This is a genomic window from Sphingobacterium sp. UBA1897 (assembly GCF_002337775.1).
GTDB lineage: Bacteria > Bacteroidota > Bacteroidia > Sphingobacteriales > Sphingobacteriaceae > Sphingobacterium > Sphingobacterium siyangense.
This window is the reverse complement of record NZ_DDGR01000003.1, coordinates 1-57,671: the sequence shown is the minus strand read 5'-3', so window position 1 is coordinate 57,671 and position 57,671 is coordinate 1. Positions and strand designations below refer to the sequence as shown.

46 protein-coding genes (1 of these 46 running past the window's edge) are annotated in these 57,671 nt (G+C 40.2%); 29 read left to right on the top strand and 17 right to left on the bottom strand.

The features are described from left to right. From B4N43_RS02200 to B4N43_RS02175, 6 genes are all read right to left on the bottom strand, one after another. Positions 1 to 525, bottom strand: the 5' portion of a protein-coding gene (locus tag B4N43_RS02200; protein WP_075991829.1) for an NADPH-dependent FMN reductase. Its footprint begins 9 nt before the window's first position; 525 of the gene's 534 nt are visible here — the first part of the coding sequence; it begins with the start codon at positions 523 to 525; its stop codon lies off the left edge, out of view. 162 nt (positions 526 to 687) lie between these two features. Then, positions 688 to 1,782 (bottom strand): tetratricopeptide repeat protein, encoded by a 1,095-nt coding sequence (locus tag B4N43_RS02195; RefSeq protein ID WP_286732515.1) that lies wholly within the window; start codon positions 1,780 to 1,782, stop codon positions 688 to 690. 78 nt (positions 1,783 to 1,860) lie between these two features. Next, positions 1,861 to 2,397: a GNAT family N-acetyltransferase gene (locus B4N43_RS02190; RefSeq protein WP_286732514.1), complete on the bottom strand. Its 537-nt coding sequence runs from the start codon at positions 2,395 to 2,397 to the stop codon at positions 1,861 to 1,863. Between the two features lie 69 nt (positions 2,398 to 2,466). Beyond that, positions 2,467 to 3,036, bottom strand: a complete 570-nt coding sequence (locus B4N43_RS02185) for a hypothetical protein (protein ID WP_286732512.1) — start codon at positions 3,034 to 3,036, stop codon at positions 2,467 to 2,469. Between the two features lie 19 nt (positions 3,037 to 3,055). Next, the gene (locus B4N43_RS02180; protein ID WP_088160917.1) at positions 3,056 to 3,454 is read right to left on the bottom strand and encodes a hypothetical protein; all 399 of its coding nucleotides are present in this window, start codon (positions 3,452 to 3,454) and stop codon (positions 3,056 to 3,058) included. Between the two features lie 201 nt (positions 3,455 to 3,655). Continuing rightward, positions 3,656 to 4,306, bottom strand: coding sequence for a hypothetical protein (locus B4N43_RS02175; protein WP_286732511.1), 651 nt, complete (start codon positions 4,304 to 4,306; stop codon positions 3,656 to 3,658). Between the two features lie 336 nt (positions 4,307 to 4,642). On the opposite strand from B4N43_RS02175, the gene B4N43_RS02170 reads away from it, so the two are divergent. From B4N43_RS02170 to B4N43_RS02150, 5 genes are all read left to right on the top strand, one after another. Beyond that, a complete protein-coding gene (locus tag B4N43_RS02170; protein WP_286732509.1) occupies positions 4,643 to 6,148 on the top strand; it encodes a sensor histidine kinase in 1,506 nt (501 codons plus the stop codon). Between the two features lie 67 nt (positions 6,149 to 6,215). After that, positions 6,216 to 7,712: a TlpA family protein disulfide reductase gene (locus tag B4N43_RS02165; RefSeq protein ID WP_286732508.1), complete on the top strand. Its 1,497-nt coding sequence runs from the start codon at positions 6,216 to 6,218 to the stop codon at positions 7,710 to 7,712. A 5-nt stretch (positions 7,713 to 7,717) separates the two neighbouring features. Next, a complete protein-coding gene (locus tag B4N43_RS02160) occupies positions 7,718 to 8,392 on the top strand; it encodes a LytR/AlgR family response regulator transcription factor (protein ID WP_286732506.1) in 675 nt (224 codons plus the stop codon). A gap of 268 nt (positions 8,393 to 8,660) precedes the next feature. After that, positions 8,661 to 9,359, top strand: coding sequence for an RNA ligase family protein (locus B4N43_RS02155; protein ID WP_286732505.1), 699 nt, complete (start codon positions 8,661 to 8,663; stop codon positions 9,357 to 9,359). Beyond that, positions 9,317 to 10,468 (top strand): AAA family ATPase, encoded by a 1,152-nt coding sequence (locus B4N43_RS02150; protein ID WP_286732504.1) that lies wholly within the window; start codon positions 9,317 to 9,319, stop codon positions 10,466 to 10,468. The genes B4N43_RS02155 and B4N43_RS02150 overlap by 43 nt, the downstream gene beginning before the upstream one ends. Positions 10,469 to 10,606: 138 nt before the next feature. Here B4N43_RS02150 and B4N43_RS02145 read toward each other — a convergent pair whose 3' ends face one another. After that, positions 10,607 to 11,101 (bottom strand): STM3941 family protein, encoded by a 495-nt coding sequence (locus B4N43_RS02145; RefSeq protein ID WP_286732503.1) that lies wholly within the window; start codon positions 11,099 to 11,101, stop codon positions 10,607 to 10,609. Positions 11,102 to 11,390: 289 nt separating this feature from the next. On the opposite strand from B4N43_RS02145, the gene B4N43_RS02140 reads away from it, so the two are divergent. Next, the gene (locus B4N43_RS02140) at positions 11,391 to 11,963 is read left to right on the top strand and encodes a Crp/Fnr family transcriptional regulator (RefSeq protein WP_286732502.1); all 573 of its coding nucleotides are present in this window, start codon (positions 11,391 to 11,393) and stop codon (positions 11,961 to 11,963) included. Positions 11,964 to 11,995: 32 nt separating this feature from the next. Here B4N43_RS02140 and B4N43_RS02135 read toward each other — a convergent pair whose 3' ends face one another. Continuing rightward, positions 11,996 to 12,481 (bottom strand): hypothetical protein, encoded by a 486-nt coding sequence (locus B4N43_RS02135; protein ID WP_286732501.1) that lies wholly within the window; start codon positions 12,479 to 12,481, stop codon positions 11,996 to 11,998. A 983-nt stretch (positions 12,482 to 13,464) separates the two neighbouring features. On the opposite strand from B4N43_RS02135, the gene B4N43_RS02130 reads away from it, so the two are divergent. The 6 genes from B4N43_RS02130 (at position 13,465) to B4N43_RS02105 (ending at position 24,409) form a co-directional block, all read left to right on the top strand. Continuing rightward, positions 13,465 to 16,632: a SusC/RagA family TonB-linked outer membrane protein gene (locus tag B4N43_RS02130; RefSeq protein ID WP_286732499.1), complete on the top strand. Its 3,168-nt coding sequence runs from the start codon at positions 13,465 to 13,467 to the stop codon at positions 16,630 to 16,632. 10 nt (positions 16,633 to 16,642) lie between these two features. Beyond that, complete coding sequence (locus B4N43_RS02125) at positions 16,643 to 18,520, top strand: RagB/SusD family nutrient uptake outer membrane protein (protein ID WP_286732498.1); 1,878 nt, start codon at positions 16,643 to 16,645, stop codon at positions 18,518 to 18,520. A 248-nt stretch (positions 18,521 to 18,768) separates the two neighbouring features. Then, positions 18,769 to 20,160: a 3-keto-disaccharide hydrolase gene (locus B4N43_RS02120; protein WP_286732497.1), complete on the top strand. Its 1,392-nt coding sequence runs from the start codon at positions 18,769 to 18,771 to the stop codon at positions 20,158 to 20,160. 11 nt (positions 20,161 to 20,171) lie between these two features. Next, positions 20,172 to 21,587, top strand: a complete 1,416-nt coding sequence (locus B4N43_RS02115) for a Gfo/Idh/MocA family protein (protein ID WP_075991845.1) — start codon at positions 20,172 to 20,174, stop codon at positions 21,585 to 21,587. A 254-nt stretch (positions 21,588 to 21,841) separates the two neighbouring features. After that, on the top strand, positions 21,842 to 23,524 hold the full coding sequence (locus B4N43_RS02110; RefSeq protein ID WP_286732496.1) for a glycoside hydrolase family 32 protein: 1,683 nt from the start codon (positions 21,842 to 21,844) through the stop codon (positions 23,522 to 23,524). Between the two features lie 387 nt (positions 23,525 to 23,911). After that, positions 23,912 to 24,409 carry a DinB family protein gene (locus tag B4N43_RS02105; RefSeq protein ID WP_248933343.1) on the top strand — a complete coding sequence of 166 codons (498 nt, stop codon included), beginning with the start codon at positions 23,912 to 23,914 and terminating at the stop codon, positions 24,407 to 24,409. Positions 24,410 to 24,438: 29 nt separating this feature from the next. Here B4N43_RS02105 and B4N43_RS02100 read toward each other — a convergent pair whose 3' ends face one another. Then, on the bottom strand, positions 24,439 to 24,801 hold the full coding sequence (locus B4N43_RS02100; protein ID WP_075994710.1) for a winged helix-turn-helix transcriptional regulator: 363 nt from the start codon (positions 24,799 to 24,801) through the stop codon (positions 24,439 to 24,441). Positions 24,802 to 24,955: 154 nt separating this feature from the next. Between B4N43_RS02100 and B4N43_RS02095 the strand changes: the two genes are divergently transcribed. Then, positions 24,956 to 25,486, top strand: a complete 531-nt coding sequence (locus tag B4N43_RS02095; protein ID WP_286732494.1) for an NAD(P)H-dependent oxidoreductase — start codon at positions 24,956 to 24,958, stop codon at positions 25,484 to 25,486. A gap of 97 nt (positions 25,487 to 25,583) precedes the next feature. Here the strand turns inward: B4N43_RS02095 and B4N43_RS02090 are convergent, their stop codons facing one another. Together B4N43_RS02090 and B4N43_RS02085 are read right to left on the bottom strand one after the other, a co-directional pair. Further along, positions 25,584 to 26,339 carry an SDR family oxidoreductase gene (locus B4N43_RS02090; RefSeq protein WP_075991849.1) on the bottom strand — a complete coding sequence of 252 codons (756 nt, stop codon included), beginning with the start codon at positions 26,337 to 26,339 and terminating at the stop codon, positions 25,584 to 25,586. Positions 26,340 to 26,389: 50 nt separating this feature from the next. Continuing rightward, positions 26,390 to 26,779 carry a helix-turn-helix domain-containing protein gene (locus B4N43_RS02085; protein WP_075991850.1) on the bottom strand — a complete coding sequence of 130 codons (390 nt, stop codon included), beginning with the start codon at positions 26,777 to 26,779 and terminating at the stop codon, positions 26,390 to 26,392. Positions 26,780 to 27,012: 233 nt separating this feature from the next. Here B4N43_RS02085 and B4N43_RS02080 point away from each other — a divergent pair, with 233 nt between their 5' ends. From B4N43_RS02080 to B4N43_RS02025, 12 genes are all read left to right on the top strand, one after another. Next, positions 27,013 to 27,693 carry a response regulator transcription factor gene (locus tag B4N43_RS02080; RefSeq protein ID WP_075991851.1) on the top strand — a complete coding sequence of 227 codons (681 nt, stop codon included), beginning with the start codon at positions 27,013 to 27,015 and terminating at the stop codon, positions 27,691 to 27,693. 2 nt (positions 27,694 to 27,695) lie between these two features. Further along, positions 27,696 to 29,042 carry a sensor histidine kinase gene (locus B4N43_RS02075; protein WP_075991852.1) on the top strand — a complete coding sequence of 449 codons (1,347 nt, stop codon included), beginning with the start codon at positions 27,696 to 27,698 and terminating at the stop codon, positions 29,040 to 29,042. A gap of 90 nt (positions 29,043 to 29,132) precedes the next feature. Further along, positions 29,133 to 30,407: a TolC family protein gene (locus B4N43_RS02070; protein WP_286732490.1), complete on the top strand. Its 1,275-nt coding sequence runs from the start codon at positions 29,133 to 29,135 to the stop codon at positions 30,405 to 30,407. Further along, a complete protein-coding gene (locus B4N43_RS02065) occupies positions 30,404 to 31,510 on the top strand; it encodes an efflux RND transporter periplasmic adaptor subunit (RefSeq protein ID WP_286732488.1) in 1,107 nt (368 codons plus the stop codon). Before B4N43_RS02070 ends, B4N43_RS02065 begins: the two co-directional genes overlap by 4 nt. Beyond that, positions 31,511 to 34,606, top strand: a complete 3,096-nt coding sequence (locus B4N43_RS02060) for an efflux RND transporter permease subunit (protein WP_286732487.1) — start codon at positions 31,511 to 31,513, stop codon at positions 34,604 to 34,606. It abuts the gene before it with no gap. Positions 34,607 to 35,023: 417 nt separating this feature from the next. Further along, positions 35,024 to 35,923: a dihydrodipicolinate synthase family protein gene (locus tag B4N43_RS02055; RefSeq protein WP_075991855.1), complete on the top strand. Its 900-nt coding sequence runs from the start codon at positions 35,024 to 35,026 to the stop codon at positions 35,921 to 35,923. Positions 35,924 to 36,091: 168 nt separating this feature from the next. Continuing rightward, a complete protein-coding gene (locus B4N43_RS02050; RefSeq protein ID WP_286732485.1) occupies positions 36,092 to 37,549 on the top strand; it encodes an aldehyde dehydrogenase (NADP(+)) in 1,458 nt (485 codons plus the stop codon). Between the two features lie 35 nt (positions 37,550 to 37,584). Beyond that, positions 37,585 to 38,583, top strand: coding sequence for a 4-hydroxyproline epimerase (locus B4N43_RS02045; RefSeq protein ID WP_286732483.1), 999 nt, complete (start codon positions 37,585 to 37,587; stop codon positions 38,581 to 38,583). Positions 38,584 to 38,623: 40 nt separating this feature from the next. Next, the gene (locus B4N43_RS02040; protein ID WP_286732482.1) at positions 38,624 to 39,886 is read left to right on the top strand and encodes an NAD(P)/FAD-dependent oxidoreductase; all 1,263 of its coding nucleotides are present in this window, start codon (positions 38,624 to 38,626) and stop codon (positions 39,884 to 39,886) included. A gap of 31 nt (positions 39,887 to 39,917) precedes the next feature. Then, entirely contained in the window at positions 39,918 to 41,690 is a 1,773-nt protein-coding gene (locus B4N43_RS02035) for a DUF885 family protein (RefSeq protein WP_286732481.1), read from the top strand. 6 nt (positions 41,691 to 41,696) lie between these two features. Beyond that, positions 41,697 to 43,121 carry an APC family permease gene (locus tag B4N43_RS02030; protein WP_286732480.1) on the top strand — a complete coding sequence of 475 codons (1,425 nt, stop codon included), beginning with the start codon at positions 41,697 to 41,699 and terminating at the stop codon, positions 43,119 to 43,121. Then, positions 43,108 to 45,339, top strand: coding sequence for a S9 family peptidase (locus B4N43_RS02025; RefSeq protein ID WP_286732479.1), 2,232 nt, complete (start codon positions 43,108 to 43,110; stop codon positions 45,337 to 45,339). Before B4N43_RS02030 ends, B4N43_RS02025 begins: the two co-directional genes overlap by 14 nt. Before the next feature lie 251 nt (positions 45,340 to 45,590). Here the strand turns inward: B4N43_RS02025 and B4N43_RS02020 are convergent, their stop codons facing one another. From B4N43_RS02020 to B4N43_RS02010, 3 genes are all read right to left on the bottom strand, one after another. Next, entirely contained in the window at positions 45,591 to 47,264 is a 1,674-nt protein-coding gene (locus B4N43_RS02020) for a M1 family metallopeptidase (RefSeq protein ID WP_286732478.1), read from the bottom strand. Between the two features lie 22 nt (positions 47,265 to 47,286). After that, complete coding sequence (locus B4N43_RS02015) at positions 47,287 to 49,461, bottom strand: S9 family peptidase (RefSeq protein WP_286732477.1); 2,175 nt, start codon at positions 49,459 to 49,461, stop codon at positions 47,287 to 47,289. A 78-nt stretch (positions 49,462 to 49,539) separates the two neighbouring features. Next, positions 49,540 to 50,928, bottom strand: a complete 1,389-nt coding sequence (locus tag B4N43_RS02010; RefSeq protein WP_120334797.1) for an aminopeptidase P family protein — start codon at positions 50,926 to 50,928, stop codon at positions 49,540 to 49,542. Between the two features lie 449 nt (positions 50,929 to 51,377). On the opposite strand from B4N43_RS02010, the gene B4N43_RS02005 reads away from it, so the two are divergent. Continuing rightward, the gene (locus B4N43_RS02005) at positions 51,378 to 52,262 is read left to right on the top strand and encodes an AraC family transcriptional regulator (RefSeq protein ID WP_120334796.1); all 885 of its coding nucleotides are present in this window, start codon (positions 51,378 to 51,380) and stop codon (positions 52,260 to 52,262) included. Positions 52,263 to 53,186: 924 nt separating this feature from the next. Here B4N43_RS02005 and fabF read toward each other — a convergent pair. The 3 genes from fabF to B4N43_RS01990 all read right to left on the bottom strand — a co-directional run bounded on the left by fabF (position 53,187) and on the right by B4N43_RS01990 (position 55,750). Then, the gene (fabF, locus tag B4N43_RS02000) at positions 53,187 to 54,425 is read right to left on the bottom strand and encodes a beta-ketoacyl-ACP synthase II (protein ID WP_286732475.1); all 1,239 of its coding nucleotides are present in this window, start codon (positions 54,423 to 54,425) and stop codon (positions 53,187 to 53,189) included. A gap of 62 nt (positions 54,426 to 54,487) precedes the next feature. Continuing rightward, positions 54,488 to 55,081 (bottom strand): TetR/AcrR family transcriptional regulator, encoded by a 594-nt coding sequence (locus B4N43_RS01995; protein WP_075991866.1) that lies wholly within the window; start codon positions 55,079 to 55,081, stop codon positions 54,488 to 54,490. A gap of 84 nt (positions 55,082 to 55,165) precedes the next feature. Continuing rightward, positions 55,166 to 55,750, bottom strand: a complete 585-nt coding sequence (locus B4N43_RS01990) for a helix-turn-helix transcriptional regulator (RefSeq protein WP_286732474.1) — start codon at positions 55,748 to 55,750, stop codon at positions 55,166 to 55,168. 229 nt (positions 55,751 to 55,979) lie between these two features. On the opposite strand from B4N43_RS01990, the gene B4N43_RS01985 reads away from it, so the two are divergent. The 3 genes from B4N43_RS01985 to B4N43_RS01975 are packed head-to-tail and all read left to right on the top strand — an operon-like array spanning position 55,980 to position 57,659. Next, complete coding sequence (locus B4N43_RS01985; RefSeq protein ID WP_145329497.1) at positions 55,980 to 56,606, top strand: superoxide dismutase; 627 nt, start codon at positions 55,980 to 55,982, stop codon at positions 56,604 to 56,606. Between the two features lies 1 nt (position 56,607). Beyond that, complete coding sequence (locus tag B4N43_RS01980; RefSeq protein ID WP_286732472.1) at positions 56,608 to 57,105, top strand: DUF2480 family protein; 498 nt, start codon at positions 56,608 to 56,610, stop codon at positions 57,103 to 57,105. Then, positions 57,105 to 57,659 (top strand): NADPH-dependent FMN reductase, encoded by a 555-nt coding sequence (locus tag B4N43_RS01975; RefSeq protein WP_286732471.1) that lies wholly within the window; start codon positions 57,105 to 57,107, stop codon positions 57,657 to 57,659. Before B4N43_RS01980 ends, B4N43_RS01975 begins: the two co-directional genes overlap by 1 nt. The last annotated feature ends 12 nt before the right edge of the window (positions 57,660 to 57,671 follow it).

Here is a 57,671-nt window from a genome sequence, read left to right as displayed (position 1 = left end):
AATCTGTTGCTTAAAATCCGCTATTTTTTCCTTCAGACTATTGAGGTGTTCAGGACTGATTACGCCATTATCCTGATCAAAATTTTCGTAAAATTTGGGAAGCGAAAATGTTTCTTTAATGATTGCTCCAAACTGCGGGAAAAATTTCTGCGCTTCGGCCATCACATTTCCACCACCATAACCTCCTGGTGAAGTTGTCATAAGCAACATGGGTTTATCTTGGAAAACTTTAACATTTATTCTAGATGCCCAGTCGAATACATTTTTAAATGCTACGCTATAGGAGCGATTATTCTCTGCGAGGGAGCAAATGATCATGTCACTGGAGGCTATATGATCGAGGAAAAGCTGTGCTTCCTGTGGGAATCCATTCTTTTCTAGGTCTACAGAAAAGACAGGCATGTTATAGTCATTCAGGTCGATCAAATTAATCTCGTGCCCCTCGAAGCTTTTAAGTACAAATTTGACCAATTGTTTGTTAATTGATGTGGAAGAATTACTCCCAGCGAATGCAAATATTTTCATGTTTTATCCTTTATGATTATCGGTTACTTAAATTTAGTCAATTTTATAATGAAAAATCCAATTCAAGAAATAGAAACCACTCACCATTATTTTAATTTCGCGACTCCATTCCGATCCTGAGGTAACACATCGAGTAGCGAGAAAGAAAGGGGTGTACAGTTATCAATTGTATTGTTCGCGGAAAAAACTATTTGCACTGTCTACTTTTAGGGGATTTTTCATAAACCAATTTGTAAAATCAGTCCATTTTTCTTCATTATTTGCTAGCCATTTCTCGAAACGGTCTTCATCTCCTTTCATCAATATCCAATGATTGTATGCTTCACTATAACCTAGATCGATGATTTTCTTTTGATAATTGAATAGAACATTTGGAAATATCTTGTCGTGTTTATTTTTGAAGTAGTTGTTTATGAAGTTGGTCCTTATCGTGTCAAGCGTATTGATATTTATTGAATTTAAACCAATCATTGACAACGCTAATGTCGTCTCGTAAACTCCAATACCAAAAGGTAACTTTATTTGGTTGGGATCGGCTGCTGGCCCTTCCTGGATAAACGCATTTTTACTGAAGCTGACTGAAATTCCAGTGTCGCCTTTAAATTTAATCTGGTTATTGTACTGATTATAAATAAGCTCACTTATTTCGGCTGTTCTTTTGCTATTTCGTTCTAAATTCATAAATATCTCACCGTAAATCATTCCCCAAACTTTTTCATCCGAAATACAGAATAACTTTGATGCCCAATAGTAATTGGAAGAAAATCCCGGATCCACCTGAATACCCTTTTCATAAAAGCCTAATGCCTTTTCCAAATCTCCTTTTACTCTTTGGATTGCCCCCATCTCCAAATAGAGGTGACCTGATTTAGGAAACAATTTTAATCCACTTTCGTAGATGCCCACTGCGCTATCACTTTCGCCAAGCATATCATAGGCATTTCCCAGCAGTTGATATACCCTATCATTAACAGTCTTTTCATTTTTAATGTTTTCCAGGAACTTTATTGTGCTTTTATAATCTTTTTTTAGATAATAGGCATAACCAAGCTCATAAGGGTATGTGATATTGGCTGGATCGAGATTTTGGGCTTCCTTCAGTAATAGGATACTGTCATCCACTTTTCCGCTGTCCATGAGTTGAATGGCTTCCTTTCCCTTTGAAGAAGCTTTTTCACGATTTTTTTCTTGCCCAAGAACGGTTTGCCCAATGAAAAAGAAGAAAACGAAGCTAATATATCCAATATTGTTTTTCATTTTTATTATTGAGTTAAAGGATTGAATTTTTATTTCAGAACGTATTTTTGTAATAATGGAGCCATAGATCTTAAAAAACTAAACCAATTCCGATTTAAAAATAGCGTATAATGGGATATCGTAATAGCGGCCGTCTTTCTTTAGATGTTGTTTTAACAGAGCCTCTTTTTTCATTCCTATTTTTTCCATGACTTTTCCCGACGCTGGATTATGAGGGAAGTAGGTCGCAAAGATTTTGTTAAAGTTTAATTCTTTAAATCCAAAATCAATGATTGCTTTTGCAGCTTCAGTGACATAACCTTTATTCCAGTAAGGAATAGCTATCCAGTATCCCAACTCAGCCTTATCCGAGCCTTCATCATGCAGACCAATAGCTCCGATCAGTTTTTTATCTTTATTTCGAATAGCAAAAGTGAATCCTTTACGATTGGCAAATGCTTCTTCCGCTAATTTAAGCCAGTATTCAGCATCCTGCTTTCGGTAGGGATAGGGGATATTTGATGTAAAGTCTGAATAGACCTTGTCTTGCAGATAGTCTACAATCTGTGGAATATCAGTCGGGTCTATTGCGTTAAGAATAAGTCGTTCTGTCTCTAATTGTGGGAAATCTTTCATCTGATTAAGTCTTCAGTATGGCTAAAATGAAATTAGGGGCTATTTAGTTTTTATAAATGTAGGAAAGTTTTATGAGATTCTTTTCCATATATTTTTTCGGGTGTAATAACTATAAATTCCAGTAATTGCGATTAGGATCAAAGTTATCAATAAGCCTATATATACATTGAAGAACATATGGACCAGTATAAAACCAATGAGTCCAATTAGGCTTTCTAAAAAAGCTTCCTTTATACGGGACGGAGGATTTGAGTTCTCAAGGTATCTGGTATACTCTTCTACAATTGGTCGATCGGTATCGGTCCAATCAAAATGCGATAGTTCTGCGGAGGAGACCCATATTGCTTGGACATATTCTAGCATGGCAACTTCGCCAGAGGAAAAGGTGCAGAGAACAGGATAGCGACAAACTGCCGGACTTTTATGGCCTTGTTGCGTCATCTCTAAGGGCCTTCCGACAAGGATATCTATACTTAGCTCTTCCCTGATTTTGAGCGACAAATTTGCTTTCGTTGGCAGGTGGGACTCGGTTATGCGACCAGGAAATTCCCACTTTAAGGCATGCTTCACCGATGGCGGGCGCTGACAAATGAGTACCTTATCGTCCTTCCTTATAATCGCACAAGTCAAATAATGCATAACGGTTTAAAGATAGACATTAGGAACTAGATTCTTTACTTTCAATTTGATGACTTTCAAACAGCTCGATGCGGCCTTCAATAATCAACAAATAAAAGTTTTCAAAACAATCCTGATAGATCTTTTGTTCCAATGATTTTATTTCTTCAAAGAGACGTTCCTTCGCTACTGCAGCGTAACATAGCTCATTTTTTGATGTTGTCATCGTTTCTTGGCAGGGGGTGTCGTGAAGCTGTTTGTACAGGTCGCCTAAATCTGAAATGTCTTCACTGCGGTGGTAGGAGGGATGAAACCATACCCAAAAGTCTTCTTGATTTTTATAGGGATGCGGTAATAATTGAACGCATGTATTTCTGAATAGATCTCCCGGATGCTTTTTATAACGGAAATGAGTGGCTGTGGTCTTTAAACTATTCATAAAGTTAATTTGTTTGTAGGTTTACAAAAAATAATTCAAGAATAAAGATGTCATCTTAAATATAGGTATTTTTTTTAGTATTAAAAATTTACAGTTGACGTTAGCGCTAATTAGATCGCGATAGGATACAGAATACCACAGTCACAAAGCTGCACTCGAGCTGTTCCGCTAAAAAATGTAAATCGTATTCATTTTATGTTATCATCCCCAGAGCATTTTGATGAGAACGGATATTGTGAATACGAATAATCCGATATAGAATATGTTTGTCCCATGTTTTCTGTCATGATCCGAATAGGAAAATATCCGTTCGCCATTCGGTAGGCTCTTTTTGGAACTAAACAGCATATACCCGATTGCAATTCCTAAAAGTCCACCTAGAAGGGCTGAAATATAGCCGAAAATAACCCAATACTTCTGCTGCGGTTCCGGTTCCCGTAGTTGCATGAGCCGCTCCTGTTTCAAAAGATCAAGCTTTTCCTGATCAATCTCTTTCCCTCTTTTTACTAAAATTTCTCTAGCCAGTGCGTAGTCTAATTTGTTCCATTCATCGGGTTTTTGAAGAATTTCTAAGAGCTCTTCGTCGGAAAACTGATACAGGTAATGGTCGTCTTCAACCAAAGGGAGAGACTGCATTTCCTGCTCTTCTAAAATAGATTCTGCATTTGCGAAATTGGCAGGGTCTATTTGAACCTCATATTGATATCCAACCGTGTTTCCAGAAAATGTAATATCCATAGGGGGTACATTATCTGCCAACCGCGTTGTTACACCTTTTTCCGAAAGTAATTTATGACATTCTTGAGCTTCTTCTAAACTAGAGAATCTTTTTAACACGATATATGTATCCATGTGATCAATTATTTTTTATACCTGTATTTATGATCATTTGACAGTCCAATGCTGTGTGCAATCTTGGCTATTTGCCGTAACACCGCAAAATAGGACGTGAATGTGTAAATAGCGGACTAATTATGTAGTGTCTTTTTTGAATAAAGTTAATAAAGCCGGTTTGATACTTTTCAGCTTAAAGATAGTAAAATCAAATTCTATTTTATAGAAACAACAATAGAATCCAAGCTATAAGATGAAGAAACATTTGATTCATCACATTTTTGGGGGTATTCGTCACATTTTTCTGTTTTATGTTTTCATTTCAATTAATATTGCCTCATCAAAACCAATAACATGAAACTGAAAGACGTAAGAAAAATAGAATTTTGGATGGCAACTGTCGTATTTGTCGCTGTTGTTTATGCTTTGCTTGTTGATACAAACAATCGGGATGATAGCGGTATGCATAACTATTTCCTTCACCAAAAAATAAGCTACTCCTATTTCTTTAACTTTTTTGTGCCAAATTTTATCATTGACTTGCTGCTATATGTGATGTTTCTCCTTTTAAATTTTGTCCTTATTCCTTCCCTCATCAACAGAAAACGGGAGCTGCTGAATTATTCATTACTAGCTGCTTTGATCTTGGTATCCGGACTGATTTTAGGTGTATGCCGGACCTATAGCCACGCCTACGAATTGAAGGATTATGACAGTATTCAAAGAAGCTATAATAGTATATTTTTTAAGGCTTTTGCGCAAGCTATTTTATTAACAATTATAATTTCTTTATACACCTGTGCGCAATATCTGATCAGCTATTTGCTTAAAAGCAAGGCAGAAAATCTGACCCTGCAAAAGCAGCTAAAAATGGATTTATCCTTTGGAATTGGTTGCTGGTTTATTGGATTGTTTTTTTTGATTACATCGCGATCCCATTTACAACTTTCGGTATTATGGACTTTGGTTGTGTTGTCTTCAGTCGGTATTGTAATCTATTCCTTATACTATTTGTTGCCAAAATTACAGGAAAAACAGAAGAAATTCCGTGATTTCTTCTGGACTATCTTTGCTATTAGCTTGATTTCAGTCCTTCCATTAAGTGTACCGGCGCTATTTTTCTTTAATCAGACAAACGAAGTGATCTTTATCGTTGCCATGTTTCATTTAGCCACGCAATTATTGGTTAGCATTCCGCTGTCCTGGTTTCTCTTTAAAAAACGTCTAATGCGTCAAAACGAAATAGCATCCCTACGTACGGAGCTCGGGCAGTCGGATGCGAATCTGACCTTTCTAAAATCTCAAATAAATCCACATTTTTTATTTAATGCCTTAAATACATTGTATGGCACGGCACTGCAGGAAAATGCAGAACGGACGGGGGAGGGAATTCAACGCTTGGGGGATATGATGCGGTTTATGCTACATGAAAATACACAAGATAAAATTTCGTTGATGCGTGAAGTTGAATATTTGAATAATTACATCGCCTTACAAACGCTCCGGACTTCAATGTCAGATAAGATTACCCTTATAACCGAAATAGAGGAACAGTTTGAAAATTATCACATTACACCTATGTTGCTTATACCTTTCGTTGAGAATGCATTTAAGCATGGTATAAGCCTTCAGAAATCGTCTTATATTAAAATCTCTTTGCAAGTGCGGGACCAAGTCCTGTTTTTCGATGTAAGCAATAGCATTAATCCAAAAAGTGATAACGATCCCGAAAAACTAAAAAGCGGCGTAGGCTTGGAAAATGTAAGACAACGCCTGTCATTACTGTATAGAGATCGGCATGAATTGATGATACATGAAAATGCCAATGAGTTTTTTGTCCATTTAACATTACATCTTTAGATCAGGATAGTTCCACTATTTTTCAATCCATTATTTATCTGATTTATTGGTTCCTTAATTAACAGCAATGAAAAAAATACTTGTTTTTTTGCTTATGACCTTGTTTTGTCTAAGCAGTCATGCTCAGTTTAAATTGAGTGGTAAGATTTGGAATTATGATCCAAACAAGACATTGGAAATCAATATTCCTCTTGTTTTCGGTTTTTATAAAGAAAATTCGCAACGGGTAACCGTTGCCGGCGATGGTACATTTGAGGTCGCGCTGCCGGTAACAGCTCGAAAATCCGCGACACTAATTTACAGCGGTGTATTTCAAACCTTGTTATTAAGCCCCGGTAAGGATCTTATCGCCAATTTAACTGATAGTACGATCGTATTTACAGCCGGTAGTGCTTTAACAGAAAATAGAACTATTCAGCAAATAAAACTGGATGAAGTGCCGTTTTTTATGAAAGCCCCAGCCTTAAACAATCTTGCTAAACGCTCTTTGGCTGAATTGAGACAGCAGCTGTTAATTCCCTTTTTAGCAGATTGCAATCAAATGAATGAAGTGATCCAAACTACTTCACTGCCCAGCCAACTAAAAGACTATATCCGTACTGAGCTTTACGCGCAAAGAATTAACCATCTGAACGATTTTGCCCGTGTAGCTGAATTGCCAAAACCGACCTCAGATAGTTTAGTGCTAGAACTGTTTGGAAAAGCATCGATTAATTTACAGGATAACTTTGGAGGCCCCTCTTTCTATTCTTTCTTTGACAATTACCTGCGTTATTTGGAAACGAAAGCATTTGTTAAGATTCGGTCGGAGAAGATCCCTTCAAGCGAGCCGATTCCTTATTTCGGGATAAGCCTAGACAGTGCAAATAGATTAATGAATAGCTACAGTAAAGATTATTGGCGGTTTATTGGTGCTTTAAATAATTTTCCCAAAACTATCGTAGAAAAATACAATTTTCAGCAACTGGTCAATCTATATCATGACAGGGACTTACCACATTTAAAAGCATTGGCAGGAGCGCATTGGAAGATATTTCCAACGGATAAGCATAGGCCACTCGTTGAACGTCATATTGCCGATCTTGACTCTCTTTTGATAGCGAATAAACAGAACAAACAGATCCGGTTGATTGAGGATGATCAACCTATTTCATCGATCTACGACCTGATTGCTAAATTGAAGGGTAAAGTGGTCTATTTGGATGTTTGGGGTACCTGGTGTGGTCCTTGTAAGTTTGAATTGAAATATACACCTGAACTGAAGAAAAGATACATGGATAAAGATATTGCCTTCGTTTATTTGGATATGGATGAAGACCATCGTGATCAGGACTGGAAAGACTTTATAAGCGTCAACAATTTAACCGGAATCCATATACGTAAAAATAGGAAACAGATTGAGCCCTTTTGGAAGGAATTACTGCTAAATGCAAAAGACAAAGCCGAATATTATCCGCAATATTTTATATTTGATAAAACAGGAAAATTAGTTGTAGAAAAGGCTCTTCGACCAAGTAATGGAAAACAACTGTATGACCAAATAGATCAGATTTTAAATCAATAATTGTTATGATAGCCATCGCGATAGATGATGAACCTGTGGCATTGCAGGTTATTGAACACCATATAGCTAAAGTCCCTTTTATTGAATTAAAAAGTACATTTACGGATGCGTTTATGGCGATTGATTATCTCCAGAAGGAGCAGGTGGACCTTATCTTTTTAGATATAAAAATGCCCGATATTTCAGGTATAGAGTTTCTGCGGAGTTTGAATACTTCGCCAATGGTGATTTTTACGACGGCTTATTCTGAGCATGCGCTATTGAGTTTCGAGCTCGATGCCATCGATTACTTGCTTAAACCATTTTCTATGAGCAGGTTTTTGAAAGCCTGCAACAAGGCGAACGAATTGTATAGCCTTCGGGCAAAAAAGCTACAGCATAACAAAGACTATCTGTTCGTGAAAGATGGCTATGAACATGTTAAAGTTGAAATTGATCGTATCCTGTATATTGAAGCATCAGGTAATTACACCCAGATACATTTGGGCGATAAATGTGTTAGCTCCAGAATTACCATTAGCGAGTTGCTGGAACTGCTCCCGAAGAACGAATTTGTTCGTTGCCATAGAGCATTTATCGTCGCACGAAGTAAAATGATTAAGTTCGACAAAACCCAAATTTGGGTAACAGACCGGGTTATTCCCATTGGAACAACGTATACTGAATTGAAATTATATTAATGCTAAATACGCATTTTTTGATAAGTCAGGGCTGATTAGAAAGTAGGGAAGGGGTTGCGCTGTCAAAAGGTTAAGGGAACGTGTTTATGTTTTTAAGATAAATTTAATACTTTTGTAGCAATAGATCATTAGTGTTGTCAATTTTTAAAATTTAAAGTCATGTAATGCATTGTCGATATTTAGGAAGAAAGTAAACAACGGGATGTACCCGATTTGTTTATCCTATACCTATATCTTCAATTTTTTAGTATGGATTTAAATTTTAAAAATGGAATCAACAAAATATGGTCGTACCTATCATTTCCCATTTTCGCCAGGGACAAGCAGCGACGATCGTTTTAATCAACATTATTGGAAGGATATACAATCTTTCCATAAACTGTTATTTACAGAAAAATTAGATGGTGAAAATAATTGCCTTTCACGGCGTGGAGTATTTGCACGATCCCATGCAGCTCCAACCACGTCGCCATGGACGGCTCAGCTTCGGGAGCATTGGTCTAGATTAAAAAACGATCTGGATGATTTAGAGTTTTTTGGTGAAAATCTTTATGCTGTGCATTCTATCGAATATGTGCAACTTGAGCACTATTATTATGTTTTTGCTGCTCGAATTAAAGATCAGTGGCTTTCATGGGAAGAAGTTACTTTTTATGCTAGTTTATTTGATTTTCCTACTGTACCTGTTTTAAAACTCGAAATTGTAAAGGATTTGACTGAGTTGGAACTTCGGCGTTCAGTCGAAAATTTGGCCATGCAGTCTTCAATATTTGGATCGGTTGACCCTAAAACTGAAGAGGTATGTACGATGGAAGGGTTAGTCTGCAGGAATGCTGATGCATATCCCGTCAGCGAATTTCAGCACAATGTTTTTAAATATGTTAGAAAAGGACATGTGCAGACCGACGAACATTGGACAAAATCATGGCGAAGAACAAAAATGATTTGGGAAAGGAAGGATTTCTAATGGAATGGACAATAGCAGTAAATAAGAATTGGTCGGCTTTAGAGACGCAATTTTCTTGGGTCAGGGATATGGAACAGGTACAACAAGATCCTTTACATCATGCCGAAGGGAATGTCGCGATTCATACTCAAATGGTATTACAGCAGCTGGAAGGATTGCCTGAATACCGGAATCTGGATTATCAAAAGCAGGAGCTCCTCTGGGCTTCCGCTTTATTGCATGATGTCGAGAAGAGATCGACGACAATTGTCGCTGCAGATGGTCGTATCAGCTCTCCAAATCATGCCAAAAGAGGAGCACAGACCGCACGGGAGATTTTATTTCGTGATGTGGAGACCCCTTTTGTATTACGGGAGAAAATTGTCGCATTGGTACGCTATCATGGATTGCCATTGTGGTTGATGGAAAAAGTCGATCCAATGAAGAGCGCCTTGGAGGCGTCACTGAGTGTCAATATGGGCCAACTTAAGTTGTTGGCCGAAGCAGATGCTAAAGGAAGGTACTGTGCCGATTTGGATGCTTTGCTCTACGCATTGGATATGTTCGAACTGTATAGTAAAGAGATTGGCTGCTGGGATGCCACGCGTTCTTTTTTGTCTGAAAATGCACGATTTACATATTTTAATGGAAACAATAGCTATGTTGATTATGTGCCTTTTGATACATTCAAATCCACGGTGACTGTACTTTCAGGTTTGCCGGGAATGGGCAAAGATTATCAGATTTTAGCCATGAATACCGACCTTCCTGTTATTAGTTTGGATGACATCAGACGCAAATATCGCATTGATCCTACTGATAAAAAGAGAAACGGATGGGTTGTACAGGAAGCTAAAGAGCAGGCAAAAAAATACTTACGCTGTGGACAGGATTTTATCTGGAATGCCACCAATATAACTTCCCAGATGCGAAAACAATTGATCGATCTTTTCGTAAGCTATCAAGCTTATGTGAAATTGTTGTACGTTGAAAAACCCTATAAGATTTGGCGCGCGCAGAATAGCGATAGGGAGTACCCACTGCCAGAAGTTGTCTTGGATAAAATGTTTCATAATTTGGAAGTTCCACAGTTGACAGAGGCGCATGAGGTTCACTACATTACGGCATAGCGGATGCTTTTAAGTAGGGGGTATTTAAGCAGGACTGTGCTGCATCTTTGATTGATTTTGCGAATCAGCCCACTTATTTGGATAGGGGGCTGATTTTTTTATATAGTACCTTTTTTCGGAGAGAGAGGCAATTTTTAGCTACTTTTTCAATCGCTGTAGCAACATAGATAAAAGCTCCTTTTCCTTGATATCGATGACATCCATGTCGATCCAAAAAGATGCAGGTTTTGTTGATAGATTGCGGTCAATAAAGCTTAATAAATAAATTAGACCGCTTGTTTTTTCTTTTTTTAACGATGAAACGTCATTTAATTTTATAAAAATAGAATTTGTCCGATATAAACCAGTAACAAAATAATCGATATCAGTCCAAGGGATTTGCTGCGGTTTCAATACGCTGTTGTTTAGTAATGTATGCTCATCTATCGTGAGTGCGGCCTCTCCTCTTCGATAGCGGTTCAGCTGTTGTAGTCGAAGATAAAAAACCGTTGCCGCAACGAGTATCCATATCGTCGAGGTTAGCTTAAAAATGAGATCATAGTATAACCAAGCATACAACCCAATGACTGCTGGAAGAAAACATAGCAGCATGCTGATGATAATTTTTCCTTTGCTAAAATTAATTTTGATCATTGCTTTCTCTTTTTTCAAAAAGTACAAACTCCGCAAAAAATGGAGCCTGCCATTTTCATCATAGCTCCAATCTGTTAATCATATTATTGGAGCGCCTGTTATAAAGATAGGGGGTAAAGGCCATTGAAACTATTCCGATTTATGATTCGTGCTTGTTGAATGATTATTCGTATTACTTGAATTTATCTTGCCATCCCTTCCGTATTGCGCTTAATTGAAATGGTACCGCGTGTCTTTTTTTTGATAAAAGGAATGAGTAGCTTTGTTTGTATAATAAAGTGATGGACTGTTGGAAAAACTTAAAGAACATTTAAAGAAATTTATCGATGTCGATCCGATCGAATTAGAAGAAATATTGCTTTACTTTAAGACGAAAACGGTCGCGAAAAAAGAAAATATACTGGAGGAGGGCCAAGTATGCAGATACCATTTTTTTGTATTAAAAGGTATTCTCCGTAAATTCTTTGTTAATGAAAAGGGAGTCGAACAAACGACTGAATTCGCAATAGAAAATTGGTGGATTACAGATAATATGGCTTTTGAACATAAGCTTGTTACGTCATTTTACATTCAGGCCGTAGAGACTTCAGATTTAGTTTATATCAGTCAAGAAAATCAAGAGAAATTGGTTGCTGCATTTCCGATCATGGAGCGTTATTTTCGCTTTGTCTATCAAAGGGCTTATGCTGCTGCGCAAATGCGGGTTAAATATCTATTCTCTAAATCTAAAGAGGAATTCTACCATGATATGCTCCGTAAATATCCTCAGTTTGTACAACGTGTTCCGCAATACCTGATTGCTTCATATCTGGGATTTACTCCAGAATATTTAAGTGAAATCCGTAAAAAAATACTTCCCTGAATCTGCTGCTATAATCTCGTTGCAATTGAAGGCTAGTAGCATTGGTCCGAATCTGCAATGCGAAAAGGGCTAATTTGAAATTGCAGCTTGTGTTCTTTTGCATAGTCTTGCACTAATTTTGCGAATTTTTCCATTGCCTTTTCCTCAGAAGCAGCAAAACAGTGCAGGTTTAATTCCAAAGGTTTCTCTGAGGTGGCAGGATCGATACGCAATTGTTCAACTTCGGAGAGGACAACAGCAAAAGAAGTTTTACAGATTTCAACTTCTAAATGCGGCCCCATTAATTGAGATGAAATGCTATAATAAGAATCGTTATTTTGGATTTCTTTCTGAAAGGGATCTAAATAGGTTGTAACAATAGATCGATAACCATATTTAGCATTACCAAAAAAGTGATCAATATATTCCTGTGCTTTTTCATATGTTGAGAAGACACCTTCCAGATTGGTGAATAAATCTGGATCTTCTTTTACTTCTTTTGAAACTACTGTATATACCTTAATGGGGTTGGTTGTCATATTTTGTATGCTACTGTTTGTACATTAAGTAAAAGTAAGTTTTTCTGCAAAAAAACTAATTTAGACTTTTATCTATGAGTGATTCTAAGATAAAATCCTCTTTTTAAAATAAAAAATTTCCTTTGTTAACTTGTAGCCTGTTTAGAGCAGGTGTTTGTGCTTTAAAGTTGTATATAATTTTCGTATTCTCCAAATTTTTTACTGATTGTTTTTATTTGCTTTTCTAAAATAATGCGGATTGAACATATAATCCTATTGTCGAGCTTGCTTTATTACCAAGCTCCTCCTGCAAGTAGCCTGGGCCCAGGTTGAGTCTACTTTTTTAGCTGATTTCAATGTGGAACCACCTTGTTTACACGGTTGGGGCAGGGCGATGTAGGACAAGAGCAATAAACCAATTACTTCTGACGCCGAATGATGGAAACCTGTTTTGACTAACTCATCAGAAATATGGTTTTGTTCCCAAGTCATATTTTTTCATTTGATTGGACATAGACAATGCATGCGATCTTTGTTTCTCTTGCTGAGGAAGACTTCTCGGTCATTTCGGTCTTGTGTTTAGTTTAGTGTGTGTGTTATTTCGTTAAATTTAATTTTCTTAAATTTATTTTAATTTAAAAGATAGTGAAATTATAATTGAAAAAGATATCATTTTTTATCAAAACTATGCTCTTTTGTCTCAATTTATTTTTAAATTTTATTTGCTTTAAAGCCTGTTTAGGGCTGTTTTTGTTCGCATAATGTTGTTTTTGGGCTTCAGTAGCACCTGTTCTCTTTCTCTTGTCGGAATCCAGCGATTTGTTTTTTATAGCCATTCAAACGTTTTCGTAAATAAATGGATTAAAAAGGTTTGATTGTGTTTTCTTAATTAATACTATTGTTTTGTGTTGATTAAATAATAACCAATTGATATTAATGACTAAAAGGTCTTGTTTTTGGGCTTTTTATAGTTTTATTTATTAATAACCAATAAATCTTAATTTATGAGAAAATTTAATCGTTTGATTTTCGTTAGTTTTTCTTTTTTGTGTATGCTATTGCTGTCTACAGGAATTGTTTATTCACAAGGAACTGGAAAAGAACTAAAGGGTATCGTCAAAACAAATGATGGGCGTTTTTTGGAGAAAGTTACCGTTTTGGTGAAGGGAACTTCAACGGGTACAGTAACAGATAGCTACGGTCGCTTTAGTTTAAAATTGCAGCAAAGTACTGCTAAGGTTACTTTAAGTTTTACCCATACGGGATACTCGTCCAAGGAACTTGACGTAGAAGTGGGTAGGGAAATAGAGATCACCCTTTCTGAATCTACTGAGAATCTAGATGAAGTCGTCGTTATTGGATACGGAACTGCCAAACGTAAGGATGTGACAGGCGCAATTGTTTCGGTGCAGACCGAAAAGCTTGAAAAGGAAGCGCCCAGGTCTGTTCAGGATCTATTAAGGGGGAATGCCGCCGGCTTAATCATTGGCCAGGGTAATTCTGCTAAAGGGGATGCTAGCCTACAGGTAAGGGGAAAAGGAACATTAAAGGCTGGAAGTAGCCCATTAAATGTCGTGGATGGCGTTATATTCGATGGAACATTTGCAGATCTTAATCCCAATGATATTCAGTCAATTGATGTTTTGAAAGATGCGAGTGCTACTGCTGTGTACGGTGCAAAGGCCGCCAACGGCGTTATCTTAATAACGACAAAAAAAGGGAAAAAAGGGAAGCCGAGCATTACTTTCAATGGGAATTTTGGTATGGTTGAAAGCGCAGGGATGCCACGCGTAATGACCGCTGATGAGTTTTTGAAATATCGCTATGACTTTGAAGTAGGCCGAAGAACCGCCGACTATCTTAAAGCGCACCCCGAAATGTTTGTGGACCCAAGACTGCTCAGTGGAACCAATCAGTTGGACTGGTATAATTACGATCAAAAGACCCCCGTTACAAATGTAACAGAGGATCAGTTGATTAGGTCTTGGCTTTCTCGATTGGAGCTAAAGACTCCGGAAATTGAAAATTACATGAACAATAAGATTACGGATTGGCAGGATTTGGTTTTTCAAAAGGGGATCCAGCAGGATTATACTGTTGCAGTATCGAATAGTAGTGAGAATGCTAACTATTATTTTTCCTTAAACCATGTTGACCGGGAGGGAGTAGTGGTCGGAAGTCGGTTTAAAAATTTCAGAACACGACTAAATCTCGAAACTAAAATTACATCCTATCTAAAAGTCGGGGCGAATACAAACTTTGCAGTTCGAAATGAGGGCTTTCTAAAATCCGATTGGAAGCAGTCTGCGGTGATTTCTCCCTTTGGATCAAATAATCTTGATGATCCTTCTAGTATTTATCAAAGACTGCCGACAGGCGATGTTACTCCGGTAAACCCGTTCTTTGATAATCAATTTAGGGATCGAAAGGATCATTATAACACTTTGAATTCGAGTCTGTATGGTGTAATTACCTTGCCCTTTGGAATTGAATTACAGTCCAATTTTACACCTTCTTTCAGTTGGCGGGAGTATTATAATCATGATTCGTCAAAAAATCCTGAATGGAAAGCGAGAGGTGGAAGTAGCGAAAGAACTTTTAAAAAAGTATATAATTGGCAGCTAGATAACGTGCTACGTTGGAAGCGACGTTTTGATGTACATAATTTTGAAGTGACCCTATTACAAAATGCGGAGAAAGGGCAGTCTTGGGAAACTAAAGCCAAATCTTCACAATTTGTACCATCAGATGTGCTTGGTTGGCATCGATTACAGGCCGGTACAATTCCATTGAACGAAAGCGAAGACACCTATCAAACCGGAGATGCCTTAATGGCTCGCTTGTTTTATTCCTTTAAAGATCGTTATATGTTGACAGCTTCTGTGCGACGTGATGGGTATTCAGCCTTTGGCGCTCAAAATCCAAGAGCAACCTTTCCAGCCCTGGCTTTTGCCTGGGATTTTACAGCAGAAGATTTTATGAAAAATACCAAATCCTGGTTGGATTATGGCAAGCTACGGCTTTCTTGGGGAAGAAATGGTAATCGTGATATTGAGCGCTACGAAGCTCTTTCCGACATGACCTCTGGGTTACATCCCTATATTGATGCGAGTGGAAACCTCTATCTTTCATCTCAGTTATACGTGAATAGAATGGCCAATTTGGGCTTAAAATGGGAGAGTAAAAGTTCGTATAATGCCGGTTTGGACTTTTCAATCTTCCATGGCCGTCTGAGTGGTGCACTGGATTTTTATACGGCAACAACCCAGGATTTATTGGTAGATCGTGCATTGCCAGAAATTATCGGATTTAGCAGTGTTGCTGCCAATCTTGGTGAGCTCTCAAATAAAGGTTTTGATATTTCCTTGAATAGTAACATTATGAATAGGGGCGATTTTAGTTGGAATGCTACGGCGATCTTTATGTTGAATCGGAGAAAAATCGTGAAGTTGTATGGCGATATGGTGGACGTAAAAGATAGTGAGGGAAATATCGTCGGCCAAAAGGAAGCGGACGATGTTAAAAATAGATGGTTTATTGGACAGGATCCCGACCGGATATGGGCTTACAAACGAAATGGAATCTGGCAATTAGGGGAAGAGGAAATGGCCGCAAAATACGGCAACCAACCTGGCGATTTTAAATATATAGATCAAAATGGAGATGAGGTCTTAACGGATGCCGATCGTGTATTTCAGGGGTATACAACACCACGTTTTCGCTGGTCGTTTCGAAATGAATTGCGTTATAAAGAGCTGAGTTTTTCATTTTTAATTTACTCCAATTGGGGGCATTATGGGGATTTTAACCAGGCAGCAAACAATAGTAATTTTGCGGATCGCAGTACGGACTATGCGCTAGATCGCTGGACGCCAGATAATCCAATCAACGATTATGCGCGTATTGGATCAAAAAATAATGGTACAAACTATGTCAACATGTCCTTTATGCGTTTGGACAATATGGTGCTTTCCTATAATCTGCCGAAATCATTGTTGCAATCGTTAAGAATCCAGCAGCTTCGTATTTCAGCTTCGGTTAGAAATGTAGCCTATTTGACAAAAGATTTTAAATTTGGAGACCCCGAAAGAAGCTGGAAAAGTGACGCATTGGCAGATGTAGGTGACCCGGCTCCCCGTACGTATAATCTTAGTTTAAACCTTACCCTTTAATTTTTAGATCATGAAATTGAAAAAAAATATAATATTTAGTTTATGTATTGGTTCAATGGCTTTTTTTACATTTTCTTGTAGTAAGGATTGGCTTAAACCGAAACCCTTGTCTTTCTATGAACCTGATGTTGCACTAGCCGATGCGCAAGGTATGTACTCCGCTTTAACGGCCTGTGAAAGAAATATGCGGCATGAATTTTTTGACGATGCTGCACCAATTTTGACCGAGATTATTCAATCTGAAGTAGCCGTAGAAGGTACGACAGATAAAGCTGGTCCACAAATGGATATGGATATTGCACTGCTTCCCGATGCAGACCTCAATCACAACGATAAAACTAAAGTCGGTTGGTATTGGTACGAGGGATTTAAGGGGGTAAAATATGCCAATCTTATTATTTCAAGAATAGATGCAGGAACTTTTAAAGACCAAAATGAAAAAAACGCGATTTTAGGAGCTGCTTATTTTCAACGTGCCTATCGTTATTTTAAATTGGTGCACCAGTTCGGTGATGTGCCCTTCATTGACAAAGAGATAAATGAACCAAAATATGATTTCTATAGTTACGATCGTTGGAGCATTCTCGAAAAATTACGTAAAGATCTGGAATTTGCCTACCAATGGGTACCCGAAAAAGTAGATCGTGGACGTACCTCCAAATCTGCTTGTGGTATATTGTTGATGAAGGTATGCATGGCTTTGGCAGATTTTGATCGGGCAATCGCTATTGGAAAAGAAATTGTCGCTATTCATCCACTTATGAAAAGCAGATTTACGGTGAATAAAAGTAAACCAAATACCAATCTGATGTTTGATCTTCATAGTGTTGAGGCAAAATTAGATGGGGCCAATACCGAAGGTTTAATGTATGTAGTTTCTTATCCTGGAGTTGATGGCTCTGCACGCATAAGAACAATGCGTAATGGCGTTCCTTTCTGGAACAACGGCGGTATAAAAACACCGGACGGAAAAACGGGGACAGGCCTATCATTAGCAGCGGATGAAACTGATCTTTCATTGGATTTAAATAAGAACTATGGTCGTGGTATAGGACGATTGCGTCCAACTTGGTATTTTACAAATCAGATTTGGAGATCTGGGAAAGAAGATAATGATTTGCGGGGGATTTTTAATCGGGATAGTTGGAGAAAGATGGAAGATTTGAAATATAATGAGCCCAACTTAAAAAAGACCGGCAATCCCTGGTATGGAAAAAATCTGGTTAAACCGGCAGGGATGAGTGTTGAGGATTCAATTCGTCTATGGTTCTCTTGGCCGCATTATAAATTATTTGTACCGGACCCATTGCAAACACAATGGGAGGGCGGGGAAACTCCATGGTATATTTATCGTTCTGCGGAAGTCTATTTATTGTTGGCAGAAAGTTACTATTGGAAAAATGATCTTGGTCAGGCTGCCATTGCCATTAACGAAGTCCGTCAACGCGCCGGTGCATCACAGCTGACAGCAGGCGAAATCAATATCGGTGAGTTATTAGATGAGCGTGCACGTGAGTTGTATTATGAAGAAAACAGGCATATTGAGCTCGTAAGGATTGCCTATATATACGCAAAAACCCGAAAACCATGTGAAATTTTTGGTGGCCGTGTTTATGATTTAAAACAGATTAGTGGTCCAGGTGGAACGAATGCGAATATTAAACAAGCTGGAGTTAATTTCTGGTACGATAGAGTGGTTGCTAAAAGTAATTTCTATAACAAAGGGGTCAAACATAAATGGGCCGAATATAAAATTAGTGTGCACCATATCTTATGGCCTGTACCTGCCAATGCAATTAATACAAATATCAAAGGTGTTATCAATCAAAATATAGGTTATCCGGGAGCCGAGAAAAATAAAATGCCGTTATTGGTTGAAGATAAGTAACAAGTGTTTTCAAACGTTTTCGTAAATAAATCACATCATTTGATTCATTTCACTTATATTAATTAATATCTTGTTTTATTAAGTCAATTGAATCAATAGCCAATAAGTAAATGGGGCCCTGTTTGGCGTGAAAGTGAAGTGTAGCATCGTCTCCTGGCTTTCGCTAGTATGGTCCCGAACGTGTTATGATTGACGAACCAATGATGAATAAATAAACCGGGTCGATAGACTCAAGATCAAATTTTACAATGAAAAGAAATACACTATTTAAATCTGTTGTGATGGCAGCGATCGTTAGCAATGCTGTATTATCGTATGCCCAGACAGATAAAAGTAATGAGAAAGGTTGGACAAACCTTTTTGATGGAAAAACGCTGAATGGCTGGAAATCCGTCGGAGGAAAAGCTCCCTATTCTATTGAAGGTGATGCTATTGTCGGCAGAATGACAAAAGGTACGCCCAATTCTTTTTTGATCACTGAAAAAGAATATGGTGATTTCATATTGGAACTGGATGTTAAACTTGAAGGCAATGAAACAAACTCAGGTATTCAGACACGGAGCCATCTTGATCCAAAGGCTAATGATGGGCGCGGACGCGTATATGGAAGGCAAGTTGAAATAGACCCCTCTTCACGTGCATGGACGGGTGGAATATATGACGAGGCGCGTCGTGGATGGATTTATCCACTTGATTTAAATGAAAATGCAAAAAAAGCCTATAAAGCAGAGCAATTCAATCATATCCGAATAGAAGCAGTCGGCGATGAGCTGCGTACTTGGATCAATGATATTCCTGTAGCTTATGTCGTTGACACGATCGATAGAACAGGTTTTATCGGATTACAGGTACATGGTATTCCACCGCAGTTGGATGGGAAGAAAGTTTATTTTAAGAATATTAAAATAAAAACAACCGACCTCAAATCAAAAGGCTTTCCGAAAGACCTTTATATCGTTAATCTGAAGCCCAACGATTTGGCAGATGCCGAAAAGAAAAAAGGAGTTAAGCTCTTATTTGACGGTAAAACCAATAAGGGCTGGCGGAGCATACACGGCGATAAATTTCCAGAACGTGGTTGGGAAGTTAAAGATGGGCAAATGACTGTCCTGAAATCCGACGGCGGGGAGTCAACCAATGGCGGTGACATCGTCACAAAAGATAAATACGCCGTGTTTGATCTCTCATTTGAATTTAAGCTTAGTCCGGGAGCGAATAGCGGTGTTAAGTATTTTGTCACTTTAAAAGAAAAATCAAAAGGATCCGCTATTGGTTTGGAATATCAAGTACTGGATGATGCTTTACACCCTGATGCGAAATTGGGACGAGACGGAAATCGTACATTGGCATCGCTTTACGATCTCATCACATCCAATCGTGACGAGCGTGCGCGCAGACCCATCGGTGAGTGGAATAGAGGTAGAGTTGTGGTCACAGCAGATAACAAAGTGGAACATTATTTAAATGGAATTAAGATGTTGTCTTATGAGCGGGGCTCCAAAGCGTTTAAAGATTTGGTTCAGATCAGCAAATATAAAGATTGGGAAAATTTTGGTGAAGCGAAGGAAGGTTTTATTCTTCTCCAAGACCATGGCGATCGGGTTTCATTTCGCAGCATAAAAATCAATACACCCAATTAAGCTTATCTCTTATGAATCATTATTTATCGCGCAGAAGCTTTGTTAAACAGTCTGTTATCGCTGCAGGAGCGGTTATGCTATCCAATAGTGTATTGGGAAATGTCAGTTTGGCTAAACCAAATGAGCGTGTCAACTTAGCTTGTGTAGGCTTAGGAAATAGGGCCGCAGAAATCATTAAAGAGCTGTATAAAACAGGACTCTGTAATATTGTCGCGCTATGTGATGTAGATCTTGGCGCGAAACATACACAGGAAATTTTGGGCTTGTTTCCTGATGCACCTAAGTTTAAGGATTTTAGAGTGATGTTTGACAAAATGGGAAATCAGATCGATGCTGTAAGTGTCGGAACTCCCGATTTCTCACACTTTGCCATAACAATGCTTGCACTGGACTTGGGTAAACATGTTTACGTGGAAAAACCAATGGCGAGAACATTCCTTGAAGTTGAATTGATGGCAAATAAAGCTCGGAAAAACCCTAAACTTGCTACCCAAATGGGAAATCAAGGGCACTCCGAAGCAAATTACTTTCAGTTTAAAGCCTGGAAAGATGCCGGTATTATTAAGGATGTGACGCGCATCGATGCGCACATGAATATGCCGCGTAGATGGCATGGCTGGGATGTGAATATGAAGGGTTTTCCTGCCGCTGAAATGGTGCCCGAAACATTAGATTGGGATCTTTGGCAAATGCAGACCATAGGCCATAATTATAATAAGGATTTTGTGAATGGTCAATGGCGCTGTTGGTATGATTTTGGAATGGGGGCATTGGGTGATTGGGGTGCACATATATTGGATACAGCGCATGAATTTTTAGATTTGGGGCTGCCTACAGAAGTGTCCGCTGTGAAGCTCGATGGGTATAATTCCTATTTTTTCCCCATGTCTTCGACCTTGAAATTTCATTTTCCAAAAAGGAAAAAGATGCCAGCAGTAGATATCAATTGGTATGATGGACTGGATAATTTGCCACCTATACCGGAAGGCTACGGTGTATCCGGACTGGATCCTAATATTCCTGCACCAAGTACAGGGAAATTGGAACCCGCCAAATTAAATCCTGGGAAAATTATCTATAGCAAGGATTTGATATTTAAAGGTGGTTCTCATGCTAGTACCTTGCAGATTATTCCAGCAGCGAAAGCCAAGGAAATGGAGTCTCGGTTACCGGAAGTGCCACAATCACCGTCAAATCACTTTGCTAATTTCTTAAAAGGTTGTAAAGGTGAAGAAAAGACCCGCTCGGCTTTTGAAATTGCAGGTCCTCTGAGCCAAGTATTTTGTTTGGGTGTAATTGCACAACGCTTAAACAGTAAGTTGATCTTGAATACACAGACAAAAGAAGTGACTAATGATAAGTTTGCCAATGCACTCTTAGCTGGACCTCCACCTGCGAGAGGCTGGGAGCAGTATTATAAGATGTAATGGACCAGTAACTGGGCATAGAAAGTAAAGGGCAATGTGAACATTGCCCTTTTTGTTTTTGAAATGAAAAGTCTTTCCTGAAATATACGATTTGCTTGCTCTTTATATAAAAGAACTGGAAAGGAGGAAAAAGCATGATAATCCCAAGCAAATTGAGACAAATCAGCGCTATTTTGATCAGTCCTAGTAGAGCGTAATTCTCCTCCCTTAGGTATATTTGTGATGCAGCAATTCAATTTTTAAACCTTAACGTCATGTATAAAGTATCCCTGCTCTTTATAGGCATTGTAGCATTGGTCCTTAATGCCAATGGTCAAAATTCATCAACCCAATCTTTTCAGGCAACCCATCGGTATCTTAAAATTCCAATTAAAAATGGTGCTCCCAAACGTCATGTTGAGGTATGGCTGGGAAAAGATAAAGTAAGGTGGTTTGATGCCGAACTGGCTGATAGTACCTATGATTGGATAGCCTATCTTGATATAGGGAAGTGGAAGGGACAGCAGCTTAAGGTGGTGGCAAATACATCAGACAAAGAAATTCCTTTGTTTAATCCTATTGCACAGAGTGATACCGATGATAACGATAAGGTCTATGCTGAAGATCGGAGGGGACAATTTCATTTTTCGGCCAAGAGAGGTTGGTTGAACGATCCGAATGGTCTGGTCTTTTTTAATGGACAATATCACCTGTTTTTTCAACATAATCCCTATGGAACCAATTGGGGCAATATGCATTGGGGGCATGCCGTGTCCTCCGATCTGTTACATTGGAAGGAATTGGGAGAGGCTTTATATCCGGACGAATCTGGCGTGATGTTTAGCGGTGGAGCTGTAGTGGATAGTAACAATACCGCTGGTTTTGGAAAAAATGGTGTAACAAGCCCTATGATCCTGTTTTATACCGCTGCGGAAAAATCATGGGGGCAGGGTTTGGCATACAGCTTGGACGGTCAGAAATTTGAGAAAATGCCAAACCATATTTTGGATAAAATAACAGCAGGAAACCGAGATCCGAAGGTAATTTGGCATGGCCCCTCGAAGCAATGGGTTCTTGTACTTTATGTTGAAGAGGACCAGGAACAACACACGATGCAGATTTTTACCTCAAAGGATTTGAAAATGTGGACATTTGCGAGCAAAATAAAAGGCGGGCGGGGTAATGACCGTTATTTATTTGAGTGTCCCGAATTCTTTGAATTGGCGGTAGACGGTAACCCGAACAATAAAAAATGGGTTTTGACGGGGGCTAATAGCCAATATGCGATCGGAGAGTTTGATGGAAAATCTTTTCATCCTGAGATCGAGCGCCTGTTTAGTCAATATGGTCGTGATTATTATGCCGCGCAAACTTTTAGCAATGAACCGAAGAAGCGACGTATTGAAATCGGCTGGTGGCGCACACATACAAATCAAGGGAACTCCGCTTTTAATCAATCCATGAGTATTCCAATGGAACTCAAATTGAAAAGTACGGAAAAGGGTATTCGCCTTTTTCGGGAGCCGGTGACAGAATTGCAAAAATTAAGAAAAGAAAAACTCAGCATCAGCCGAAAGAAAATTAGTTCGAACGATTCAAGTTTGTTTCAGCAGTTCAACGCTGAAATTGCTGAATTGGATTTGGTCATCGATCCACAACAAGCCAAAAATATTCAGATCAATGTGAGGGGCTTGGCAATTAATTATAACGTTTCGACCGAAGAGCTCCTTGTTGATAATGTAAGGGCTCAGGTACCGCTGCGAAATAAAAAACTCGCATTGAAGTTGCTTGTCGATCGGACAGGACTCGAGCTTTTCGCACAAAATGGCGAAGTTTATATGCCTATAAATTATAATTTTGATCGGAATAATTTAACTTATCAGCTGGTAGCTTTTAATGGTGAAGCCGTATTGGAATCTGCTGACCTCTATACCCTTGACGGTATATGGATTAAATAACACTTTTATGATATAGCAATAATGGAGAGACTGTTTTTGTCAATTCGGTAGGATGATAAAAATAGTGCTGGAAGATTATATTTTTTTGGTCATTTAAAAAAAAAGGTTTTCAAACGGGGAGAATGAAAACCTTAAATAACCAATTATAAACCTAAATTATGATGATACAAAGGTAAGTGTATTTCCTACACTATGCAAATTTATTTTAAAAAATAATTTAATATTCTTTAAACAAGCTATAGGAAGTACCTATTTTTATAAGAGTAAACTGTCTTTTTTTACGAAAACGGACTGCTCTCTGCATGCTTTTGCACGCTTTGGCTTCGGGGACTTTAATTCGTGGACTTTAAAAAGCATCAGTTGTAGATAGTTCGCTATTTTAGAAGCATGGAAAATTTAGAAGTATGGATGCGTGGACCTATTGAAGGGATTCCCGCTCTTCTCCAACCTGTTGCTCATGCACTCTTGCAAGTTGATGAGGATATTTTAAAGTATACTAAGCAGCTGTCCTCAGCGCATCTCTGGACAAAACCGGGGGGCAATGCCAGTATAGGTTTTCACCTGCAACATATTCGTGGGGTGATCGATCGCATGTTTACTTATGCCGAAAATAAACCCTTGTCGGATGAGCAATTTGACGACCTCTATAAGGAAGGTATAGAAAATAGCGATGTGAGCGTAACAGCGCTTGTAGAAAACTTACACCGACAGATTCAGCAATCCGTGCAAAAACTAGCGTTAATTGATCCGGAAACCTTGACGGAAGTGCGTTTTTTGGGTAGAAAACGGATCCCTACGACCTTGATTGGTTTGTTGTTCCACGCTGCTGAGCATGCACAGCGCCATGTTGGCCAATTACTGGTAACGGCACGATGTATCAATTAAAAACAAACTATATTTTTGTCCGCTAGACGTTATGATTTTTGAACTTGTTGTAACTTTTCTCCCCATTTCCCAAGTTCTTGAATAATTGGTTTGAGTTCATAACCCAGCGCAGTCAGCTCATAGAGTACACGTGCCGGTACCTCTGCATATACAGTACGTTTTATAATGTTATCCTCTTCCAGCTTTCGCAATTGTAGGGTGAGCATACGCTCAGTGATACCAGGTAAACATTTTTTGATTTCAGAATAACGTAGTGCGCCATTGATGAGATAACAACAAATGGCTAGCGCCCATTGACCGCCAATCACATTAGCGGCAAAGACTTCGGGGCAATTACGCTCAAGTTGCTTTTTATTTGAAAAGTTAGTGGAACTCGTCTTGATTTTAGTCATACGCACATTTTTTATAGTACCTAACATTGGGTTACTGATAGGGCAAAATAAGAATTATGTCGCTACTTTTAAATCACAGTCATGTCGTTTATTAAAATTGCCGCAATGAATTGGCTAGACCTGGTGACTTGTGCATATATACATAAATAAAAATATGAAAACATTAATAGTCGTTATTCACCCTAATTTTGCCACCTCCATCGTGAATAAAAGTTGGGTTGAGGCATTGGAAAACCAATCCGATCGTTATGATATCCATCAGTTGCACCAAGTCTATGCGGATGGTAAAATTGATGTCGTGGCTGAACAGCAGATGATGGAGAAATATGATAAAATTGTATTTCAATTCCCCTTTTATTGGTTTAACTGTCCGCCTTTTTTTAAGCAGTGGTTGGATGAGGTGCTTACCTACGGGTGGGCTTACGGTAAAAAAAGTGGGTATAAACTGGAAGGAAAGAAAATCGCATTAGCGATTTCGGTTGGGATAGACGAGCAGGAGTATGGGGTTACGGGTAAGTATAAATATAGCATAGAGCAATTAACAAGTCCGTTTGAAATTACTTTTGACTATGTTAAAGCGAATTATCAAAAGCCTTTCGTCTTTTACGGAATAGAAAAAGAGTCATCCAAAGAATGGATAGCGCAAAGTGTTTCGCAGTATCTCAGTTTTTTGGAGCAGTTTTAGTCCATAAATATGAAGGCAAAATTATCGTTATTGGCGAATCCTTCAAAAAGATGTTTACCTAGAAAGCATCCTGAAAAGGATGCTTTCTCTTTTTGTTCTAGCGTGTTGTATAACCACCATTGGCAAATATTGTCTGCCCCGTTATCCACCAGCCATCGGTGACCAAAAACTCCACCAAGGGGGCAATGTCTTTTATGTCTGTTAGTCCGCCCAATGCTGATGCAGATTTGTGGTAGGCAACAGCATCCTCGCTTTCCTGTCCGTAGAAAAAAGGCGTATCCATTGGCCCCGGGGCCACAGCTGTAACCGAGATTCCTCGTTCACCAAATTCTTTTGATGCAGCTCTGGTAAAATGCTCTACTGGAGCCTTCAGTCCTTCATAAGTAGAGTATAATCCTGTATAGGCTGCCAATAATGAGGTTACAATAGTACAGATTTTGCCATTTGCATTCAGTTTTTTACCCGCTTCCCGAATAAAAAAATAGGCAACTTTTGAATTGATATCGCTCATGCTGTCATATTCTTCGACTGTGGTATCCACAATTGGCTTTTTCAAGACTTTACCAACGGTATTTATTGCAATATCTACACCACCAAACTGCTCAATAGCAACATCAAAAAGTTTCGTGATATGTTCAATTTTGGTCAGGTCAGCTTGGACTAATATTGCTTCTGCACCTGCGGATTTTACCGCTTCCAGTGTTTGGTCAGCGTCTGCTTTGGTGTTCTCACTGTTGTAATGGATTACCAGTTTTGCCCCTTTAGCTGCAAAATCCCGACTTAATAATCCACCAAGATTTTTTGCACCTCCAGCAATGAGGACAACTTTTCCTTTTACATCATTTCTTGCCATAATAATTTAAATTTTGATTATAGCAAATTTCACAAATGTTAAGGGCTCCGTTATGGTGAACTTTTCGCTTTTTGCAATTGACGAAATTGTGAAGGGGACATGCCCTCATATTTTTTGAAAAATTTGGTGAAGTTGGAAGGGTCATAGGTCAGCCTTTGTGCGATCTCCGATATGGTTAACTCGTTATTAGCGAGTAGGCTCTTGGTGCAGGTCAATATTTTTTGTACATAAAAATGACAAGGGTGATTCCCTGACGTTTCCTGTATTATCTTGATGAGATGCTTTTGTGAGATACAAAGTATGTTTGCGATGTCCTGAAGCTCCAGCATTTCTATACTGACTCCGCTGATCAATTCCGCCAGATGACGATCCAGTAACTCAAAATATTTTATCGTAATTTCTTCACGTCTTTTCTTATTGGGAGGCAATACTGTATTCATCTTAATCTTTTTCGAGTTGTTAGGTTAAATATAACCAATTTGGACTATACGAAATAGTTTATCCAAAATAGATTCGTGTTGATTGGATGTATGTCTAAAAATTAGCTTAGAGGATTTATGGAGAAGGGGGCTGTGGATTACCGGACGATTAAATTGTAAATTCGTATACTTGTAGAATTCCGGGAGGAATTCGCAATTTTTATAATCCCGCATAAAAATAAACAGCGTATAATATGCAGATACTTTTAGTAGAGGACGATCGCCGGATTAGCAGCTTTGTGGTGAAAGGTCTGGAAGAAATGGGGCATCAGGTCATTTTAGTTGAATCTGCGGAATCTGCACGTGAATGGATCAATGCAGATTCTTTGGATATTATTGTACTTGATATCATGTTGCCCGGAATTGATGGTATCCAGTTTACGAAGATGGTCAGGTATCGAAAAAATCATATTCCGATATTGATTTTGAGTGCTTTAGGGGAGATTGAAGATAAGGTCGAGGCCTTGGAAAGTGGTGCCGATGACTATCTCGTCAAGCCGTTTTCCTTTAAGGAATTGGTGAGCCGTATCAAAGCCCTGGTACGTCGGGACAATTATAAAAACGTGCCAAAGGACAGTAGCGTAGAAATTCGTGATTTAAAAGTGGATCTTGAACGTTATGAAGTTCATAAGAATGGTAAAAATGTCGATCTCTCTCCCAAAGAATTTAAACTATTTAAGTATCTGATCGAAAATCGGAATAAAACGCTTTCACGGACTGCAATCTTGCAGGCCGTTTGGGGAATCGATTTTGATAACAGCACCAATGTCGTCGATGTGTACGTTTCTTATCTAAGAGGCAAGGTTGATGAAGGGAGCGATACCTCCATTATCAAAACGGTGAAAGGAGTCGGTTATATGCTTACAACGGACTGACAATGAATTTAAAAATTCGGCTTACACTCTTTTCTACGCTGGTATTCACCATTATTTTTGGGCTTGCAACGCTAGTCATCTACTGGATATTTTATAATTCCTCGGAACGACATCTGATCAGTTCCCTCGAAAAAAATGCGAAAATAGCTGGTATATATTACCTCGAGGCAGATGAGCAGAGCCCACTAAAGCATTTGGAATCTAAAAATCAATATGAAAGCTTGGTTAAACGTGCCATGGTAGCAGTTTATAACGCCGAAGGAAAAGTAAGTTATGGCGGTATGCGTTTTGATAGTCAAATTAATAAGGATTTGCTGAGCCAGCTGAAATCAGACAAAACGATTTATTTTAAAACAGAAGATAGCTTTTATTTTGGTTTGTATTATCCAGATAATCAGGGTGACTTCTTTGTGTTTGTCAAAGAATCGAGCGCAGATTTTGATCATCAGTTGAATCGTTTGCTCATTACGCTTGTCTTTGTTTTTCTCGTTGCATTGATCAGTATTGCCTTGTTGTCGGTTTGGCTGAGTAAATATGCTTATCTCCCCATTCGTAAAGTGATCCAAGAAATTCAGCATAAGGATTTAAGCACGATTCAGGAGCCCCTGACGACTATAAAAACGAAGGACGAACTACAAGATCTTATTGAAAGTTATAATGCGCTCCTACGTCGGATCAGCGAAAATATGATTATTAGAAAGAACTTTGTCAGCTATGTTTCACACGAGTTTCGAACACCTTTGGCGGGAATCCTGGGCTCAATGGAGGTCTTCGGTACAAAGGTCAGAAGTGAAGAAGAATATCATGAATTGGCCGAAACCATTACTGAGCATGTGAATTTTCTGAATCAGCTTATTGGTAATTTTCTATTGCTGACCGAAGATCAGGCCCTGAAACGTTCATTGGAAACCTTTCGCATAGACGAGATCGTATGGGATCTTGTTCCTAAGTTTTCTAGATCATTTGCCGTGCCCTTGAAAGTCGATATACAGGTCGATGAACCGCGATACTTTAATTTTCGGGGCAATAAGATGCTCGTCAGTTTGTCTATTTCCAATTTAATCGAAAATGCACTGAAATATGCAAATGGGCAGGAAGTTCTTGTCCGAATGACAGGTGTAAATGGCAGGCTGTCTTTGCAGATCATAGACCATGGTATTGGTATCCCACAAGCCGAACTGGAGTCTGTGAAACAGACTTTTTATCGAGGATCAAATGTTGGTAAAGTTAAGGGCAGCGGCATCGGTCTCTCTTTTGCGCAGATTGTATTTAAGGATCAAGGGGTAGACTTTGATATTCGTTCAAATGATCTAGGTACAACGGTATCCCTATTATTTCCCCAGTTCTAATCATTTTCTAATCCCTTCTAATCAAACTTTAATTTAACCTAAAGTTGCCTGTAATTCCTGTCATTTAGTTTTGTGGAAATTCAAAATTAAGTGAGAAAACTACGTATTACAATATTTTTACTTCTTGGCCTGAATAGCAAGCTATTTTCGCAGGAGGCGGTTGAAAACCGTTTGCGAAAGGCGGAGATCGAGCAGGTATTCCTTGCCCATAACCTGACCTTAATGGCGCAGCGTTTTCATATGCAACAAGCTGAAGCTGCCGTGCTTCAGGCAAAGTTGTGGCCCAATCCAACGATTTCCATCTCTGAAGTCAATCTTTGGAAAAACCCTTCCAGCGAATCCTTTCCGGCGCTGATCGGAAATTACGGTAAGTACCAGCAGGTGGCGATCGAACTGGAACAGACCATCGAAATGGCCGGCAAACGAAAAAAAAGGGTGCAATTGCAGCTTCTCGAAAAAGAAAATGTCCGGCTTCAATTTGAGGAATTGCTGCGGAACTTAAAATACGATCTCCGGAGCCAATGTCTCGAATTGCAGATCCTGCAGGAGAAAGAACGGTTATATGGCAATCAGGTCAATATCTTTCAGACGTTGGCACAATCCTATCAAAATCAGTGGAAAGAAGGCAATGTAAGTGAGATGGACTATCTCAGGATTCAAAGCGAGTCTATCGCATTTGGTAACAAACTGAATGAAATCCAACAGGAAAAAATTACAAAAATGAATGAAGTTGCGCGCTATCTCGGAGACAAAGGGACTGCACTCACTATATCAGATACGATCGGCATACCACATTTTCTCCAGGGAAAAAAACAAGAATGGAAAATGATGGCGCTCGACAATCGCAGCGACTATAAGATCATCCATAACGAATTGAAGAAAAGTGATGCTCAGCTGAAAATAGAAAAGGCCGAACGTATACCAGATTTGCAGGTCTCCATCAATTACGACCGTGGCGGAAATATCATGCGCGATTTTATAGGGCTGGGGGTTGCTATGGACCTTCCTCTGTTTAACCGGAACCAGGGGAATATCAAAATCGCTAAACTGGAGCTTGAGAAAAATAAAGTGGAAATCGAGCAATTTCGTATCGACATCGAACGGGAGATCGACTTCCTTTCGGAGCGGCTCAGCAACCTTGAAACGAGTTTGAAGACAACGGATATGGGCTTTGATGGTAAATTGGATGTAGCGCTAGAACGCTATGTGCGCAATTTCCAACAACGGAGACTGACCATCGTTGAATTTATAGATTTTATCAATAATTATATGGAAAACAAAGAATCAATATTGGAACGCAGGGCGAAATATCTTCAGTATAAGGAGGAACTGATGTACTTGATCGGAAAGGATATTGTCTCATGAAAAGTAATTTTTTAACGCCATTTACACTGCTGTCTATTTGTTTAGTGTGGAGCTGTCAGCCGGCGAAAAATGAAGAGCAGCCTATTCCTGCTGCTAAAGGCTTTTGTCTTAGCACCGATTTTAAAAACCAAATTAAAATTGATTCGATACAGAAGCGAACGGTATTTGAACAGATCGCTTTAAATGGGGTCATTCAATACGATCAGGATGAACTTGCAGCGCTAAAGAGCCCTATACCCGGTATCGTGCAGTCTGTTTCGGTCAAGATGGGCGATTATGTAGAAAAAGGACAGATTCTGGTATCGCTTAAAGGGACCTCGGTCAATGATTTAGGAAAGGAGCTGCGGGAACTGGAAAATAGCAAGCGGCTGACGGAGAGTAAATTGCTTAGCCTGCGTAGCCTGCTGAAAGATGGTATGGCTTCCCAGCGGGAGCTGGAAGAGATGGAAAGTGAATTGAAAGCCGTGCAGATTGGAATCCGCCATGTGAAAGCGAATATGAGTTTGCTGAATGGCTCCTCGGAAAACGGTGTGTTTTACATCCGTGCACCCAAAGCTGGCTATATCGTAGATAAAAAGGTGAGTCCCGGTATGACTGTTGGCGATGACGCCGATTTGCTGTCTGTCAGTAAGCTGAATGAGGTGTGGGTTTCGGTCAATATCTATGCAAATAATTTACCTTTTGTCAAAAACGGGGCTCCTGTCAAGATCACTACACTGGCTTATAAAGGTGAAACTTTTGACGGTTATATTGATCAGGTCGCCAACTTCTTTGATCCGGAAGAACGTGTGGTCAAAGCGCGCGTAAAGTTGTTGAACAAAGACCTGAGATTGAAGCCAGGCATGAGCGTGGATGTGCTGGTCGAAAAGGCCGTTTCGGGACAGGAAGAGCGTATGCTGGCAATTCCGAAAGATGCTATTATCCTCCATAACAATCAGAATTTCGTTGTACACTATAAAAATGACTGCGACCTGTCGGTTAAAGCTGTTGATATTGCCGCTGAGAATGAAACATACGCTTTTGTCAAATCTGGTGTGGCCGAGGGGGATCAGGTGCTGACCGAGAATGAGCTGATTGTATTTGATGAACTGATAAATAGATAGATGAAGAAAGTTGTACAAAATATTGTTTCATTCTCATTGAAACATTCCTTGGTCGTACTGTTTTTTACGCTAGCATTATTGTTCGGCGGGATATATGCCTACCTCCATACACCGATTGAGGCTTTCCCCGATGTGACCAACACACGGGTTAGGATTATCACACAGTGGCCCGGGCGCAGTGCTGAAGAAATAGAAAAGTTCGTTACACTGCCTGTTACCAAAGAAATGAATACCATTCCAAAGAAGACGGATGTTCGTTCCATCTCCTTGTTTGGGTTATCTGTTGTAACGATTCAATTTGAGGATGGGGTAGCGGATTTTTATGCCCAACAGTATGCGGGTAATAAGATGCGTTCCATTGAGTTACCGGAAGGTGCTGAGAGTTCAATCGAACCACCATCTGGTGCTACCGGAGAAATTTTTCGCTATGTGGTGAAAAGTAATCTTCCGATCAAGGAAGTCTCCGCCATCCAGGATTGGGTGATTGAACGGGAGCTTGTCGGTGTGCCCGGCGTGGCGGATGTCGTCAGCTTTGGGGGGGAGGAAAAGATCTATGAAATAAAGATCAATCCAACAGAGTTGGCCAATTATAACCTGTCGCCACTGGATGTTTATGAAGCCGTATCACGTTCGAATATCAATGTCGGTGGCGATGTGATCCAAAAAGGAAATCAGGCTTATGTTGTACGTGGGGTAGGCCTATTGGATAAGATTGACGATATCGGTAATATTTTGATCAAGGTGGTCGGCAATACACCGATTTTAGTCAAGCATGTTGCAGAAATAGAATTAGGCGCAAAACCGCGACTCGGACAGGTGGGACTCAACCAGGAAGATGATCTTGTCCAGGGAATCGTCATTATGCTCAGGGGAGAAAATCCATCTGCAGTTGTGACAAAGTTAAAAGAAAAAATAGTGGAGCTGAACCAACGTATTTTACCTGCAAATGTCAAGATTGAACCCGTTATTGATCGCACAAAACTGGTGAATAATACCGTGCATACGGTTTCCAAAAACCTGATAGAGGGGGTTCTTCTGGTTTCGATTATTGTCTTTATCTTTTTGAACAACTGGAAGACAACCTTTATCGTTGCATCGGTGATCCCATTGGCCTTCCTATTTGCGATTATTTGTTTGAAAATACAGGGGCTCCCTGCAAATTTGATTTCCATGGGGGCATTGGACTTTGGATTGTTGCTCGAAGGAACGCTGGTCATCGTGGAGACTGTTTTTGTCTCCTTGGAAAAAGAGGCTCATCGGCTCGGGACGGAACGCTTTAATAAAATCTCCAAACTAGGGATCATTAAGAAAGGTGCCGGCTCTGTAGCAGGCTATATCTTTTTTGCCCTATTGATCTTGATTGTCGCATTGACGCCGATTTTCTCTTTTCAAAAGGTGGAAGGAAAGATGTTCTCACCATTGGCCTTTACGCTCGGCTATGCCTTGTTGGGGTCCTTGATCCTGAGTTTGACCTATGTGCCCGCGATGTGTAAATACTTATTGAAAAAGAATATCAAAGAAGATGAGAATAAGATCACTAAGGTCAGCCGCAATGCCATTTTTAAAGGTTTTAGGAAAGCTTTCGACCATCCAAAATGGACATTGTCGATTTTTATTGCTGCTTTGCTCGTCTGTATTTTTCGGTTTAGCCATTATGGCTCAGAGTTTCTTCCGAAACTGAATGAAGGTGCAATTTATGTCCGCGCAACCTTACCCAATAGTGTCAACCTGGAGGAATCTGTGAAGCTGACCAAAACCATGAAAGCAAAATTGATGAAGCAGTTTGACGAGATTGATTTTATCATGACGCAAACAGGCCGCCCCAATGATGGTACAGATCCAACCGGTTTTTTCAATATTGAATTCAATATTGAATTGAAGCCCGAAGGTGAGTGGAAAAGAAAACTGTCAAAAGAGAAATTGATTGGTCAGATGCGGGATAGTCTACAGACTTTTCCGGGAATAAATTTTGGTTTTAGCCAGCCGATCCAGGATAATGTAGAGGAGTATGTAGCCGGAGTAAAAAGTCCGCTGGTAATCAAAATTTTTGGTGAGAATTTACAAGATTTAGAAAATAAAGCCAATAAGTTTGCCGAATCACTTAAAAAGGTGAACGGTATTACGGACATCAATGTTTTCAAAAATATCGGTTTGCCTGAACTAAGGATTCAGCTGCATGATTCGAAAATGGCCAAATATGGTGTTTCGACCAAGGATGTGCAATCTGTGATCGAAATGACTATTGGCGGGCAATCTGTGACACATTTCTATGAAAACGAGCGCATCTTTGATGTACGTCTCCGCTTCCAAAAATCGTATCGTGACAATCCTGAGAAGATCGGAAATATCATCATTCCCACGATGAATGATCAAAAAGTACCACTGCGGGAGATCGCAACAATAGATTATCATACCGGTCCGGCATTTATTTACAGAGAGGGCAATTCCCGTTATATCGGTGTTGGCTTCAACATTGAAGGGCGGGATTTGGGAAGTACAATTGCCGATGCAAAAAAACAGATAGAAAAAGATATTAAACTGCCCAAATCTTATAAGGTCGTGTGGGCCGGAGAATTCGAAAGCAAGGAACGGGCTACAAAACAGCTGATGAATGTTGTGCCAATTTCTCTTATTTTGATTTTACTCTTGTTGTATGCCAATTTTGGCAACGTCAAAGATACGTTGATTTCTTCGCTGACACTGGCATTTGCATTTATAGGCGGTTTTGTATCGCTGTGGGTTACTGGGACGACATTTGGAATTTCGGCAGGTATCGGATTTATTATTCTCTTTGGTGTAGCCACGATTGACGGCATTGTTTTAATAGGGATAATGAAAGAAAATCTGTTGAATAAAATGAGCTTGAAACCCGCTATTTATGAAGCTGTAAAAAGCCGGATCAGACCCATCCTAATGATTGCGTTAATGGGGGCAATGGGGTTATTGCCGGCCGCACTTTCAAACGGAATGGGATCTGAAATCCAAAAACCCTTGGCTATTATGATTGTCGGCGGATTGATTATTTGTATGATTCTATCGTTTTCCGTACTGCCAATTGTTTTTTACTTCTCTTATAAAAAGGAGAACCGCGATTAGTTACCCATTTTTAATTATTATATACGATACAAAGGTTGCCTGTCAGACAGTGCAACCTTTGTTATTTCTAATCTGCAGCTATACATTCCATAATAGCTGTCAAAATTTTACGCCGATAAACATGTATATATATCTATATATATCTTTTACATGCTATTTTTTGTAAATCTTGTTATAAATGTTGAACTTACATTTAAGTTACTGAAGTCAAATTTCAACTTTAAAGGCACTAATCTGAAGTTTTGCTGAAATAAGTTATAAATCTGTATTTAAAATTAGAAAGCCATTCTTCCGCCTCTTCATGAGTTGTATTTACTAGAAAAGGTCAATATTAGGTCAGTGTTGATTAATTCATAAGAAGATTGACCTCGCTATTCCAAATAGATTTGTGATAAAGAAATATTAAAATAATACGCTATGGCACAATTTAAATGGGAAGGAATTTATCCTGCAATGTTATCACCATTTGATGAAAATGGAAATTTGGATTTTGATATGTTTGGTAAAAACATTGAAGCACAATTGGATGGAGGTGTTCACGGTTTGATTATCGCTGGATCATTGGGTGAAGCAAGTGTTTTGAGTACGGAAGAAAAGTATGATTTATTGACATATGCGTTGAAGGTTGTCGCTGGGCGTGTACCGGTGTTGTTGAATATTGCAGAAAATACAACTGCTGCAGCGATCAAAGTGGCTCAAACGAGTGAAGAATTGGGCGCAGACGGTTTGATGTTATTGCCACCGATGCGCTATAGAGCTGATGATAGAGAAGCCGTCGCTTATTTTCGTGCTGTTGCACAAAGCACCAAATTGCCAATCTTAATCTATAACAACCCTGTTGACTATAGTACTTATGTATCGCTTGATATGTTTGAGGAACTCTTATTGGAACCAAATATTCAGGCAGTGAAAGAGTCTACACGAGATTTAACAAATATCACGCGTTTGAAAAATCGTTTTGGTGATCGATTAAAGATTATGGCTGGCGTAGATACGTTGGGGCTTGAGTCTTTGATGTTAGGGGCTGACGGTTTAGTTGCTGGACTGGTCGACGCATTTCCAAGAGAAACCGTGGCCATGTATGATCTTGTAAAGGCTGGCGAGTACAGCAAAGCAGTAGAAATATACCGTTGGTTTATGCCTTTATTGGAATTGGATATTCATCCTAAATTGGTCCAATATATTAAATTGGCAGCCACAGCAGAAGGAATTTCAACACCTTATACACGCGCTCCCAGATTGCCATTGATCGGCGAGGAAGAACAACGCGTTAAAAAAATTATTGCAGATTCAATCGCAACTAGACCACAATTATAGGAATGCTTCTGAACTTTCTGGACGAAGGTTCAGAAAATTTCCTTTTTAGGGCTGGGTAAAAATAGGCGAAAAGGACCTTCTTATATATTTAATGCCGCAAGGAATGAAGATATCGGGAAGGTTTTTATTGATTTTTGAAGATAGATACTTACAATAAAAACAAAAGGAATGGATAGAAACGAAAATGAGATTGATTACGTCGTAAAACAGGCGGAGGCTGGGTTTCAGTTTCTTCAAAAAACTGATGTAATTGACAGGGCGGAATTGATGTATGCCATTGCCGCTGAAATTGAGGCATTGGGAGACGTCCTGATTGAAACGGCCCATCTGGAAACGGCCCTTCCTTTGGGAAGACTGCAAGGTGAAAAAGCGAGAACGGTCAATCAATGGCGTCGATATGCCGATGCTGTGCGAACTGGTTTATACAGTGAAGCACGCATTGATCGAGACCCAAATGGCCAATTTGATTTACGGAAGTATAATAAAGGGCTTGGTCCTGTTGTGGTTTTTGGCGCAAGTAATTTCCCTTTCGCTTTTTCAACAGCAGGTGGGGATACAGCAAGTGCCATTGGTGCGGGCTGTTCAGTTATCGTAAAAGCGCATCCCGCTCATCTTAAAACCTCACAATTAATGGCTGACGCTATTGATCGGGCGATTTCAAAACAAGGAGCTCCAACTGGCGTTTTTAATCATGTGCTGTCGGATTCATTTGCTGCTGGACAACAATTGGTCCGCCACAGATTCGTAAAAGCAGTCGCATTTACAGGTTCTTTCCGTGGTGGGAAAGCTTTATTTGACCTGGGGCAGTCAAGACCTGATCCTATTCCGGTATTTGCCGAAATGGGGAGCGTAAATCCGGTTTTTCTTTTACCGGACTACTTAGCTAGCAATCTGGAACCTTTTGCTAAGCAGTATATTGCCTCATTGCTTTTAGGTGTTGGTCAATTTTGTACCAATCCAGGTGTTCTTGTAAGTGTCGGCGGCGAACAGCTAGATCTTCTTAAAGCGGCGTTGAAGAAAGAACTTCAAGCTGCCGCGACCGGCAAAATGCTGCACGCAGGAATATTGGAGAGCTACAACCGTTTAAAAGGGGAAATGGTTCAATACGATGGTGTCAGTATATTGGAAGAAGGGCAGGATAATACAGGGCAAGATTTTGCGCAGGCCCTGCTTGCTGAGGCGGAAGCAAGCCAAGTTTTGGCTAATCCTAAGTTATTGGAAGAGGTTTTTGGACCTTTTGGGCTAATTATATCTTGTGCGGACCTCAATGAAATGAAAAATGTAATGGAGCAGCTCGAAGGACAGATTACCATCACTTTTGCGGCATCGGCGCAGGATATCCGCGAATGCCAGGCACTCTTTTCAATTGCACAGGACAAATGCGGAAGGCTTTTGTTTCAGGGTATGCCAACAGGGGTTGAAGTACAGTATGCTATGCAGCATGGCGGACCTTATCCGGCAACCACAGATGCGCGTTTCACTTCTGTAGGGCCCGACGCAGTAAAGCGTTTTATTCGCCCCATTAGTTTTCAAAATTGGCCAAATGAATTTTTGCCTAAAGAACTGCAGGACGGAAACCCACTACAAATTGACCGTTTGGTCAACCAGCAATGGACTAAAGCATGATAGAAACAAATGACCATATAAACAAGTGATCAGAAATGAAGAAGACTTTTTTTTGTATTGATTCGCATACCTGTGGATGTCCCGTGCGATTGGTGGCAGGAGGAGCCCCATTATTACAGGGGAATTCCATGATGGAACGCAGGTTGCATTTTATACGTGAGTACGATTGGATCCGTATGGGATTGATGTTTGAACCAAGAGGGCATGACATGATGAGCGGCAGTATGCTTTATCCGCCCTTTGATCCGCAAAATGATATTGGTGTCCTTTACATTGAAACCAGCGGCTGCCTGCCGATGTGTGGACATGGAACGATCGGTACGGTGACGATTGCCATTGAGGAGGGGCTCGTTCAACCTAAAGTTCCCGGAAAATTGAGGTTGGAAACTCCGGCTGGACTTGTACATATCGATTATGTTCAAGAGGGACCTAAGGTGAAAAGCGTAAAGCTTACCAACGTCAAGTCATTTTTATATGCTGAAGCCTTAACGGTCGATTGCCCGGATCTAGGCAACATCAGCGTTGACGTTGCCTACGGTGGAAACTTTTACGGCATTATTGACCCGCAGACTAATTTTCAAGATATCAGTTCCTATTCAGCCAGCCAGCTCATTCATTATGGAAAAATAATCCGGCAGCTGCTGAACGAAAAATATTCTTTTGTTCATCCCGAAGATGCTAATATACATGGATTGACTCACATCCAATGGACAGGGGATCCTAAACTCCACAACTCGTCGGGACGCAATGCGGTACTGGTTGGCGACAATGCATTGGATCGTTCACCATGCGGTACAGGAACTTCGGCCCGTATGGCGCAATGGTATGCTAAAGGGAAACTCAAGAAAGGGATGGAGTTTGTACATGAAAGTTACATCGGTTCACAATTTACCGGCAAAATTGAAGCTGAAACAACCGTCGATGGCAAACCGGCCATTGTCCCATCCATCGAAGGCTGGGCACGGATAACAGGTTATAATACCATTTTTTTGGATGATGAGGATCCTTATTTTGGCGGTTTTCAAGTGATTTAATAGTTCAGGTGATTTAAAAAAATAATAAGACAAGAGCAACGTGAAAGAAAATAATAGAGGTACGGTTGTCGTCGTTGGTGCAGGAATTGCAGGACTTGCTTCCGCCTATTACCTTGTAAGAGACGGATGGAATGTGAAAATCCTGGAAAAAAATACCTTAGACAATAACTGTTCTTATGGCAATGCCGGCATGATTGTCCCCAGTCATTTTACGCCCTTGGCTGCCCCTGGTATTGTAGCGCAGGGGATAAAGTGGATGTTCAATAGTAAAAGCCCTTTTTATGTACGGCCTTCGCTAAATCCACGAATGATCAATTGGGGATTGAAGTTTTTAAAACATGCTAATCGCTCACATGTAGAACAGCATGCGACTGCAATACGTGATTTGAATCTCTACAGCAGCAGATTATATGATGAATTGGCGCAGGAGGAAGGGTTTGATTTTGAACTGAAGCAGAACGGGATCCTGATGATGTATAAATCCAAGGAAATGAAGCATGAAGAAATTGAATTGGCTCATCGTGCTCAGGATCTTGGACTTGATGTCGATATTCTGGAGGGAAATGCCGTTCAAGAACTGGAGCCTAATCTGAAGCTGGATGTTTTAGGTGCTATACTTTATCGCTGTGATGGAAAATTATACCCACCAAAGTTAATGCGGCAATTGATTCAATATTTGAAAGCCGCAGGGGTCGCTTTTTTCGAAGAAACAGAGGTCAGTAAATTTATAACAGCCGGAAATAAGGTGAAAGAGGCGATCAGCAACAAAGGAAGTTTTCAGGCGGATGCTTTTGTCTTGACTGGTGGCGCTTATTTACCGCAGCTGACATCAAAGTTGCACATAAATACACCGCTTATGCCAGGAAAAGGGTATTCTTTTATGTATCAGCCCGAGAAAGAGAATACATTGAATCATGCGGCATTATTACTGGAGGCTCGTGTTGCTGTAACCCCCATGAATGGCCAGATCCGATTCAGCGGTACGATGGAATTGGGACCAGCAAATGACAAAATTTATGAAAACCGTGTCCGCGGAATTGTAGAATCCATTCCTAAATATTATCCGGAATTGAAGGTCGATTACCCAAGCGAAAAAATATGGTATGGTTACAGACCCTGCTCGCCTGACGGATTGCCCTATCTGGGAAGATTGAAAAAATTTGATAATGTCCTAGTTGCCGGTGGGGGTGGTATGATGGGCTTGAGCTTGGGCCCTGCCTATGGGAAAGTTGTTGCAGATTTATTGGCAGGACAGAAAATAGAGTCTGAAATCACTGGTTTTAGACCTGATCGTTTCGACTGATAAAATTATGATATAAACCAACACCCGAATTATGAATCGTTCTTTTTCTTTTAAAGCCCCCAAAACATTGTTTTATGGACTGCTCTTTCTATTCCCGATCTCCATGCATGCACAAAAGATGAAATTATACGACCATACAACTCCTATAGAGCCTTATATTGTACAATATGGGCATGATGTTGAGGCGATCAACTATTTTTATGGCCCTATGCCCAAAGGCTGGGGCAATCAGCGGGCTGCCGCTTCGCCCGAACAGTTAGCACGTCTTCAGCGTTTGGATAACGAATATTTGAACAAGCTGGACAAGTTCCCTTATGAAGAACTCGAAACATCGGGGCAGGTAGATTTTATCTTACTGAAGCGCAAACTAAAAAGTGATCTCCTTTCATTGAAAGAAGATGAGTCCAATTACAATCGGTTATCTGTGTATTTACCTTTCGCACAGCGAATTTTTGCACTTGAAAAGGAACGCCGTAGGGGGAAGCGTCTGGCAGGAGAAGATGTCGCGAAAGAGCTGACGCTGGTTGCTGGTGAAATCGATCGGTCAATAGCTGCTCTACAGGAAAAGACCAATATTCCTTATTCAGATGTCAACTTTCTGGTTGCCTTATTAAATTCACTGGACTTAAGGATCACCAGCACCTTCGATTTTTATAATGGATACGACCCTGAATTTAGCTGGTGGGTACCGGCTATATTTCAGCAGGTGAAAGGCAAGCTCTCGGATTATAAGGAGAAATTGGCTGCAAAAAGTGATTGGAAAGTGTTTGATGACGGTAGTCAGATTGCTGGTTGGCCTATTGGGGAAAAAGAGATAAACAGAAGACTCAAAGCAGAAATGATCAGTTATACCGCTGCCGATCTTTTAAAATTGGCCGATCAGGAGTTTAAATGGTGTGAGGCCGAGTTATTGAAAGCGAGCCGTGAAATGGGGTTCGGCGATGATTGGCGGGCTGCACAGGAAAAGGTTAAAAACTCCTACGTACCCATTGGACAACAGCCGGAGCTCATCATGAGATTGTATAACGATGCGCAGCAATTTATTGAACAAAATAAACTCATGAATATTCCTGAGCTGGCAGACGAGACTTGGGGTATGATCATGATGACACCTGAACGGCAGCGGGTCAATCCCTTTTTTACAGGCGGACGGGAAATTAGCATATCCTATCCGACAAACACGATGGATCAGCAGGCGAAATTGATGAGTATGCGTGGCAATAATCCTTATTTCTCCCGAGGCACAGTCCAGCATGAATTGATTCCCGGTCATCATCTGCAATATTTTATGAATAGGCGTTACAAGCCTTACCGCGAAGAGGCATTTAACACGCCATTTTGGACGGAAGGATGGACACTGTACTGGGAACTGCTGCTGTATAGCAAGGGATTTGCAAAAACTCCAGAGGAGCGAATCGGGATGTTATTTTGGCGCATGCACCGCTGTGCAAGAATAACCTTTAGTATCAAATTTCATTTAGGTGAGTGGACGCCGCAGCAATGCATCGATTATCTGGTAAACCGCGTGGGATTTGAGTCGGCTAATGCGCATGGTGAAGTAAAGAGATCGTTTGAAGGTTCCTATGATCCTTTATATCAGTTGGCCTATCTCGTAGGCGGCTTGCAATTGATGCGTGTCAAAGAGGAGGTCGTAGATCAAGGGAAAATGTCATTTGTGGAATTCCATGACCGTGTGATCAAAGAAAATTATCTGCCGATGGAAATGTTGAGAGCGATTATCAAAGGCGAGAAGTTAAAGCCCGATTACGAGACAAACTGGAAGTTTTATCATTTTAATAACTAGGTGTTTATGAGTAAGTCGCAACAAAATTTTCAAAAGTCTCTCGGGTTATTGGATGCCACTATGCTGGTGGTTGGAAGTATGATCGGTTCTGGGATTTTTATTGTATCTGCGGATATTGCGCGCAACACGGGGTCTGCAGGCTGGATGATGGTCGTATGGCTGATCTGTGGTTTTATGACATTGACTGCAGCGTTGAGCTATGGTGAATTGAGTGCGATGTTTCCAAAAGCAGGAGGGCAATACATCTACCTTCGGGAGGCTTATGGGCCAGTATTGAGTTTTGTATTTGGCTGGACATTTTTTGCCGTTATACAAACTGCGACAATAGCTGCTGTGGGGGTAGCTTTTGCGAAATTTACAGCCTATCTCTTCCCCTTTATGGATGAAGATGTTTACCTGCTAGAATGGTCAGATTATCGGGTATCGGCAGCGCAGCTGCTGGCAATTGCCGTCATTATTGTATTAACCTATATTAATTCAAGAGGCGTAAATAGTGGAAAGCGCGTACAGACATCCATCACATTGATCAAGATCGGAAGTCTGTTGCTCTTGTTGCTCTTTGGCTTCCTGGCTTTGAAACATGAAGTTTGGACTTGGAACTGGGACAATATATCACTTTGGTCAATGCGCCGTTTAAATACGGATGGAACGTACACATCTTATGATGGATTTTCAGCAATGGGCGCTTTTTCTGCGGCTATGGTCGGTGCGCTCTTCAGCAGCGATTCCTGGCACTCATCTTCTGCTGTAGCCGGCGAAATTAAAAATCCACAACGTAATATCGGGTTGAGTCTTGCATTAGGGACTTTACTGGTTACCGTAATCTATCTTCTGACTAATTTGATGTATACCGGCATATTGCCTTTGGAAGCTATGGTCAATGCGCCAAAAGATCGTGTAGCCATGAGTGTCGCTCAAGAGGTTTTTGGCCCCTTTGGGATTACTATTATAGCGATTATGATCATGATCAGCACTTTTGGCTGTAATAATGGGATTATCCTGGCAGGAGCGAGGGTGTATTATTCTATGGCCAAAGATGGTTTGTTTTTTAAAAGGGCAGGTAAGCTCAATGCGCATGCGGTACCTGCCTGGGCACTCTGGATACAATGTGTCGCTGCGTCAATATGGTGTTTAAGCGGAAAATATGGTGATTTATTGGACATGATTACCTGTGTGGTCGTTATATTTTATGTACTCGCGATTGCGGGCATTATTCGTCTCCGTATCACACGTCCAGATTTGAACAGACCCTATAAAGCATTTGGCTATCCTTTTCTTCCCATTCTTTATATTCTGATGGGACTTGCCTTTATTGGGTTGATGGTCATTTTCAAACCCAATTATACCTGGCCGGGCATTATCATTGCACTATTGGGAATCCCGATCTATTATTTAATCAATCCTAAGCGAAGAAAGTATGAAGTTTCTTAGTACAGCGGTTTTGTTGTTGTCTGCACAGTTTCTGTTTGGTCAAGGAACTGTGGCAGATTATACGCGTGCACAAAACTTAAAAAAACAATTGACCAACAAAATTGAAAATCTGCCCGGCCAGTTTTATTGGAATGATAAGGGGGATCTCTTTTGGTATGATCGAAATACGTTGCAGGGAAAAGAGTATATTTTGGTCAATCCCCAGGCAAAAACAAAAGAACAGCTGTTTGATCTGACGAACGTATTTTCGTTAGTGGATGAAAAGCTGGGGCGGAAAATCGAAAATAGTGTTATTTCCAATGATCAGATAAAATTGCTGGATGAGGATCAAGTATCGCTCGATATCGCGGGCTACCTGTGGATCTGGAACCGTCGTTCCTCGCAATTGAGCCAGGGCGCTGCAAGTGGAAATAAAGAACGAAATATGCGATATTGGGGGCAGCGTGAGCAGGGAAATGCCTATAGGGAAGTCGAATCTCCAGATAAAAAATATGTGGCATTTATCCGCAATAATAATGTATTCCTGGCAAAAAAGGGAAATACAAACGAGGCCCGACAAATTACCTTTGATGGCAACACGGCAAATTATTATAGCAATGATATTCAATGGGCACCAGATAGTCGTAAGCTGGCTACAGTAAAAACTCAAAAAATAGAGATCCGGCAACTGACGCTTATTGAATCTTCTCCTAAAGATCAGCTGCAGCCTAAAATTCAGACACGCGATTACGTGAAGCCCGGAGATGAGCTTGCGCAAAAACTACCCATTTTATATGATCTTGAAAAAGACCGACTATCGGTGTTTGATGCTGCACTCATACCAAATCAATTTTACCTTTCGGATCTTTCCTGGCGCGATGACAGCAGAGCATTTACCTTCGAGTATAACAAACGGGGGCATCAAGTCTATGGCGTCATGCAGATGGATGCAAATAGCGGTACCTCGAGTTTTCTGATTCAAGAGCAGAATAAGACCTTTATTGATTATAGCGGCAAGAAATACCGTGAGGATCTGGCCGATGGAAAGGAGATTGTATGGGCCTCTGAGCGTGATGGATGGAACCACCTGTATCTCTATGATGGAATTACTGGTAAAGTAAAGAACCAGATAACGAAAGGAAACTGGGTTGTTCGGAAAGTTGTGCATGTTGATGCTGAAAAACGAACGGTTATTTTCGAAGGCAGCGGAATGAATGCCGCAGAAGATCCCTATTTGGTCCACTATTACGCTATCGGTTTAGACGGAAAGGGCTTAAAACTGCTGACCGAAGAAAATGCAAATCATCAAGCTTTTTTCAATAAAGACTATTCGCAGTTTGTGGATACGTATTCCCGGGTCGATCAGCCGCCAATTTCAGTATTGCGCGACAAAAATGGCCGTCTTATCATGGAGCTGGAGAAAACAAACAGTAGTCTGCTCGAAGCTGCAGGATGGCGTGCACCGGAGGTTTTTAAAGCTAAGGGACGTGATGGCGCAACGGATATCTGGGGGATTATTATTCGGCCGACGAATTTTGATCCTGCTAAAAGCTATCCTGTCATCGAATACATTTATGCGGGACCGCATAGTTCTTTCGTGCCAAAATCATTTTACAGCAACCCGAGCGGGATGTACGAACTCGCTGAATTGGGCTTTATTGTGGTGCAGATCGACGGGATGGGGACCTCAAATCGTTCGAAGGCTTTCCATGATGTCTGTTGGAAAAATCTGAAAGATGCGGGCTTTCCGGATCGAATTGCCTGGATGCAGGCTGCGTCAAAACAATATAAATACATGGATATCGGCAGGGTAGGGATCTATGGCACATCTGCTGGGGGACAAAGTTCAACTGGCGCGCTGTTATTCCATCCCGAGTTTTACAAAGTTGGCGTTTCCTCCTGTGGTTGTCACGATAACCGAATGGATAAAATATGGTGGAACGAGCAATGGATGGGCTGGCCTGTAGGTCCTGAATATGCGGCTAGCTCTAATATTGAAAATGCCGCTAAGCTGGAAGGAAATCTTTTGCTGATTGTTGGAGAACTTGATGATAATGTGGATCCTTCATCGACTTTCCAATTGGTTGATGCCTTGATCAAAGCGCGTAAGAATCATGATTTTATTATGGTTCCTGGAATGGGGCATTCTTCCGGGGGAGATTATGGTGAACGAAAAAGAAGGGACTATTTTGTAAAACATCTTCTTGGCGTAGATCCACCTGCCTGGAATCAGTATTGATCTTTCATCAGGACAATAATCCGCTAATGTAGGTCTATTTCCTGTTTTTTCTGAACGAGTCTGATCTTATTGGTCAGAAAGAACCTTCAATTTGCTTTGATTGCTATAGATGTCTGCGAAGTCATGAAGGTTTTATTCGAATTTGGAAGAGGTATGAAGCGATAAGAGTGGCTCAGAAATATAGCGCCCCGGAAAGTAAATTGCTTTCGGGGCGCTGTGTTTATTTCATGTTGGTAACGTTGAAGTTGTTTTTATTCGACCAATACGCCGACATAATAGTTAAACGTATCAATATCGATATTCTCTTTCGTTAAACCGGCTACTTTAATCGGTCTGAAATGTTGGTCCAACTGGATAAGTTCTCTTTTTTGACCTTTTACGCCAATATGTATGGGCATATGGAAGCCTTTGACTTCGCTGATCCAGCGGCCTAATATTCTACCTGAAGGATCTTGTTTGATTTCCAGTGTAGGAATGGCAGTATGCTTTACATACTGTTCAAATACTTTTAACAGGTCTAGACCGGACTGCTGGCTTACGTAGTTGACAACATCAGTATAATCGACTTGTTGGTGATAAAACTTGCTGTTTAATCCCCGCAGAATATTCCGCCACTTTTCATCATTGTCGATCATCGTACGGATCATGTTAAGCATAACACCGCCTTTGGGATACATATCCCCAGATCCCTCTTTATTTACATGGTAAGGGCCCTGGATGGGGCTATCATTTTGGATCCCGCTCCGGATACCATGGGCGTAAGCCTGGCTGGCTTCCTTACCATAGAAATAGTCGATAAATAAGCCTTCGGAATAATTAGTGAAGCTTTCGTGAATCCACATATCGGCCAGATCAGCTGAAGTAATATTGTTGCCAAACCATTCGTGACCAGATTCGTGGACCACAATAAAATCCCATTTATGTCCCCAGCCGGTTCCCGACGCATCCCCGCCGCGATAGCCATTCTGGTAATGGTTACCATAGGCGATGGCACTCTGGTGTTCCATGCCGGTATGGTAGGTTTCAACAAGTTTATAGCCATCTTCATAGAATGGGTATGGACCAAACCAATGTTCAAAGGCTTCTAAGGTCTGGTTGGCGTTTTTCTGAAGATGGGCTTTTTTTTCTGCCGTATCGTTTTCGCGCAAAATATAGTAGTCTATATCCAATGGCCCTTTTTCACCTTTGTATTTTTCCTTAAAATGAACGTAGTCGCCGATGTTGATGGCGACATTATAGTTGTTGATCGGATTGGCAACTTTCCAGTGGTATTTGGTGTAACCATCCTTCATCTTTTCTACCTTGACCAAACGTCCATTGGAAACATTCATCACCTCTTTCGGGACAGCGATGGAAATCAGCATACTATCCACTTCATCGGATTGATGGTCTTTGTTTGGCCACCAGACACTCGCACCCATACCCTGGCAGGCCGTGGCCACCCATGGCTTTCCATTGCTATCTTTTTTCCAGTCAAAGCCGCCGTCCCAGGGAGCTTTGACCGCTTCTGTAGGATGGCCTTCGTAATATACCGTAAACTCTTCCTGTGTTCCTTTTTTGATAGTCGCAGGAAATTCGACAAAGACAGCATTGTGTTCTCTGGTAAAGGAAAGTTCTTTCCCCTTATATACGACTTTGTCTACGTTGAGATTTGCAAAAAGATCAAATTGCAGGCGATTAAAATCAGTTGTGGCCTTGAAACGGAAAAGGTTTGAACCCGAAATAAACTTATTGTCTATATCTACCTTAACATCCAAATGGTAGTATTGGATATCGTAGCAGGTTCGCAGCGGTGACAGGTATCCGCGCAGTGAATCCGCTCTTGTGAATTCATTTTTTTCTTTCATCAGCTGGGCCGCTGATTGCTGTATGCCTGCGGTCAGTAGACCGCAGGTTCCCAATGCATATAATAGTATTCTTTTCATCTGTAAATGATAACTATTCGGTCTATCTTCCACCCGGAGGGCAATGTAATTTTAGATAGTTTGTAAATAATGTTTTTAAATGTTCATGTGTACCTTGTCCCTCGCTGATCGAATGGCTGCGGTTGGGGTAAGACATCAACTGGAACTGCACGTTATTTTTGATCAGTTCATTGATCAGGACTTCTGCATTTTGATAATGCACATTGTCGTCTCCGGTTCCATGGATATAGAGTAAATTACCTTTGATGTTTTTTGCATATTTCAGCGGAGAGCCGTTTTCAAAGTCTGCAAGATTTTCTTGGGGGAGGCCCATGTAGCGTTCTTGGTATACGTTGTCGTAAAGGAGCTGATTTGCTACAGCTGCAATGGCGATACCCGTTTTATAGATTTGAGGATATTGTCCCAGCAGGTTCAGCGTGCTTGATCCGCCACCGCTCCAGCCCCAGACGGCCACACGTGAATTGTCGACAAAAGGCCATTTCAGGATTTCTTGTGTTGCCAAAGCCTGGTCGCGAATATTGAGCTGTCCGATATTGCGGTAGATGCTTTTTCGCCACAAACTGCCTTTAGGAGCAGGAGTTCCGCGATTATCCAAAGAAATATAAATGTAGCCATCCTGCGCCATATTTCCTTTATATAAACTGTTATAGCCTGCACCAAAATTGTCTAATACAGTTTGTGATGCTGGTTCGCCGTAGACCATAAAGACGACAGGATACCTTTTATTGGGATCGAAATCAAGTGGTTTTACCATCCAGCCGTCTAACTCAATACCGTCCGTTGTTTTAACTTTAAAAAACTCGGCAATACCATCGCTGACTTTCTTTTCACGTTTAAAATCAAAGTCTACGAGTATTTTGTGTGTCGGTAACTCAATAACGGCATTGTGTTTTAATGTTGCCCGGTTGCTAAAGCTGAAGATGGCAATTTTACCGTCTTTTGAAATATCATAATCGCAGGTGCCTTCGTATGAGGCCGGGGTCAGTCTTTTTGGAACTCCGCCTTTCGTCGATACACTATACAGATACTTCTGCGTTGCATTGCTTGGAGAGGCGGTAAAATAAATCGTTTCATTTTTCGGATCGAAAAAGTCAAGATTGATCATATCATAGTCCGCTTTCATAACCAGCTTCTCGTTGCCCGATAAATCAATCTGATAGATTTTGCGCCAGCCGTCCTTTTCCGAGACCCAGATAAAGGCCTTGCCACCTTGAACCCAGTCCCATCCCGAAGGATCGTTGTTGTTCCATCGTGCTTTGATATCAATCCACGAGTCGCTTTGCTCCTGATGTATGTTTTGCGCTTTATTATCGGAGAGAGAGACGGTATAGATTTTGCTCTCATTTTGTTTTCTGTTGAGCTGCTCTAGGATAACCTGCTTGCTATCAAGACACCATTCCATGCGGGGAATATAGTGCTGGTTGGGATCTCCCGGGATATTCAGCATGGTATTTTTTCCAGTGGCGATTTCATAGGTCCATATCGAACAGGCACTCGGCGATTGTCCAACTTTAGGATACTCCACGGGAATGGTATAGGAGTAGAGGCTATCCGTATTGTTGATCATCAGAAAATTACGGATGTTGCGGGCATCAAGCTTCCAATAAGCAATGGAAGCACCGTCGGGCGACCAGCGGAAACCATCTTTACAGCCAAATTCTTCCTCGTAAACCCAATCGAAAGTACCATTGATTAAACGGTCTGTTCCATCTTTGGTAACGGAAACGATGCTGCCACTGGCGAGATCTTCCACGTAAACATTATGGTCGGCTTTATTGACGTAGGCGACCTTATCTGCTTGCGGGTTAAACTTCGCAAACATCAGTTGTGATGCCGGGAATTTTTGGCCTAGTTGCTGCAGCTGATTGGTCTTTTTGTTGTAAACCCAATAATCGCCTCTTGTATTCTCGCGCCATACTCTTTTGCTATTGGTATAGATCAAAATAAGCTCCTTGTTTTTGGAAATGGAAAAATTTTCGACTTTCAAGGCTGCTGTTGCTCCTTTCGGAATAAGCGATTGCTGTGAAAGGAAGATGGAGCGCACCCCATTTTTGGGGTTGACCATTTCTATTCCCTTGTCGGAAAATTCATAATATTGATCACCATGATCTGTCCAGAGTCGCTGCGCAAAAAGGGAAGCTGGAACCTGAAAAATCAGTATTAGAATAATAAAGATCGACTGTTTAATGCTGTTCATTTGTTTATCTGTTTGAGTTGACCCCAAAAGAATTTAAGTTTACTTTTTGGGTTTATCATTATGTGAGTTGTTCGTTAATTAATCAATTGGATTGTCTTTGAGTTGATAGATCTCCTGAATCTCGCGTTCAAGGTATTTTCCTAAACGACGGTATCCATCTGTTTCAATAAGATAATTATCTTCAATACGAACCCCGCCGAAATCGAGATGTTTTTTTAAGAAATCATAATTGATAAAGTCCCTGTGTAAATTTTGCTGTTCCCAAAGCTGCGTTAATTCAGGAATAATATAGATGCCGGGTTCAACGGTTAGCACGTTGCCAGCCTCCAATTTCTTACCTAGCCGCAGCGATTTGATTCCAAAAGTCTTGGTATCTTTTGGCTCAGCTTCAGTATAGCCAACATATTGTTCACCAAGATCCTCCATATCATGCACATCAAGACCGAGCATATGGCCTAGTCCACATTGAAAGAAAAGCGCATGCGCGTGATTCATGACCGCATCTTGTGCGTTGCCTTTCATGAAGCCGGTTTGTATAAGTCCGTCTACAAGCGCTTCACAGGCTTTTAAATGTATTTCTTTAAAACGTATTCCGGATGTCAGCAGCTGCTCTGCAGATTTAAACGCATGTAAGACAATCTGGTAAATTTCCTCTTGTAAAGCCGTAAAACGTTTTCCTACGGGAAAGGTTCTGGTCAGGTCCGAAGCATAGCCCATGGCCGTTTCTACGCCCGAATCATTGAGCAGGAGATCACCTTCATAAAGCTGGTGAAATTGCATATGATTGTGCAGAATTTCACCCCGTTTTGTGACTATCGGAGGATAGGAGAAGGACGTTCCCTGATCTTGCGCAAAATGTTGCATGGCATTGCTGATCTGATATTCGTAACGATCAGGTTTTGTCATTCGCATAGCAATGCGGTGCATATCAACAGCAATATCTACGGCTTTCTCTAATTCGATAATTTCTTCTGCCGTTTTGATACTTCTCTGGGCAACGACAGCTTTAATCAAAGCCACAGAGGGCTGGAGCTGATTTGCAGGACGGCCGGTTAGCTGCTCAAGTAATAACTTATTATGCGACTGATAAGGAGGAAGGTAGTGAACATCTTCCTGTTTTCCTTTGTTAAGATAGTCGAAGAGTTGATTGAAAGGTAGGATTTTGCTGATACCCGAAAGGTCAGCCTTTTCAGCTAAAGTCTGCTGTTGGCCCATCCACACAATATCGTCAATGGTCATTTCATCACCAAATAGTATGGTCTCGTTTTTTTCAGTGTCCAATACAGCCGCCAAACGTGGGCTTTTGATACCGATATAATATAAAAAGCTACTGTCTTGACGGAAGGGATAGGTATTGTGCTCAAAATTGATCGGATTTTCAATGCTGCCTAGCAAAAGAATTTTGCCAGTTGTGATCTTTGATAATAGATTATTTCGGCGATTAAGATATATTTCTTTTTTGAACATAAGTTTTGGGAATTATTTGAAGTTGGATTGTCTACTTAGGTGCCTATTGTCTGATACGAATATCGTAAAATTTATGTGCTTCAAAATGATTTATTTAAAAGGTCTCTCTTTAATGTGTAGTGTTTGTTCTTGTTACAAATGATATGCTTTTCGTTTTTACACTAATAAGGATCAAAAACGAAATTTAATAAAGTTCAATCTTTCTATTGAATAATAATTATCACAATTTATCAAAGTCTAATTGTATTTTAACCCATTTTTTCACTATAAATGGATTTTTTTTGTGAATTCTCAGTTTTGTGTGGAGTATTATTAAAGGATTATTAAATATTGTCGAATTCTAAACATATTTTAGTATAGTATTTTTATGTTTTATTTGAAAGTAGTGTTGTTGCTTTGGAGTTGTTATATTTATGTTAACTAAGCAGTAACATAAACTAAACAAACCTATGAAAACGCTCCAATTTAATGTGCCGACCATGCGAGGACAAAGTCTGACAATACAAGAAGATGTTTTAGAAACTTTTTATCCTCATTTTCATCGACATCAAGAAGCTCAATTAATGTGGATAAAAAAAGGTAAGGGAGTTTTGATTGTGGAAGATACCTTACATCCTTTTAAAGAAAATGATATTTTCTTTTTGGGGGCGAATCAACCACATGTGTTTAAGTCAGCCTCTCAGGACGGGTTTTCAAATGAATCTCGCTCTGTTTCCATTTTTTTCGACCCAAATGGAAAGCTTAAATCCCTATTTTCTTTGGAGGAATTTGAATCGCTGAATCAGTTTATTTATAATAACGCGAGGGGGTTTAAGGTCCCCGATTCATATTTTTCCCAAATAGCAGAACGGGTTTGTTTATTAAAATCTGCGGACCAAATGGACAAATTGATGCATTTTTTCTATCTATTGCGATCTTTGGCAAATATATCCCGCGAAACAGAGGCACTCTGTAATGAGAGAGTAGAGGTGATTTTTGATGGAATTCATGCTTCAAATCGAATTAATATTATCTGTAACTATATCCGGGAACATTATCGGGATGAACTTACCTTGGAAGATGTTGCTGACCATGCCAATCTTACGCCACAGGCATTTTGTCGATATTTTAAAAAGCATTGCGGTGTTACCTTTGTCACCTACCTCAATAGAATAAGAGTCAAGGAGGTTTGTAACCAGTTAAATGAGGATCACTTGGATAGCGTTTCTTTTATTGCCTACAACTGTGGGTTTAATAGCATCACTAATTTTAATCGGGTTTTTAAACAAATCGTAGGCTGCAACCCGAAAGAGTACGTGCAGCAGTATAAACAAACACTTTACTCTGTTATTTAGTATAGGAAATTCCAATGAGGGTTTAGGCCTGGCAATAAAGTGGAACAGGGCCACTACCGATTTGGATGCTGTTAAAGTGAAAGATCAGGTTTGCAGCGAGGCAACTTCGGTTGTCTCGCTGTTTTTTATAGCCCTTAAATCGCATCAGTAAATCGATATTTTGTTTAACACATTTTGAATTCAAATGTGCGTGTAAGACAGTTAGAATGTCTTCTCTTGTTACAGACCAATAGTGGATCCCGTTCTATACACTGCAGACCTTTTGCGGGTAGCAAACTACCGGTTAACTCCACGACCAAGCTTAGGAATACCAAAGAGATCTGTAACATGCAAGAACGGGTAGGACTGAATTAATACAATTTTTTCGACACAATTATGGATCAAGTAGGTACTAACTTATCTCTTTTGACAGTGCTCGTTCAGTGCTCGTTCAGTGTTTGTTCAGTGCTTGCTCAGTGATGACTCAGTGTATACTGAACAATCAATGACCAATCACTGTCTAAAAATTGATTGAAAATTGTAAATAGTTAAACGTTGGTATACGTATGTATCTGCTTTAGTGTTTATCTTAATTATTTATAAACACAGGACCGCGGCAATGGTTAAAAAGGCGTATCTCTTATTCTACAGAATATGTTCTCCAGCTTGCTGCTCTCAAGGCGCGAGCAAACTCAACTGAATAAATGTGGGATTGATTGTCAACCTGGGCTGCTTCCAAAATTGGGATAACGTAATATGGGCATTAACAAGGGCGGTGATCCAAAAAAGTAGATATGCAAATAATAATGGGCGAAAAAATAGGCATAAAAAAAGGTTTTCAAACGGGGAGAATGAAAACCTTAAATAACCAATTATAAACCTAAATTATGATAGTACAAAGATAGTGTGTTTATTACACTTTGTCAAGAATTATTTCAAAAAAAATTAAATCTTTTTGAAAACGATACTCGAATTGTGCCCACCGAAACCAAAAGCATTGCTCATCGCAGTCTGAACGGGTTTCTCTATTGGCTTATTGATTACAATTTGAATCCCCTCGGGAATATCGGGATCGATATTTTCGATATTAATTGTTGCCGGAATTACATTATTGTTGATAGATTTTATGGCAATGATTGCTTCGATAGCGCCGGCTGCCCCAAGTAAATGTCCTGTCATTGATTTGGTGGAACTGACCCATAGATTATTTAGGTTTCCAAAAGCTCGTTGTACGGCTTTAAGTTCGGCGATATCTCCAACTGGGGTTGAAGTCGCGTGGAGATTTAAATAGTCGAGCTCATCGGTATTAATTTTAGCCTCCTCCAAAGCCAGAGACATGGCTTTTGCTGCGGCTATCCCTTCGGGATGAGGCGAGGTCATATGGTAAGCATCTGCGGTCATTGAAGCTCCGACAAGCTCTGCGTAAATTTTTGCACCTCTTTGCTTGGCATGTTCATATTCTTCCAAGATGAGTGCTCCAGCTCCCTCACCCATAACAAAACCATCACGATCACGGTCAAAGGGTCTACTTGCAGTCTGGGGGCTATCATGCCGGCTCGACATGGCTTTCATGGCAGAAAAACCGCCAACTGAAGCCGGGGTAATGGGGGCTTCGGAACCGCCGCTTATAAAGACTTTGGCTTTGCCGAGCCGAATGTAATTAAAAGCGTCCATAAAGGCCGTATTGGATGTGGCGCAAGCCGATACGGTAGTGTAATTGATTCCTTTTAAGCCATACTTCATTGAAATCATGCCTGAAGCCATATTGACGATAAGTCTAGGAACAAAGAAAGGGCTGAATCGTGGTTTATAATCTCCTGTTACGTAGCCTTCTACCTCTTTTTCGAACGTTTCCATACCGCCCTGGCCAACACCCCAGATGACACCGATATCAAATGGATCCATGGTATCGAGATCTAGTCCCGAATCTTCCATTGCCTGCGCTGCACTGTATAAAGCATATTGCGTAAAGAGATCACTCCGTTTAATCTCATTTCTATCTAAGTATTTTTCAGGTTGAAAGTGTTTAATTTCACTTGCAATCTGTGTTCGAAACAACGAAGCATCAAAACGGCTAATAAGTGTTGTGTGGTTTTCGCCTCGCAAAATGTTATCCCAAAATATGTCTATGTTTTCTCCCAGCGGGTTAATTGTTCCCATGCCAGTTATTACAACTCTTTTCATCTCTTTTTATTTTAATATAAACTTTTAAATATACCAATTGGTATTTGTTTTTGTAAAAAAAATTAAGCCTTAATCTCCCGATCCACCATTTCCTTCATTTTATCCAATACAATGGCAAGATCTTTTCCTCGGCCGGAAATCTTGGAAAGCAAGATTCCGCCTTCGACCATCGCCATAAAGGTGATGGCATAATTTTCAGCAGAAATATGTTGTTTAAATTCACCGCTGGCAACTCCTTCTTCAAGAATTAGAATTAACCGCTGTCTCCAAAGGTCAAAGGAACGTCTGACTTTGGGGGTTAAAAAAGATAGCGAATCATCGGCCTCCACGGCCGCGTTCATCATGGGACAGCCTCCTGAAGCTGCGATATTTTTGAAATTGTCCTTGTAGAAATCTAGAAAAGACAAAAGCTTCTTTAGCGATGTTTTTTGCTGTATAATCTGCTGATTAACAGCTTCTGATATTTTTCTGCTCTGATAGGTATAGACATGGGTAGCTAGGTCATCCTTATCCTTGAAATTACCGTAGATACTTCCTTTTGTTAAACCTGTCGCTGTCGTGATGTCCGAGAGCGAAGTTGCAAAGTAGCCTTTTTTATTAAAGATGGGCGCAGTCTTTTCAATGATATATTGTCGTGTCTGTTCTGCTTTTGACATGTAATTCCTGTTCTTTTAATGCAAATATAAAAAATACTTTTTGGTATATTAATAATTTGTACAGGAATGCTTTAGAAATTGGTTTTATTTCGCCTTTGAAATGCGATATGTACAGCGGGGGGCATTTTCGATGATGTATTCTGTTCTACAGATACGATATGCCGGACCGATGAGTTGCTGAAAATTATTCAGTTCTGAACGGCAGAATCCCTGACATTCGGTTGCTGCTGCGCATATGGGGCAATGATTTTCAATGAGAAGATAATCGTCAGCCTCTTTTTTCCATTCTGCCATATAACCTTCCTCCGTTCTTTTTGCGGCTATAATTTCAAGTTTTTTTTCGATGGATTCAATATCCGATAGCGCGTCAGTATATTTTTGATATACTTTAGACTCCCGATCACTGATAAGTAGATCCAAAGCATTCTCGCCAAGCACTTGTTTAATCGACTGCAAAAGTTGTACTGTAATGTCGGCGTGACTATCTGGAAATCGTGCCATGCCCTGCGGTGACAGACTGTAATAAGTCGAAGGGCGGCCTATCCCTTCGCTCCTGGCATTGGAGACAATTAGGTTTTGATTCGCGAGGTTCAATAAATGTTTACGGGCCCCTTCTTTTGTTATAGCCAACTCTGTTGCAATCAAAGCTGCAGTGGCTTCTCGGCGCATTTTTAATAACATTAATATTCGATCAGCTGGATTCTTCTGCATTTGACAATAAAAAAGTTGTTTTATATAACATCAGCAAAGATAGTGTTTTTATTTTTTCTCTTAAAATGTGTTTCAAACATAGGTTTATCCTTTTTGATTTATTTTTATGACTTTAATAAAACAACTATTTAGTTGTTTTATTAAGTTTGATTCTCTAGTTTTGACTTATCATAAAAACAATAAAACTATGCACAAATTTCAATTACCCCAGTTAGGATATGCCTATGCGGCGCTTGAACCATATTTTGATCGCGAGACTATGACGATTCATCATCAAAAGCATCATCAAGCTTATGTTGACAATCTAAATAAGGCATTGGAAGGAACAGCAGGCGAAGCTGATGATCTATTGGATATATTAACAAGCGTAAGTAAATATAGCCCAGCAGTCCGCAATAACGGCGGTGGTCACTTTAACCATACGCTATTTTGGGAAATTTTATCGCCCAATCCAAAAACGGTACCCACAGGGAAGTTAGCCGATGAGATAAACGCTGCCTTTGGTTCTTTGGAAGAGCTTAAAGCCAAGATCAAAAATGCGGGTCTTGGGCAGTTTGGTTCGGGCTGGTCTTGGCTCTATGTAAAACATTCTGGCGCCTTAGCTATCGTAGCTACTCCCAATCAGGATAATCCGTTGATGGATACACAATCGATCGGCAGAGGTTTCCCTATTTTGGGGGTAGATGTTTGGGAGCATGCGTATTATTTGAAATATCAAAATAAAAGAGCCGATTATTTGGATGCATTTTGGTCGCTTTTGGATTGGTCTGTTGTTGAACAAAAATACGATACTGTGATTGCAGGCTTGGTTTGATATGTTTATAAATAAAGTTGAAAACACGGGTATATTGGCTTTAGATCTAATTGATTTTAAAACCGATCTTGCTATCCTAAGTTTTGACATCAAAACATTGTTGTATCAGGAAGCAATCGTTAAAGAAAAAGAATTCAGAGAAGCTTTGGCGACGGTGGATTGGTCTGCTTTTCGAAATAAGGCGGTTGCCATAAGCTGTTCTGTGGACGCAATTATCCCGCCTTGGGTCTATATGGCCCTGGCGGAAAAACTTCATCCTGTTGCAGCGTATTACGATTTTAAGGCGATGGAGGATTTGGAAATAGACCTATGGATGCAGGCTTTACAAGCGATAGATTTGTCGAATTTTCAGCAGCAAAAAGTTGTCATAAGGGCCCGCCCTAATATTCCGGCGTCACTTTATATGTTAGCGACAGAACGATTGATTCCTATTGTCCAGACGTTGATGTATGGTGAGGTTGGTATGCCAAAAGTTATTTTTAAAAAAGGGAAAGTATAATGAAAGCATTAATATTCAATGGCGCCTTGGAAAGAAGGCAAGAATCTACATCGGGAAAATTGTCACACTATTTTTCCGACCAACTGAACCAAAGGGGGGTTGAAAATACTATTTTTAATTTGGCTGATAGCGGAATACCCTTATTTGATTTGAGTCTCAATCGGGTACCCAATGCTGTTAAGATTATGAATACCTTGTTTCTTGAGGCAGATATACATTTTTGGTTGTCTCCGCTTTATCATGGAAGTATTCCCGGTGTCATGAAAAACTGTTTGGATTGGATTGAAGTCAGCGCTAAAAATAAACCGGCTTACCTGACGGATAAACATATCGGACTGGTTTGTTGGGCCGATGGTGTGCATGCACTACAGGGCATTAATGCAATGGATGCTATCGCGAAGTCGCTCCGCGCCTGGACATTGCCCTTTAGTGTGCCCATCATGAAATCTGCGCTTTTTGAGTCCGACGATCCAAATGTGCTGTCTTCGGCTTACCAGTGTAAGCTGGACTTGCTGATCGATATTGCTACGAAAAAGAATAGCGAATCTCGTTGATAAAAAAGCCTC

What these genes read in the sequence shown, in the direction of transcription:
- B4N43_RS02195 (WP_286732515.1), bottom strand. Translation starts at nt 1,782, where the DNA reads ATGAAAAACAATATTGGATATATTAGCTTCGTTTTCTTCTTTTTCATT.
- B4N43_RS02190 (WP_286732514.1), bottom strand. Translation starts at nt 2,397, where the DNA reads ATGAAAGATTTCCCACAATTAGAGACAGAACGACTTATTCTTAACGCA.
- B4N43_RS02185 (WP_286732512.1), bottom strand. Translation starts at nt 3,036, where the DNA reads ATGCATTATTTGACTTGTGCGATTATAAGGAAGGACGATAAGGTACTC.
- B4N43_RS02180 (WP_088160917.1), bottom strand. Translation starts at nt 3,454, where the DNA reads ATGAATAGTTTAAAGACCACAGCCACTCATTTCCGTTATAAAAAGCAT.
- B4N43_RS02175 (WP_286732511.1), bottom strand. Translation starts at nt 4,306, where the DNA reads ATGGATACATATATCGTGTTAAAAAGATTCTCTAGTTTAGAAGAAGCT.
- B4N43_RS02170 (WP_286732509.1), top strand. Translation starts at nt 4,643, where the DNA reads ATGAAACTGAAAGACGTAAGAAAAATAGAATTTTGGATGGCAACTGTC.
- B4N43_RS02165 (WP_286732508.1), top strand. Translation starts at nt 6,216, where the DNA reads ATGAAAAAAATACTTGTTTTTTTGCTTATGACCTTGTTTTGTCTAAGC.
- B4N43_RS02160 (WP_286732506.1), top strand. Translation starts at nt 7,718, where the DNA reads ATGATAGCCATCGCGATAGATGATGAACCTGTGGCATTGCAGGTTATT.
- B4N43_RS02155 (WP_286732505.1), top strand. Translation starts at nt 8,661, where the DNA reads ATGGAATCAACAAAATATGGTCGTACCTATCATTTCCCATTTTCGCCA.
- B4N43_RS02150 (WP_286732504.1), top strand. Translation starts at nt 9,317, where the DNA reads ATGGCGAAGAACAAAAATGATTTGGGAAAGGAAGGATTTCTAATGGAA.
- B4N43_RS02145 (WP_286732503.1), bottom strand. Translation starts at nt 11,101, where the DNA reads ATGATCAAAATTAATTTTAGCAAAGGAAAAATTATCATCAGCATGCTG.
- B4N43_RS02135 (WP_286732501.1), bottom strand. Translation starts at nt 12,481, where the DNA reads ATGACAACCAACCCCATTAAGGTATATACAGTAGTTTCAAAAGAAGTA.
- B4N43_RS02130 (WP_286732499.1), top strand. Translation starts at nt 13,465, where the DNA reads ATGAGAAAATTTAATCGTTTGATTTTCGTTAGTTTTTCTTTTTTGTGT.
- B4N43_RS02125 (WP_286732498.1), top strand. Translation starts at nt 16,643, where the DNA reads ATGAAATTGAAAAAAAATATAATATTTAGTTTATGTATTGGTTCAATG.
- B4N43_RS02120 (WP_286732497.1), top strand. Translation starts at nt 18,769, where the DNA reads ATGAAAAGAAATACACTATTTAAATCTGTTGTGATGGCAGCGATCGTT.
- B4N43_RS02115 (WP_075991845.1), top strand. Translation starts at nt 20,172, where the DNA reads ATGAATCATTATTTATCGCGCAGAAGCTTTGTTAAACAGTCTGTTATC.
- B4N43_RS02110 (WP_286732496.1), top strand. Translation starts at nt 21,842, where the DNA reads ATGTATAAAGTATCCCTGCTCTTTATAGGCATTGTAGCATTGGTCCTT.
- B4N43_RS02105 (WP_248933343.1), top strand. Translation starts at nt 23,912, where the DNA reads ATGGAAAATTTAGAAGTATGGATGCGTGGACCTATTGAAGGGATTCCC.
- B4N43_RS02100 (WP_075994710.1), bottom strand. Translation starts at nt 24,801, where the DNA reads ATGACTAAAATCAAGACGAGTTCCACTAACTTTTCAAATAAAAAGCAA.
- B4N43_RS02095 (WP_286732494.1), top strand. Translation starts at nt 24,956, where the DNA reads ATGAAAACATTAATAGTCGTTATTCACCCTAATTTTGCCACCTCCATC.
- B4N43_RS02090 (WP_075991849.1), bottom strand. Translation starts at nt 26,339, where the DNA reads ATGGCAAGAAATGATGTAAAAGGAAAAGTTGTCCTCATTGCTGGAGGT.
- B4N43_RS02085 (WP_075991850.1), bottom strand. Translation starts at nt 26,779, where the DNA reads ATGAATACAGTATTGCCTCCCAATAAGAAAAGACGTGAAGAAATTACG.
- B4N43_RS02080 (WP_075991851.1), top strand. Translation starts at nt 27,013, where the DNA reads ATGCAGATACTTTTAGTAGAGGACGATCGCCGGATTAGCAGCTTTGTG.
- B4N43_RS02075 (WP_075991852.1), top strand. Translation starts at nt 27,696, where the DNA reads ATGAATTTAAAAATTCGGCTTACACTCTTTTCTACGCTGGTATTCACC.
- B4N43_RS02065 (WP_286732488.1), top strand. Translation starts at nt 30,404, where the DNA reads ATGAAAAGTAATTTTTTAACGCCATTTACACTGCTGTCTATTTGTTTA.
- B4N43_RS02060 (WP_286732487.1), top strand. Translation starts at nt 31,511, where the DNA reads ATGAAGAAAGTTGTACAAAATATTGTTTCATTCTCATTGAAACATTCC.
- B4N43_RS02055 (WP_075991855.1), top strand. Translation starts at nt 35,024, where the DNA reads ATGGCACAATTTAAATGGGAAGGAATTTATCCTGCAATGTTATCACCA.
- B4N43_RS02050 (WP_286732485.1), top strand. Translation starts at nt 36,092, where the DNA reads ATGGATAGAAACGAAAATGAGATTGATTACGTCGTAAAACAGGCGGAG.
- B4N43_RS02045 (WP_286732483.1), top strand. Translation starts at nt 37,585, where the DNA reads ATGAAGAAGACTTTTTTTTGTATTGATTCGCATACCTGTGGATGTCCC.
- B4N43_RS02035 (WP_286732481.1), top strand. Translation starts at nt 39,918, where the DNA reads ATGAATCGTTCTTTTTCTTTTAAAGCCCCCAAAACATTGTTTTATGGA.
- B4N43_RS02030 (WP_286732480.1), top strand. Translation starts at nt 41,697, where the DNA reads ATGAGTAAGTCGCAACAAAATTTTCAAAAGTCTCTCGGGTTATTGGAT.
- B4N43_RS02025 (WP_286732479.1), top strand. Translation starts at nt 43,108, where the DNA reads ATGAAGTTTCTTAGTACAGCGGTTTTGTTGTTGTCTGCACAGTTTCTG.
- B4N43_RS02020 (WP_286732478.1), bottom strand. Translation starts at nt 47,264, where the DNA reads ATGAAAAGAATACTATTATATGCATTGGGAACCTGCGGTCTACTGACC.
- B4N43_RS02015 (WP_286732477.1), bottom strand. Translation starts at nt 49,461, where the DNA reads ATGAACAGCATTAAACAGTCGATCTTTATTATTCTAATACTGATTTTT.
- B4N43_RS02010 (WP_120334797.1), bottom strand. Translation starts at nt 50,928, where the DNA reads ATGTTCAAAAAAGAAATATATCTTAATCGCCGAAATAATCTATTATCA.
- B4N43_RS02005 (WP_120334796.1), top strand. Translation starts at nt 51,378, where the DNA reads ATGAAAACGCTCCAATTTAATGTGCCGACCATGCGAGGACAAAGTCTG.
- fabF (WP_286732475.1), bottom strand. Translation starts at nt 54,425, where the DNA reads ATGAAAAGAGTTGTAATAACTGGCATGGGAACAATTAACCCGCTGGGA.
- B4N43_RS01995 (WP_075991866.1), bottom strand. Translation starts at nt 55,081, where the DNA reads ATGTCAAAAGCAGAACAGACACGACAATATATCATTGAAAAGACTGCG.
- B4N43_RS01990 (WP_286732474.1), bottom strand. Translation starts at nt 55,750, where the DNA reads ATGCGCCGAGAAGCCACTGCAGCTTTGATTGCAACAGAGTTGGCTATA.
- B4N43_RS01985 (WP_145329497.1), top strand. Translation starts at nt 55,980, where the DNA reads ATGCACAAATTTCAATTACCCCAGTTAGGATATGCCTATGCGGCGCTT.
- B4N43_RS01980 (WP_286732472.1), top strand. Translation starts at nt 56,608, where the DNA reads ATGTTTATAAATAAAGTTGAAAACACGGGTATATTGGCTTTAGATCTA.
- B4N43_RS01975 (WP_286732471.1), top strand. Translation starts at nt 57,105, where the DNA reads ATGAAAGCATTAATATTCAATGGCGCCTTGGAAAGAAGGCAAGAATCT.